This is a genomic window from Aeromonas sp. FDAARGOS 1417, from assembly GCF_019046985.1.
In the GTDB taxonomy this organism is placed as follows: domain Bacteria; phylum Pseudomonadota; class Gammaproteobacteria; order Enterobacterales; family Aeromonadaceae; genus Aeromonas; species Aeromonas veronii.
The window spans coordinates 3,017,501-3,073,956 of sequence record NZ_CP077221.1; the positions used below are offsets into that span (position 1 = coordinate 3,017,501).

The 56,456-nt window shown below is 58.5% G+C and carries 57 protein-coding genes (2 of these 57 running past the window's edge); 19 read left to right on the forward strand and 38 right to left on the reverse strand.

Features of this window, described 5'->3' with window-relative positions:
• The 6 genes in view from I6L47_RS13840 to I6L47_RS13865 are tightly spaced (at most 2 nt apart) and all read right to left on the reverse strand, a layout consistent with a single transcriptional unit that may run on beyond the window.
• Positions 1-758 carry the 5' portion of a hypothetical protein gene (locus I6L47_RS13840; RefSeq protein ID WP_216947636.1) on the reverse strand. 421 nt of this gene lie to the left of the window's left edge, so the window shows 758 of its 1,179 coding nt (coding positions 1-758); the start codon lies at positions 756-758; its stop codon lies beyond the left edge, outside the window.
• 2 nt (positions 759-760) lie between these two features.
• Positions 761-1,423, reverse strand: a complete 663-nt coding sequence (locus I6L47_RS13845; RefSeq protein WP_216947637.1) for an energy transducer TonB — start codon at positions 1,421-1,423, stop codon at positions 761-763.
• A complete protein-coding gene (locus I6L47_RS13850; RefSeq protein WP_005339369.1) occupies positions 1,420-1,821 on the reverse strand; it encodes a biopolymer transporter ExbD in 402 nt (133 codons plus the stop codon). Before I6L47_RS13850 ends, I6L47_RS13845 begins: the two co-directional genes overlap by 4 nt.
• Entirely contained in the window at positions 1,818-2,348 is a 531-nt protein-coding gene (locus I6L47_RS13855; protein WP_216947638.1) for a MotA/TolQ/ExbB proton channel family protein, read from the reverse strand. Before I6L47_RS13855 ends, I6L47_RS13850 begins: the two co-directional genes overlap by 4 nt.
• A complete protein-coding gene (locus I6L47_RS13860) occupies positions 2,345-3,649 on the reverse strand; it encodes a MotA/TolQ/ExbB proton channel family protein (RefSeq protein WP_201954590.1) in 1,305 nt (434 codons plus the stop codon). Before I6L47_RS13860 ends, I6L47_RS13855 begins: the two co-directional genes overlap by 4 nt.
• Complete coding sequence (locus I6L47_RS13865; protein WP_162515220.1) at positions 3,646-4,407, reverse strand: DUF3450 domain-containing protein; 762 nt, start codon at positions 4,405-4,407, stop codon at positions 3,646-3,648. Before I6L47_RS13865 ends, I6L47_RS13860 begins: the two co-directional genes overlap by 4 nt.
• A gap of 210 nt (positions 4,408-4,617) precedes the next feature.
• Here I6L47_RS13865 and I6L47_RS13870 point away from each other — a divergent pair, with 210 nt between their 5' ends.
• A complete protein-coding gene (locus I6L47_RS13870; RefSeq protein ID WP_005357256.1) occupies positions 4,618-5,394 on the forward strand; it encodes a LuxR family transcriptional regulator in 777 nt (258 codons plus the stop codon).
• Between the two features lie 59 nt (positions 5,395-5,453).
• On the opposite strand, the gene glmS is transcribed toward I6L47_RS13870, so the two are convergent.
• Complete coding sequence (gene glmS, locus I6L47_RS13875) at positions 5,454-7,286, reverse strand: glutamine--fructose-6-phosphate transaminase (isomerizing) (RefSeq protein WP_005355853.1); 1,833 nt, start codon at positions 7,284-7,286, stop codon at positions 5,454-5,456.
• 56 nt (positions 7,287-7,342) lie between these two features.
• Positions 7,343-8,116: a DeoR/GlpR family DNA-binding transcription regulator gene (locus I6L47_RS13880; RefSeq protein ID WP_216947639.1), complete on the reverse strand. Its 774-nt coding sequence runs from the start codon at positions 8,114-8,116 to the stop codon at positions 7,343-7,345.
• Between the two features lie 122 nt (positions 8,117-8,238).
• Here I6L47_RS13880 and blrA point away from each other — a divergent pair, with 122 nt between their 5' ends.
• The 5 genes from blrA to creD all read left to right on the forward strand — a co-directional run bounded on the left by blrA (position 8,239) and on the right by creD (position 13,237).
• Positions 8,239-8,913 (forward strand): beta-lactam response regulator transcription factor BlrA, encoded by a 675-nt coding sequence (gene blrA / locus I6L47_RS13885; RefSeq protein WP_013724228.1) that lies wholly within the window; start codon positions 8,239-8,241, stop codon positions 8,911-8,913.
• Positions 8,910-10,331: a beta-lactam sensor histidine kinase BlrB gene (gene blrB / locus I6L47_RS13890; protein ID WP_216947640.1), complete on the forward strand. Its 1,422-nt coding sequence runs from the start codon at positions 8,910-8,912 to the stop codon at positions 10,329-10,331. The genes blrA and blrB overlap by 4 nt, the downstream gene beginning before the upstream one ends.
• Positions 10,332-10,412: 81 nt before the next feature.
• Entirely contained in the window at positions 10,413-11,207 is a 795-nt protein-coding gene (gene blaOXA / locus I6L47_RS13895; protein WP_127008009.1) for an OXA-12 family class D beta-lactamase, read from the forward strand.
• 83 nt (positions 11,208-11,290) lie between these two features.
• The gene (locus tag I6L47_RS13900) at positions 11,291-11,770 is read left to right on the forward strand and encodes a DUF1566 domain-containing protein (RefSeq protein WP_216947641.1); all 480 of its coding nucleotides are present in this window, start codon (positions 11,291-11,293) and stop codon (positions 11,768-11,770) included.
• Between the two features lie 117 nt (positions 11,771-11,887).
• Positions 11,888-13,237: a cell envelope integrity protein CreD gene (creD, locus tag I6L47_RS13905; protein WP_254204744.1), complete on the forward strand. Its 1,350-nt coding sequence runs from the start codon at positions 11,888-11,890 to the stop codon at positions 13,235-13,237.
• A gap of 53 nt (positions 13,238-13,290) precedes the next feature.
• Here creD and glmU read toward each other — a convergent pair whose 3' ends face one another.
• The 15 genes from glmU to mioC all read right to left on the reverse strand — a co-directional run bounded on the left by glmU (position 13,291) and on the right by mioC (position 27,064).
• Positions 13,291-14,652, reverse strand: a complete 1,362-nt coding sequence (glmU, locus tag I6L47_RS13910) for a bifunctional UDP-N-acetylglucosamine diphosphorylase/glucosamine-1-phosphate N-acetyltransferase GlmU (RefSeq protein ID WP_216947643.1) — start codon at positions 14,650-14,652, stop codon at positions 13,291-13,293.
• A 93-nt stretch (positions 14,653-14,745) separates the two neighbouring features.
• A complete protein-coding gene (locus I6L47_RS13915) occupies positions 14,746-15,174 on the reverse strand; it encodes a F0F1 ATP synthase subunit epsilon (protein WP_005339345.1) in 429 nt (142 codons plus the stop codon).
• A gap of 18 nt (positions 15,175-15,192) precedes the next feature.
• Positions 15,193-16,581 (reverse strand): F0F1 ATP synthase subunit beta, encoded by a 1,389-nt coding sequence (atpD, locus tag I6L47_RS13920; RefSeq protein WP_005339344.1) that lies wholly within the window; start codon positions 16,579-16,581, stop codon positions 15,193-15,195.
• A gap of 33 nt (positions 16,582-16,614) precedes the next feature.
• Entirely contained in the window at positions 16,615-17,481 is an 867-nt protein-coding gene (gene atpG, locus I6L47_RS13925) for a F0F1 ATP synthase subunit gamma (RefSeq protein WP_005339343.1), read from the reverse strand.
• A 43-nt stretch (positions 17,482-17,524) separates the two neighbouring features.
• Complete coding sequence (atpA, locus tag I6L47_RS13930; RefSeq protein WP_005339342.1) at positions 17,525-19,066, reverse strand: F0F1 ATP synthase subunit alpha; 1,542 nt, start codon at positions 19,064-19,066, stop codon at positions 17,525-17,527.
• A 15-nt stretch (positions 19,067-19,081) separates the two neighbouring features.
• Entirely contained in the window at positions 19,082-19,615 is a 534-nt protein-coding gene (gene atpH, locus I6L47_RS13935; protein ID WP_005339341.1) for a F0F1 ATP synthase subunit delta, read from the reverse strand.
• Positions 19,616-19,628: 13 nt separating this feature from the next.
• Positions 19,629-20,099, reverse strand: coding sequence for a F0F1 ATP synthase subunit B (gene atpF, locus I6L47_RS13940; RefSeq protein ID WP_005339336.1), 471 nt, complete (start codon positions 20,097-20,099; stop codon positions 19,629-19,631).
• Positions 20,100-20,153: 54 nt separating this feature from the next.
• Positions 20,154-20,396 (reverse strand): F0F1 ATP synthase subunit C, encoded by a 243-nt coding sequence (gene atpE / locus I6L47_RS13945; protein ID WP_005307205.1) that lies wholly within the window; start codon positions 20,394-20,396, stop codon positions 20,154-20,156.
• Positions 20,397-20,454: 58 nt separating this feature from the next.
• Positions 20,455-21,237, reverse strand: a complete 783-nt coding sequence (gene atpB / locus I6L47_RS13950; RefSeq protein ID WP_005339335.1) for a F0F1 ATP synthase subunit A — start codon at positions 21,235-21,237, stop codon at positions 20,455-20,457.
• Positions 21,238-21,245: 8 nt separating this feature from the next.
• Entirely contained in the window at positions 21,246-21,656 is a 411-nt protein-coding gene (locus I6L47_RS13955; protein WP_019445506.1) for an ATP synthase subunit I, read from the reverse strand.
• A gap of 190 nt (positions 21,657-21,846) precedes the next feature.
• The gene (locus I6L47_RS13960; protein WP_005342343.1) at positions 21,847-22,755 is read right to left on the reverse strand and encodes a ParB/RepB/Spo0J family partition protein; all 909 of its coding nucleotides are present in this window, start codon (positions 22,753-22,755) and stop codon (positions 21,847-21,849) included.
• Entirely contained in the window at positions 22,752-23,555 is an 804-nt protein-coding gene (locus tag I6L47_RS13965) for a ParA family protein (protein ID WP_005357226.1), read from the reverse strand. The genes I6L47_RS13960 and I6L47_RS13965 overlap by 4 nt, the downstream gene beginning before the upstream one ends.
• 26 nt (positions 23,556-23,581) lie before the next feature.
• Positions 23,582-24,208, reverse strand: a complete 627-nt coding sequence (gene rsmG, locus I6L47_RS13970; protein WP_005339331.1) for a 16S rRNA (guanine(527)-N(7))-methyltransferase RsmG — start codon at positions 24,206-24,208, stop codon at positions 23,582-23,584.
• Between the two features lie 8 nt (positions 24,209-24,216).
• A complete protein-coding gene (gene mnmG, locus I6L47_RS13975) occupies positions 24,217-26,106 on the reverse strand; it encodes a tRNA uridine-5-carboxymethylaminomethyl(34) synthesis enzyme MnmG (protein ID WP_005357220.1) in 1,890 nt (629 codons plus the stop codon).
• A gap of 508 nt (positions 26,107-26,614) precedes the next feature.
• On the reverse strand, positions 26,615-27,064 hold the full coding sequence (gene mioC / locus I6L47_RS13980) for an FMN-binding protein MioC (protein WP_216947644.1): 450 nt from the start codon (positions 27,062-27,064) through the stop codon (positions 26,615-26,617).
• Positions 27,065-27,460: 396 nt separating this feature from the next.
• On the opposite strand from mioC, the gene I6L47_RS13985 reads away from it, so the two are divergent.
• The 5 genes from I6L47_RS13985 to fhuB all read left to right on the forward strand — a co-directional run bounded on the left by I6L47_RS13985 (position 27,461) and on the right by fhuB (position 34,992).
• On the forward strand, positions 27,461-29,557 hold the full coding sequence (locus I6L47_RS13985; RefSeq protein ID WP_216947645.1) for a TonB-dependent siderophore receptor: 2,097 nt from the start codon (positions 27,461-27,463) through the stop codon (positions 29,555-29,557).
• Positions 29,558-29,636: 79 nt separating this feature from the next.
• Positions 29,637-31,283 carry a multidrug ABC transporter permease/ATP-binding protein gene (locus I6L47_RS13990; protein WP_088868086.1) on the forward strand — a complete coding sequence of 549 codons (1,647 nt, stop codon included), beginning with the start codon at positions 29,637-29,639 and terminating at the stop codon, positions 31,281-31,283.
• A gap of 46 nt (positions 31,284-31,329) precedes the next feature.
• A complete protein-coding gene (locus I6L47_RS13995) occupies positions 31,330-32,094 on the forward strand; it encodes an ATP-binding cassette domain-containing protein (RefSeq protein ID WP_216947646.1) in 765 nt (254 codons plus the stop codon).
• A 34-nt stretch (positions 32,095-32,128) separates the two neighbouring features.
• A complete protein-coding gene (locus I6L47_RS14000) occupies positions 32,129-33,013 on the forward strand; it encodes an ABC transporter substrate-binding protein (protein ID WP_216949361.1) in 885 nt (294 codons plus the stop codon).
• Positions 33,010-34,992, forward strand: a complete 1,983-nt coding sequence (gene fhuB / locus I6L47_RS14005) for a Fe(3+)-hydroxamate ABC transporter permease FhuB (protein WP_216947647.1) — start codon at positions 33,010-33,012, stop codon at positions 34,990-34,992. Before I6L47_RS14000 ends, fhuB begins: the two co-directional genes overlap by 4 nt.
• Positions 34,993-35,063: 71 nt before the next feature.
• On the opposite strand, the gene mnmE is transcribed toward fhuB, so the two are convergent.
• From mnmE to I6L47_RS14045, 8 genes are all read right to left on the reverse strand, one after another.
• A complete protein-coding gene (gene mnmE, locus I6L47_RS14010; protein ID WP_019445516.1) occupies positions 35,064-36,425 on the reverse strand; it encodes a tRNA uridine-5-carboxymethylaminomethyl(34) synthesis GTPase MnmE in 1,362 nt (453 codons plus the stop codon).
• Between the two features lie 99 nt (positions 36,426-36,524).
• Positions 36,525-38,171, reverse strand: coding sequence for a membrane protein insertase YidC (gene yidC / locus I6L47_RS14015; RefSeq protein WP_005355794.1), 1,647 nt, complete (start codon positions 38,169-38,171; stop codon positions 36,525-36,527).
• Positions 38,172-38,176: 5 nt separating this feature from the next.
• The gene (gene yidD, locus I6L47_RS14020; protein WP_010672280.1) at positions 38,177-38,425 is read right to left on the reverse strand and encodes a membrane protein insertion efficiency factor YidD; all 249 of its coding nucleotides are present in this window, start codon (positions 38,423-38,425) and stop codon (positions 38,177-38,179) included.
• Positions 38,392-38,751, reverse strand: coding sequence for a ribonuclease P protein component (gene rnpA, locus I6L47_RS14025; protein WP_005339313.1), 360 nt, complete (start codon positions 38,749-38,751; stop codon positions 38,392-38,394). Before rnpA ends, yidD begins: the two co-directional genes overlap by 34 nt.
• Positions 38,751-38,885, reverse strand: coding sequence for a 50S ribosomal protein L34 (gene rpmH / locus I6L47_RS14030; protein WP_005307156.1), 135 nt, complete (start codon positions 38,883-38,885; stop codon positions 38,751-38,753). Before rpmH ends, rnpA begins: the two co-directional genes overlap by 1 nt.
• Positions 38,886-39,155: 270 nt before the next feature.
• Complete coding sequence (locus I6L47_RS14035; protein WP_216947648.1) at positions 39,156-39,890, reverse strand: amino acid ABC transporter ATP-binding protein; 735 nt, start codon at positions 39,888-39,890, stop codon at positions 39,156-39,158.
• A 12-nt stretch (positions 39,891-39,902) separates the two neighbouring features.
• On the reverse strand, positions 39,903-40,571 hold the full coding sequence (locus I6L47_RS14040; protein WP_019445518.1) for an amino acid ABC transporter permease: 669 nt from the start codon (positions 40,569-40,571) through the stop codon (positions 39,903-39,905).
• Complete coding sequence (locus I6L47_RS14045) at positions 40,572-41,330, reverse strand: amino acid ABC transporter substrate-binding protein (RefSeq protein WP_005339308.1); 759 nt, start codon at positions 41,328-41,330, stop codon at positions 40,572-40,574. It lies immediately after the preceding gene.
• 311 nt (positions 41,331-41,641) lie between these two features.
• Between I6L47_RS14045 and dnaA the strand changes: the two genes are divergently transcribed.
• The 4 genes from dnaA (at position 41,642) to gyrB (ending at position 47,713) form a co-directional block, all read left to right on the forward strand.
• The gene (gene dnaA, locus I6L47_RS14050; protein ID WP_005339307.1) at positions 41,642-43,012 is read left to right on the forward strand and encodes a chromosomal replication initiator protein DnaA; all 1,371 of its coding nucleotides are present in this window, start codon (positions 41,642-41,644) and stop codon (positions 43,010-43,012) included.
• 83 nt (positions 43,013-43,095) lie between these two features.
• Positions 43,096-44,199, forward strand: coding sequence for a DNA polymerase III subunit beta (gene dnaN, locus I6L47_RS14055; protein WP_005339306.1), 1,104 nt, complete (start codon positions 43,096-43,098; stop codon positions 44,197-44,199).
• A 2-nt stretch (positions 44,200-44,201) separates the two neighbouring features.
• Positions 44,202-45,305: a DNA replication/repair protein RecF gene (recF, locus tag I6L47_RS14060; protein WP_216947649.1), complete on the forward strand. Its 1,104-nt coding sequence runs from the start codon at positions 44,202-44,204 to the stop codon at positions 45,303-45,305.
• Positions 45,302-47,713, forward strand: a complete 2,412-nt coding sequence (gene gyrB / locus I6L47_RS14065) for a DNA topoisomerase (ATP-hydrolyzing) subunit B (protein ID WP_005357188.1) — start codon at positions 45,302-45,304, stop codon at positions 47,711-47,713. Before recF ends, gyrB begins: the two co-directional genes overlap by 4 nt.
• Before the next feature lie 68 nt (positions 47,714-47,781).
• Here the strand turns inward: gyrB and I6L47_RS14070 are convergent, their stop codons facing one another.
• The 5 genes from I6L47_RS14070 to I6L47_RS14090 all read right to left on the reverse strand — a co-directional run bounded on the left by I6L47_RS14070 (position 47,782) and on the right by I6L47_RS14090 (position 52,205).
• Positions 47,782-48,546 carry a GNAT family N-acetyltransferase gene (locus tag I6L47_RS14070; RefSeq protein ID WP_216947650.1) on the reverse strand — a complete coding sequence of 255 codons (765 nt, stop codon included), beginning with the start codon at positions 48,544-48,546 and terminating at the stop codon, positions 47,782-47,784.
• 204 nt (positions 48,547-48,750) lie between these two features.
• Complete coding sequence (locus tag I6L47_RS14075) at positions 48,751-49,524, reverse strand: alpha/beta fold hydrolase (protein ID WP_254204746.1); 774 nt, start codon at positions 49,522-49,524, stop codon at positions 48,751-48,753.
• Positions 49,525-49,613: 89 nt separating this feature from the next.
• Positions 49,614-50,318 carry a YafY family protein gene (locus I6L47_RS14080; RefSeq protein ID WP_216947651.1) on the reverse strand — a complete coding sequence of 235 codons (705 nt, stop codon included), beginning with the start codon at positions 50,316-50,318 and terminating at the stop codon, positions 49,614-49,616.
• A gap of 65 nt (positions 50,319-50,383) precedes the next feature.
• Positions 50,384-51,343 (reverse strand): helix-turn-helix domain-containing protein, encoded by a 960-nt coding sequence (locus I6L47_RS14085; protein ID WP_216947652.1) that lies wholly within the window; start codon positions 51,341-51,343, stop codon positions 50,384-50,386.
• 91 nt (positions 51,344-51,434) lie between these two features.
• Positions 51,435-52,205, reverse strand: a complete 771-nt coding sequence (locus I6L47_RS14090) for an MBL fold metallo-hydrolase (RefSeq protein WP_216947653.1) — start codon at positions 52,203-52,205, stop codon at positions 51,435-51,437.
• Positions 52,206-52,485: 280 nt separating this feature from the next.
• On the opposite strand from I6L47_RS14090, the gene I6L47_RS14095 reads away from it, so the two are divergent.
• Positions 52,486-52,899, forward strand: a complete 414-nt coding sequence (locus I6L47_RS14095) for an Hsp20 family protein (protein ID WP_005339298.1) — start codon at positions 52,486-52,488, stop codon at positions 52,897-52,899.
• Positions 52,900-52,991: 92 nt separating this feature from the next.
• Positions 52,992-53,432 (forward strand): Hsp20 family protein, encoded by a 441-nt coding sequence (locus I6L47_RS14100; protein ID WP_216947654.1) that lies wholly within the window; start codon positions 52,992-52,994, stop codon positions 53,430-53,432.
• Between the two features lie 72 nt (positions 53,433-53,504).
• Here I6L47_RS14100 and I6L47_RS14105 read toward each other — a convergent pair whose 3' ends face one another.
• Positions 53,505-54,755 carry a valine--pyruvate transaminase gene (locus tag I6L47_RS14105; RefSeq protein WP_216947655.1) on the reverse strand — a complete coding sequence of 417 codons (1,251 nt, stop codon included), beginning with the start codon at positions 54,753-54,755 and terminating at the stop codon, positions 53,505-53,507.
• A 293-nt stretch (positions 54,756-55,048) separates the two neighbouring features.
• Here I6L47_RS14105 and I6L47_RS14110 point away from each other — a divergent pair, with 293 nt between their 5' ends.
• Entirely contained in the window at positions 55,049-55,282 is a 234-nt protein-coding gene (locus tag I6L47_RS14110) for a hypothetical protein (RefSeq protein ID WP_005342304.1), read from the forward strand.
• Here the strand turns inward: I6L47_RS14110 and I6L47_RS14115 are convergent.
• Positions 55,212-56,036: a helix-turn-helix domain-containing protein gene (locus tag I6L47_RS14115; protein WP_216947656.1), complete on the reverse strand. Its 825-nt coding sequence runs from the start codon at positions 56,034-56,036 to the stop codon at positions 55,212-55,214. The genes I6L47_RS14110 and I6L47_RS14115 overlap by 71 nt on opposite strands.
• Positions 56,037-56,128: 92 nt before the next feature.
• Between I6L47_RS14115 and I6L47_RS14120 the strand changes: the two genes are divergently transcribed.
• Positions 56,129-56,456 carry the 5' portion of a multidrug effflux MFS transporter gene (locus I6L47_RS14120; protein WP_216947657.1) on the forward strand. The gene runs 800 nt beyond the window's last position, so 328 of the gene's 1,128 nt are visible here — the first part of the coding sequence; the start codon lies at positions 56,129-56,131; the stop codon falls past the right edge of the window.

Here is a 56,456-nt window from a genome sequence, read left to right on the forward strand (position 1 = left end):
GCCCCACGATAAGGCAGCCCTTGCCAGGCATAGAGACGGATCAGCTGATTGCGGGCTGACGCATCATCCATCAGTTTTCTGTCGATAGCTGTTTGCAACAGAGCCAACGCCTGATCGCCACGTTTGGCGGAGAGGTTGAGCGATACCGCCTGCTGCCACCATTTGCTCTCTTTGGGTTCGTGGCTGATCAACTCGGCCGCCTGATCGGCAGCCACGCCATAACGTTGCTGAGCGGTGAGGGCGGAGAGACGAATAATAGCGGCCTGCTTCTGCCAACCCTTCTTCAACAACTGTTCGCTCTGGCTGGCGGCGTCACCGTACTGCTTGTTGTGGTAATAGAGGCCGGCCAGACGCAGGCGTAGTGCATCGTCTTGCTTGAGTGCCAGAGCCGCCTTGTAGCTGGCGATGGCACCAGACCAGTTGGATTGCTGGGCCTGAATATCGCCGCGCAGTCGCAGCAGCTGGAGCTGTTGTTGCTCGGGCCACTCTTTATAGGCAAGGGCCTGTTCGACATAACGGCTCGCCTGGGCGGTCTGTTGCAGATTGGCCGCCAGCGAGGCTTGCAACTGCGCCTGCCAGGCACGCTCGGCATCGCTATTTGGCTTGAGGCCGGATGCCTTGCTCTGGGCTTGTTGCCACTGACCGGACTGATAGAGCTTCATCACGGGTTCAAGCTGACGGGAGAAGTGAGGGCTGACCTCCATCGCCAGACAGGCTTGGCCGACCAGGGCAAGCAGACAGATCCAGATCCGCAACATAGTTATGACTCCAGTTTGAATTTGAGCGTGATGACTTGCACCAGCTTGTCGGTGGCGCCCGGTCTCGGCTGATAGCGCCACTTGTTGATCGCCTGAATGGCCGCCCGCTCGAAGTGACGCTTGGGCTTGGCCTCGACCACTTCCACATCCTGCACGCCACCTTCAGCATTCACGCTAAAGCGCAGGGTGACGAATCCTTCGATCCCTGACTGCTGGGCACGATAGGGGTAGACCGGCTCGATCCGTTGCAGCGGCATCAGCATGTCACCGGCACCGATACCCGCTCCCTGCTGCTGGCCGTGGTAGTTGCCACTCAATACCGGTGCGGTACTGGTCGCCACTCCAGGGGCATAGACCTGCACCGCGCTGAGGCTGGAAACCAGATCCAGACTCGGCTCAACGGCCGCCAAAGGGGCCGCGGCAGGCATCGGCAGCGGTGTCGAGGCCAATGCCGCGGGAGGCTCTGGCAGAGGCTCGGGTTCCTGCGGTACCGGACGCTCGCGTACCTGCACCTCGGTCACCTCGTTCTGCATATTGATGACGATGGGCTTCTGTTCGCTCGCCACCTTCTCGCCCCGGGGCGGTTCAACCAGCGTGGCCATGAACAGCAGGATGCCCAGACTGAGGGCGATCCCCAGCCCCAGGCTCATCAGCTTGTATTTCATTTCGGCGCCACCGCCACGGCGATATTGGCGATACCCGCCGCCTTGGCCTCATCCATCACCCGCACCACCTTGCCGTGGGGCACCCGCTCGTCGGCCTGGATCACCAGACTGGCATCGGGTTGCTCCGCCAGCAGACGGGCAATGGTGGCCTGCACCCGCTCCACATCGATCTGCTTGCGGTCGAGGAAGATCTGACCCTGAGCCCCGATCGCCAGCATGATGCTGGAGGATTTCTGCGCCTTGGCCTGACTGGCCTGGGGCCTGTGCACCTCGAGCCCGGCTTCGCGCACGAAGGAGGTGGTGACAATAAAGAAGATCAGCATGATGAACACGATATCCAGCATGGGAGTCATGTCGATCTGCACTTCGTCACGCTGGCGTTTGGATTGCCGTCTCATTGCATTACCTTCTCTTCTCGCAGGCCGTCCCGGGTCTTGGCCAGCGCACGCTTGGCCTGACTCTCGAGCCGACTGAGTAACAACACACCGGATAGCGCGACCACCATGCCTGCCATGGTGGGGATGGTGGCGCGGGAGATCCCGCCCGCCATGCTCTCCGGGTTAAAGCGGTTGGCCGCAGCCAACGCATCGAATACGCCGATCATGCCGGTCACAGTGCCCAGCAACCCCAGCATGGGGCAAAGCACCACCAGGGTGCGGATGAAGATCAGATGACGGTTGAGCTCAAGCTCGGCCTCGGCCAGCCAGCGGCTGCGGATTGCCCGGGCGTGCCAGCTGTGGCGCTCGCTGCGGGCCTGCCAGCGGCCGAGCAGCTGTTGCTGCAAGGGGCCAAAACCCAGATTGAGGTAGAGCAGCCGCTCGATCATCAAAATCCACATCAGCACCAGCAGGGCCAGAATGACCCAGAGCACCGGGCCGCCACGGCCCATGAAGCTCTGCAGCTGTTGCCAGATGTCGAGCATCATGCTGCTCGCTCCATCCCGCCGTTATTGCTCTCGGCGCGCTCGGCCAGAATGCCGGCTACCTGCTGCTCCAGTACATTGGAAAGCTCGGTGAAGCGCGATTGCAGCAGGCTGTGAGCCAGGATCAGCGGAATGGCCGCCACCAGACCCTGTACCGTGGTGACCAGTGCCATGGAGATGCCGCCCGCCATGATCTTGGGATCGCCGGTACCAAACTGGGTGATGGCCTGGAAGGTACCGATCATCCCGGTCACGGTACCGAGCAGGCCCAACATGGGGGCGATGGCCGCGATTACCTTGACCATGCCGATGCCGCGCTCCATGCGAGGGGTCTCCTGCAGGATCGCCTCATCAAGACGAAGCTCGAGGGTCTCCATGCTCAGCTCGGGGTGTTTGTCTGCCACCGTCAGCACCCGGCCGAGGGCGTTGTCGGCGTGATACTCGCCGCTCTTGAGCTGGCGGCGCACCCGACCCAGTTCGCGGGAGAGGCTCCACAGCCGTACCGCTGCGATACCCAAACCGATGGCGGCCAACAGCACGATAATGGCGCCGACCTGACCACCTTGTTGTACCTGCTGCCAGAAGGTGGGCGCCTGTGCCAGCATCGCCAGCAGAGTGCCATGCGAAGGATCCAGCGGCAGCGCTTCCCCTTCCTGACCCTGATAAGCCGCAACGGCAGAGAGCACGCTACCGGGCAGACCCAGTACCGGGCTCAAGCCTTCGGCGGTCGGTTGCAGGAAGCCTTCGCTCCCCAGCAGGGCAAAACTGCCAACCCGGGTCAGCGACTGCTCGCTGGCAGCCCCCTGGGCATCGAGCACCTTGCCGTTGAACTGAGCAATCCGGCCAGATTCGCGGATCTCCTGCAGCAGCGTGGCGGGTAGCAGGGCGAGGGCGGCGCGATCCGGCACCTGTTTATCCTGTGCCATGGCTTTCAGCGGGGCGAGACGTTCCGGGAACTGGCCCTCGACGGCGGATTCGCTCAGCAGCTTGACCGCATCGCTGGCGCCCTGACGGGTGACCGCGAAGATCTCGTTCATGTCGCCGGAGGCTTGCTCCCACTGGGCGTTAAGCTCGACCAGCTGCTTCTCGTTGCTGGCGAACTTGCCGGCCAGCTCCTTGCTCAAGCGCTGGGCCTCGGCCAGTCTGGCGCGGGCAGTGCCGAGCTCCTTGGCAACGGTCGCCAGATCTTGCTGAGCCTGCTGTTCACGAGCCTGTTCCTGCTGCTGCCACTCATCGGCGACAGCGGCGTTGGTACCGCAGGAGAGGGCAATAAGGAGGGGGAACCACTTCATGGTGACTCTCATGATTGGGCCTCCTGACTACGGCTGACAGAGAGGGGGACATTGAGCAACTGGGGAACTTTCTTGTCGGCGGCCACATCCATCGCCTCGGCGATAGGGGAGAGCCACTGGCTATCGAGGGCTTGCCACTGCTTAGCCTCGGCAGACCAGCGCCATGCCTGACTGCGATCGGCCGTCATTGCCAGCAGGGAGAGCCGGCCCAGCGCCAGCACATCGACCCGACGCGGAGCACCATCCAGCTCCAGCTCGGCGGAATAGCTGTCCATCCGGCTGCCGTACTCGGCTTCAATCTGATAGGCCTGCAGCAGCTGACGGAATTTCTCCGCCTCGCTAACGTCTGCGCGAGCCAGGGTCGCTTTCAACTGTTCAACCCGCGCCAAACGATCTTCCTTGCGCAGCGGGATGTCGTTTTGCACCAGCTGTTCCAGATCTGCCTGCATCTGCAACATCAGCGGGATCAAGCCCTGACGGGTCTCTTGCACCGCTTCCAGCTGCTGGCTCAATTTACCCAGCTCATTTTGCTGATCGGCCACCAGAGATTGCATGTAGCGGTTGTAGGCTTCGAGGTCGCGCAGTTGCAGCTGGGCATTTTGCAGCTCCAGTCGTGCGGCAACGGCGGCATCGGCGGCTTTTTCCACCCGCTGCTGGGAGGCTTTCCCGGCAGCTATGCTGTTCTTGAGGGCGGGAGCAACCAGCTCATCCCCGATGGCAGCAAAGTGGACTGACAGTGGCAGCAGGGCCACACCCCATAATTTGTTCATTGAAATACATCTTACTAATGATAACTATTATCATTATCTCAAATGCAGGGCGGACTGGCAACGAGAGGATTTTCTTGGCCTTTATGCACAAAAACAGGATAATTTTTAAGCACGCACGGAATAAGTGGCGCCAATAGCCACCGCACAAATATAAATAACGATAAAAAATCTTTTCGATCAGTGTGATAGAGATCGAAAAAGGAGAAAGTAATGCTCAACGATGCGATCTGGGAACATATCGACAAGTTCACCAAGGCAACAAAAACCAGTGATATCCAGCAACTGCTGGAGCGCTTCAGTCATCAAATGGGCTTTGATTACTTTCGGCTGCTGATTATTTTCCCCATCAGCATGCAAAAATCCCACGTGGCACTGTTCAACAACTGTCCGACCACCTGGTTTGACGCCTACAGCGAAAACCAGTATCTGACCCAGGATCCGGTGGTCTATCTGGGGCTGAAACAGACCCAGCCGATCTTCTGGAACAAGCTCGACTGCGATTCGCCCTGGCTACCCAGCGCCAGCCGCGACGTGATGAACCTTGCGGCTGATTTCGGGGTACGCAATGGCGTCTCCTTTCCGCTGCACACCCCGCAGGGCGAGCACGGCATCCTCTCTTTCATCACCAAGGAGAAATCCAACTCCGACCTGATGTTTGAAAATGTCCCGCTGCTGTCGTTCTGCGCCAGCTACATCTTCAACTCCGCACTGCAACTGATCAAAAGCAGACCGGATATGATGAAATACCTGACCGAACTGTCGGATCGGGAGAAGGAGTGCCTGTTCTGGGCCAGCGAGGGCAAGACCTCCTGGGAGATCGCCACCATCCTCGGCATCAGTGAGCGGACGGTCAACTTTCACCTGACCCAGGTGACCAACAAGACCGACTCGAAGAACCGCAGTCAGGCCATCGCCAAAGGGATCACCAGCGGCATCATTGTGCCTTCCCTCGATGAGGTCACCATCACCAACCTGCGGCTGTCGTAACCCCTCAGCCAAAACAAAAAGAGCCGCGATTGCGGCTCTTTTTCATTTGAGAGAGTGACTTACTCGACGGTCACCGATTTTGCCAGGTTGCGCGGCTGGTCGACGTCGGTGCCCTTGATCAGGGCAACGTGGTAGGAGAGCAGTTGCAGCGGCACGGTATAGACGATAGGGGCGATCACCTCTTCCACATGGTTGAGGTTCATGACCCGCATGGTCTCGTCGCTCTTGAAGCCGGTATCGGCATCGGCGAACACGTAGAGGATACCGCCACGGGCACGCACCTCTTCCACGTTGGACTTGAGCTTCTCCAGCAGATCGTTGTTCGGTGCCACCACAATGATGGGCATCTCGGCATCGATCAGCGCCAGCGGGCCATGCTTCAGTTCACCAGCGGCATAGGCTTCGGCATGGATGTAGGAGATCTCTTTGAGCTTGAGCGCCCCTTCCATGGCGATGGGGTACTGGCTGCCACGGCCGAGGAACAGGCTATGCTGCTTGTCGGCAAACTCTTCGGCCAGGGTTTCGATATCCTTGGCCAGCGCCAGACTCTCTTTAATACGCAGCGGCAGGGCTTGCAGCGCCTTGACCAGTTCAGCCTCGGCGGCGGCGCTCAGGTGGCCACGACAGTGACCGACCGAGGCCACCAGCATCAACAGGCCAGCCAGCTGGGTGGTGAACGCCTTGGTGGAGGCTACGCCGATCTCGGCACCGGCACGGGTCATAAAGGCCAGATCCGATTCACGCACCAGCGAGGAGCCAGGCACGTTGCAGATAGCCAGCGAGCTCATGTAGCCGGATTCCTTGGCCAGACGCAGCGCCGCCAGGGTATCGGCGGTCTCGCCACTCTGGGAGAGTGTCACCAGCAGGCTGTTGGGGCGCACTACCGATTTGCGATAGCGGAACTCGGAGGCGATCTCTACATCGCAGGAGACGCCAGCGATCTCTTCGAACCAGTAGCGAGCCACCATGCCGGAGTGATAGGAGGTGCCGCAGGCAACGATCTGCACGTGCTCGACCTTGTCAAAGATGGCGCGCGCGCCGTTGCCGAACGATTCGACCACCACGTGATCGCTGCCCAGACGCCCTTCCAGGGTGTTGGTGATCGCTTTGGGTTGCTCGTGGATCTCTTTGAGCATGTAGTGACGGTATTCACCCTTGTCACCGGCATCGTGGGAGAGCTCGGACTCCTGCTCTTCACGCACCACGGCGTTGCCGTTGGTATCGAAGATGTGCACGTCACGGCGGGTCACTTCGGCCACATCACCCTCTTCCAGGAAGATGAAACGACGGGTCACCGGCAGCAACGCCATCTGGTCGGAGGCGATAAAATTCTCGCCGATACCGCGGCCGATCACCAGCGGTGAACCGGAGCGGGCCACCACCACGCGGCTGTCGTCGCGGCTGTCCATCACCACGGTACCGTAGGCACCGCGCAGCTGCTTCACCGCAGTCTGCATGGCGGCCAGCAGGCTGCCGGCGCTCTTCAGCTCATGATGGACCAGATGGGCAATCACCTCGGTATCAGTGTCGGAGCTGAACACATAACCCAGCGCCTTCAACTCTTCCCGCAGCTCTTCGTGGTTCTCGATGATGCCGTTGTGCACCACCACGATATGCTCGGAGACATGGGGGTGGGCGTTGCGCTCGGAGGGCTCGCCGTGAGTGGCCCAGCGGGTATGGGCGATGCCGGTACCGCCGTGAACGGACTGCTCGTCGAGCGCCTTGGCCAGCTCGGCCACCTTGCCCAGCCGGCGAACCCGCTGCAACGGCTGGTTGGCGCTGAACACGGCCACACCGGCTGAGTCATAACCGCGGTACTCCAGACGGCGCAGGCCCTCTACCAGAATTTCAGCCACATCACGTTGGGCAACAGCCCCGACGATGCCACACATACACTTCTCCTTGAGATGCAAATCGTAAAGTCAGTTGGATGGTTCAGAGCTCGATGTCAGCAAGTGACCGGGGCGCAGATAAGCGTCACCCCCTGGGCTTGAATCTGTTCTCTGGCCTCTCTGGCCAGCCCCTCGTCGGTCACCAGGGTATGGATGCTCGACCAGGGAAGTTCGAGATTGGGGATCTTGCGGCCGATCTTTTCCGATTCGACCATAACAATGACCTCCCGCGATACCTCGGCCATGACCCGCGACAGGCCCACCAGCTCGTTGAAGGTGGTGGTGCCACGCTCCGGGTCGATACCGTCGGCACCGATAAAGAGCTGGTCGAAGTCGTAGGAGCGCAGCACCTGTTCCGCCACCTGCCCCTGGAAGGATTCGGAGTGAGGGTCCCAAGTGCCACCGGTCATTAACAGGGTAGGCTCATTTTCCAGCTCGCGCAGGGCTCCGGCCACATTGAGGGAGTTGGTCATCACGATGAGGCCGCGCTTGTTGCCCAGCATGGGGATCATGGCGCTGGTGGTGCTGCCGCTGTCGATGATGACGCGGTTGTGATCACGCAGCCGCTCGGCCGCCGCACGGGCAATGGCTAACTTTCGGTTCGAAACTTGTTCAGGGTTGACCTCGACCACCATCTCGCTCGGCAAAGGGACGGCGCCACCGTAACGACGCAGCAGCAGACCGCCGGTCTCCAGTACAGCCAGATCTTTACGGATGGTCACTTCGGAGGTAGAAAAGTGTTTGGCGAGGGCGTCGACACTCACTTCACCCTGCTCTTGTACCAGGGTCACTATGGTGTGGCGGCGTTGTTGAGTATTACGTTTAGTCATTTTTAAGTTTCGATTCGAAAGAACATCGAAATATTAGCCCCTTTTTCGGAAAAATAAAACAGCAAATAGGATCCGATTTGGTTCGATGCCAGAATGGGGTGCCAATTTGCGACGAGGATGCCATGCAAAAGAGAGTCATCTGGCTGGTGGAGGATGAGGCCAGCATCGCCGACACCCTGATTTATGCCCTGCAGACCGACGGGTTCGAGGTGGAGTGGTTCATGCTGGGCCAGCAGTTGCTGACACGACTGGAACAGACGCGACCCGACTTCCTGATCCTCGATGTGGGGCTGCCCGACATCAGCGGCTTCGAACTCTGCAAGCAGGTGAGGGCGCTGACCGATATCCCCCTGATGTTCCTCACCGCCCGCAGCGAGGAGATAGACCGGCTGATCGGGCTGGAGATCGGTGCCGACGACTATGTGGCCAAACCCTTCTCGCCACGGGAAGTGTGTGCCCGGGTGCGGGTCATCCTGCGCCGCAGCCAGCCCGTCGCCCCCCAGCCCAGCGCCCTGCTGGTACTGGATGAGGAGCGGGCCCGCATTCACTTTCGCGGTCAGCCGCTGGCCCTCACCCGCTACGAATATCTGCTGCTCAAGACCCTGATGCTTGCGCCGGGCCGGGTCTACTCCCGCCAACAGCTGATGGATCTGGTGTGGCAGGATGCGGAGGAGAGTCTGGATCGCACCGTCGATACCCACATCAAGACCATCCGCGCCAAGCTGCGCGAACATGATCCAGAAGCCAACCTGATCCTCACCCACCGCGGGCTGGGCTACAGCCTGGAGCTGGCATGAGACTCGGGTTGCAACTGCTGTGCGGCCTGCTGCTGATCTTCGCGCTGGCCGCCTGGTTCGTGCTGGAAATCTTCGTCGAGGAGATAAAACCGGGAGTGCGCAGCGCCACCGAGGATACTCTGGTAGACATGACCCAGCTGCTGGCGCCGCTCGCCCTCGATGATCTGCAAGAGGGGAATATGATGAACGGGCGGTTGGCCAGCGCCTTCGCCCGCCTCAACCAGAATCCCATCAATGCAATGATCGATGGCCACCTCAAGCAGCAGGCGGAGTACCGCATCTATGTCACTGACCGGCAAGGTGTGGTGATTTACGACTCCGACGGCACGGATCTGGGCAAGGACTATTCCCGCTGGAACGATGTCTACCGCACCCTGCGCGGCCAGTATGGCGCCCGCAGCACCCGCACCGATCCCGATGATGCTGCCAGCTCGACCATGTATGTGGCGGCGCCGCTGCGGGAAGGGGTCGAGATCATCGGCTCCCTCACCGTCGCCAAACCCAATCGCACCCTGATGCCTGCCATCGAGCGGGGGGAACAGGAGCTGCTGCGGGCCGGCGGCCAGATGCTGCTCATCTCGCTGCTGATCGGCAGCCTGCTGGTGTGGTGGCTCAACCGCGCCATCGGCAAGCTGGTGCACTACGCCGACTCGGTCAGCAAGGGGGAGGCGGCACCGCTGCCGCAGTTGCACACCGTCGAGCTGGATCGGCTCGGCCGCTCACTGGAGACCATGCGCCACCAGCTCGATGGCAAAAGCTACATCGAAGCCTATGTGCACAGCCTGACCCACGAGCTGAAGAGCCCGCTGGCCGCTATTCGCGGGGCAGGGGAGATTTTGGCCGAAACGCCGCCCCCCGAAGTTGCCAAACGCTTTATCGGCAACATCAATCAGGAGAGTGCCCGCATGCAGCAGCTGATCGAGCGAATGCTGCAACTCGCACGGCTGGAGTCGGGGCAGGGGCTGGATCGCCAGTCGGTGGAACCGGCAAAACTGGGCAAGCGCACCCTCGACGCCCGCCAGATTATCGCCCAGCGCCGTCAGGTCGAGTTGGTGGCCGAGCTGGCCAGCGCGCCGAAACAGAAGTGGGATCCGCTGTTAGTGGAGCAGGCCATCGGCAACCTGCTGGATAACGCTATCGACTTCTCTCCCGCCTACGGGCTGGTCACCCTGAGCGGCAGCCAGCAGCAGGAGGGCTACTGTTTTCGGGTCACCGACAGCGGCCCCGGCATTCCCGACTACGCATTGCCACGCATCTTCGAGCGCTTCTACTCCCTGCCGCGCCCGGACAAGGGCAAGAGCAGCGGTCTGGGGCTCAGCTTCGCCCATGAGGTGGCCCACCAGCATGGCGGCCGTCTGACCCTGAGCAACCGGCCGGAAGGAGGCGCGCTGGCGGAACTCTGGCTGCCGTTCGCCTAGTCACCCCCGCAACTTCACATTCCCCACACAAAGCGGCATTAGACTGCCGCTTTCTCTCATCCATTTGCTCAAGGAAATGCTATGTCCCGCCTGCTTCTCTCCAGCCTGCTGGCTGCCGGTCTGCTCGCAGCCCTGCCTGCCTCCGCCGCCAGCGGCTGCTTTCTCTATGCTGACGGCAACGGCCAGACCCTCTCCAGTGAAGGGGACTGCTCCAGCCAGCTGCCGCCCGCGTCCACCTTCAAGATCCCGCTGGCGCTGATGGGTTACGACAGTGGCTATCTGGTTGATGAAGAGCATCCGGCACTGCCTTACAAACCGAGCTATGACGGCTGGCTGCCCGCTTGGCGCGAAACTACGACCCCGCGCCGCTGGGAAACCTACTCGGTCGTCTGGTTCTCCCAGCAGATCACCGAATGGTTGGGGATGGAGCGCTTCCAGCAATATGTCGACCGCTTCGACTACGGCAACCGGGATCTCTCCGGCAATCCGGGCAAACATGACGGCCTGACCCAGGCCTGGCTCAGCACCAGCCTCGCCATCAGCCCGGAGGAGCAGGCCCGCTTCCTCGGCAAGATGCTGAGCGGCAAGCTGCCGGTTTCGGCGCAGACCCTGCAGTACACCGCCAATATCCTCAAGGTGAGCGAGATCGACGGCTGGCAGATCCACGGCAAAACCGGCATGGGCTACCCGAAGAAGCTGGATGGCAGCCTCAACCGCGATCAGCAGATCGGCTGGTTCGTCGGCTGGGCCAGCAAACCGGGCAAACAGCTGATCTTCGTCCATACCGTGGTGCAAAAGCCCGGCAAGCAGTTCGCCTCTCTCAAGGCTAAAGAAGAGGTGCTGGCCGCCCTGCCTGCACAACTTAAAAAGCAGTGATCTCGCTTCCCGCCAGATAAACCCCGATAACCACGGTCAGCCCACCAGCGACGGGCTGACCGCCATTCGTAAACGAGACAAACATGAAATTATTTCTATTGCTGCTCTGGCTTCCGGCCAGCATGGTGCTTGCTGCCTGTGATCTCTCCGACCGCCTGACGCGGCAGGGAGAAGTCATCCATGATCGGCTCAACCACCTCGAATGGCAGGTGTGCAGCCTCGGCAGCCAGTGGCTGGAGGGGAAAGGGTGCGTGGGCACACCGGCCCTGCTGACACTGCTTGAAGCCAAAGATGAAGCTGCCCGCCTTGGCGAGGGGTGGCGACTCCCCACCATCGAGGAGCTCTTCACCCTGCTCGACGAAAATTGCCGGGCGCCGATGACAGACCCGCGCTTCTTCTCCGATATCCATGACAACGGGGAAAATTCAGCCCCCTACTGGACCTCCAGCTCCATTGAGGAGATGCCGGAACTGGTCTATTACATCGACTTTATGCACGGACTCATCGACGGCCACACCGATCGTTTCGCACAAGCCGCCCGGTTGGTGCGCTCCCGCCCCTGAACAATCCCGCGGCGCCTGATGGCGCCGTTTTTCAACAGTTCACCGCCACTTCACACAAGCCCATCACCACTTCACGCCGGACTGACAGACTCACGCCATCCAACAAGGAGACGTGTCATGGTCAAACAGATATTCACCCACAAGATATTTCTGCTGCTGTTGCTCAGCCTGCTGTTGATGGTGCCGGTGCAATCCATCATGGAGCTCAACCGGGAGCGTCAGGCTTACCGCGCACAAGCCATCAAACAGATAATGGCCAGCACGAGTGGACCGCAGCGCCTAATAGGCCCCGTAATTGTCCTCCCGTATACAAGAGAGCTGATTCTGACCAATGGTAAGGAAACTCGGAGAGAGGTAGAGACACGCTACCGCTACCTGTTGCCAGAACAGTTAACGGCCACAGCGAATATGGAGGTAACACCACGCAAACTGGGGATCTACCAAGCCCAGCTGTATCAGGCTAACGTCACTCTAACCGGCCAATTACCAGCGGTCCCTGATTGGCAGCCACCACGTGACAGCATACCCGGCCAACCCTATCTCAGCCTCATCGTCTCCGACGCTCGAGGCATCATTCAGATACCAACCATCACCTTCGCCAACGAGCTACTGACTGTCACCCCCGGTGCACGGCTTGGCAACCGATCCGGCGTGCATGTCCCGCTAACCACCAAACAACAGCAAGGAGGGTGGTTCGATATAAAGATTTCCCTACAGGGTATGGAAAAATTCACCCTGATTCCGGTCGGTCGTGACAGCAAACTAACCTTGTCCGGTAACTGGCCCCACCCCAACTTCCTGGGCGATTTCCTGCCCACCACCCGTACAGTAAAAGATCAAGGTTTCAATGCTGACTGGCAGACAAGTTGGTTTGCCACAGATATGGAGAATCAGTTCCCTGACATGATCCAAAGCGCCTCCAAACATCTGCCCAGCTTCAGCGTCAGTCTGGTGCAGCCGGTGGATCACTATCAACTCAATGAGAGGGCGGCCAAATATGCCCTGCTGTTTATCGGCCTCACCTTTATCAGCTTCTTTATGTTCGAGCTGCACAAGGGGCTGCGGGTTCACCCGATCCAGTACGCGCTGGTAGGCATGGGGCTGGCTATCTTCTATCTGGTGCTGCTGGCCCTGACCGAGCACCTCGGCTTTGGCTGGGCCTATCTGGTGGCCGCGCTGGCCAGCGTGCTGCTCAACGGCTTCTATCTGAGCCATGTGCTGGGCGGCCCGAAGCAGGGGATCGGCTTCGCGGCGCTACTAGGGCTGGTCTATGCCATCCTCTACAGCCTGCTGCAGGCCGAAGAGATCGCCCTGCTGCTCGGTGCCGTGCTGTTGTTCGCCACTCTGGCACTGATCATGATGCTGACCCGCAAGCTCGACTGGTATCAAGTGATGGACTACAGCGCACCCGCGACCACATGGGCGGCCCCCCAGTCATCGACCAGTGACACCAACCATCAGTCATAAGCCAAAAAAAAACCGGCGCCATCAGGCGCCGGTTCTATTTTATTGATCGGGCATCACTTCTTCTTGACCGGGCGAGCCCAGTTTTTGATGTGACGCTGGGGCACCCGGGTGATCACCAACTCGTTCTCGGCCACATCCTTGGTGATGGTAGAACCCGCCCCCAGAGTCGCCCCCTTGCCGATGCGCACTGGCGCCACCAGCTGGGTATCGGAACCGACAAACACATCATCCTCGATGATGGTCTGGAATTTGTTCACCCCGTCGTAGTTGCAGGTGATGGTACCGGCACCAATATTCACCTTTGCGCCCACCTCGGCATCCCCCAGATAGGTCAGATGACCACACTTGGAGCCAACCCCCAGACGGGCCTTCTTCATCTCGACGAAGTTGCCAACGTGCGCATCCTGCTCGAGCACAGCCCCCGGGCGTAGACGGGCAAACGGGCCGACCGAACACTGATCTGCCACCTGAGCCCCTTCAACGATGGAGTAGGGCTTCACTTCGGTGTGATCGCCAATGACGCAATCCTTCAGCACGGCACCGGCACCGATACGCACATGATTGCCCAAGACGACCTTGCCTTCGATGATGACGTTGACGTCGATCACCACCTCTTCACCGATCTCGAGAGTACCGCGCAGATCGAAGCGAGCCGGATCGATCAGGGTGACACCGGCGATCATCAGCTTCTCGGCCTGCATCTGCTGATAGCTGCGCTCAAGTTGGGCCAATTGCACCCGATTGTTGGCCCCTTCAACTTCAGCGGCACGCTCTGGATGTACGGCGGCAATCGGACAATTATCGCCGTGAGCCATGGCGATCACATCCGTCAGATAGAACTCCCCCTGGGCATTCTTGTTGTCGAGACGAGACAACCATTGACGCAACTGGCCCCCATTGGCCACCAGCACGCCGGTATTCACCTCACGGATCGCCAGCTGTTCGGCATTGGCATCCTTCTGCTCGACGATACCGACCACCTGACCATTTTCACGGACGATGCGGCCATAGCCGGTGGGGTTGTCCAGCACCACGGTCAGCAGTGCCATCCCGTTTTCAGCCTTGGCAGCCAGCAGTCGCTGCAGGGTCTCTGGCTGGATCAGCGGGGTATCGCCGTAGAGCACCAGCACGTCGTCTTCATCCTTCCAGAATGGGATGGCTTGGGCGACGGCGTGACCGGTCCCCAGCTGCTGCGCCTGCAGCACCCAGTTCACGTCGGCCGCCACAATCCGCTCTTTCAGCAGTTCGGCACCGTGGCCATAAACCAGATGCAGCTGCTCGGCACCGACCTGACGGGCAGTATCGATCACATGGGAAACCATGGGTTTGTTGGCTACCGGGTGCAGTACCTTGGGCAGGGAAGAGCGCATGCGGGTACCTTTACCCGCAGCCAGGATCACGACGTTGAGGGACATAAATTGACCTTTGGAACATGAGAAATACTCGGCGGAGTCTATCCAACGGGTAAAAAAAAAGCGACCCGAAGGTCGCTTTTTACATCACCGTTATTAGCGGTAATTCTTTTTGACGATATCGATGACTCGCAGTTGAGCCATCGCCTTGGCCAGCTCGGTGGCGGCCTGGGCGTAGTCGATATCACCATGGGAGCTGTGGATCCGCTCTTCGGCTGCGCGCTTGGCTTCCTGGGCTTTCGCCTCATCCAAATCGTCAGCACGAATCGCAGTGTCCGCCAGCACGGTCACGGATTCAGGTTGTACTTCCAGCATACCGCCGGAGATGTACAGCACCTCTTCAGTTCCGTTCTGCTTCACCAAGCGGACCAGGCCCGGCTTGATGGCAGTCAGCAACGGAGCATGACCGTGGCGGAGACCCAACTCACCTTCGGAGCCTGATACCTGAGCGGATTGCACGCGACCGGAAAACAGTTTTCCTTCGGCGCTCACCACATCCAGGTGAAAGGAGATCATCTCTGCCATGGGCCCTCCTGTCGAGGCTTACAGTTTCTTGGATTTCTCGACGACTTCGTCGATACCGCCAACCATGTAGAACGCCTGCTCGGGCAGATCGTCATACTCGCCTTTCAGGATGCCCTGGAAACCACGGATGGTCTCTTTCAGCGGCACGTATTTACCCGGAGAACCGGTAAACACTTCTGCTACGAAGAACGGCTGGGACAGGAAACGCTCGATCTTACGGGCACGGGCTACGGTCAGTTTGTCTTCTTCTGACAGTTCATCCATACCCAGGATGGCGATGATGTCCTTCAGCTCTTTGTAGCGCTGCAGTACGGTCTGAACGCCACGAGCGGTCTCGTAGTGCTCTTTGCCAACCACCAGCGGATCCAGCTGACGAGAGGTAGAGTCCAGCGGGTCAACGGCCGGGTAGATACCCAGTGCCGCGATTTGACGGGACAGTACGACGGTCGCATCTAGGTGGGCGAAGGTGGTCGCCGGAGACGGGTCAGTCAAGTCATCCGCAGGCACGTAAACGGCCTGTACGGAGGTGATGGAACCAGTCTTGGTGGAGGTGATACGCTCTTGCAGAACACCCATCTCCTCGGCCAGGGTCGGCTGGTAACCTACTGCAGAAGGCATACGGCCCAGCAGTGCGGATACTTCAGTACCGGCCAGGGTGTAACGGTAGATGTTGTCCACGAAGAACAGCACGTCACGACCTTCGTCACGGAACTTCTCGGCCATGGTCAGGCCGGTCAGCGCAACGCGCAGACGGTTTCCGGGCGGCTCGTTCATCTGACCGTAAACCAGAGATACTTTGTCCAGTACGTTGGACTCCATCATCTCGTGGTAGAAGTCGTTACCCTCACGGGTACGCTCACCAACACCGGCGAACACAGAGTAACCACTGTGCTCGATCGCGATGTTACGGATCAGCTCCATCATGTTTACGGTTTTGCCTACACCGGCACCACCGAACAGACCAACCTTACCACCCTTGGCGAACGGGCATACCAGGTCGATAACCTTGATGCCGGTCTCCAGCAGATCGTTGCTGTTGGACTGATCTTCGTAGCTGGGGGCAGCGCGGTGGATAGACCAGCACTCTTCTTCACCGATCGGACCTTTTTCGTCGATTGGCTCGCCCAGTACGTTCATGATCCGACCCAGAGTCGCAGTACCGACCGGAACCTGGATGGATTTACCGCTATTCACTACTTCCAACCCACGACGCAGACCGTCGGAGGAACCCATGGTGATGCAACGAACGACGCCGCCACCGATCTGTTGCTGAACTTCCAGCACCAGACCCTGGCCTTGACCTTCGCTAACGACCTTCAGTGCATCGTACACCTGGGGCACGGCATTCTGCGGGAACTCGATGTCCACCACAGCGCCGATGATTTGGACGATGAAACCGTTACTCATGTCAAATCCTCTAAACCTTTGATAACCCTTGCCTTACACCGCAGCAGCACCGGATACGATCTCTGTCAGCTCCTGGGTAATACTGGCCTGACGGGCCTTGTTGTATACCAGTTGCAGATCGTTAATCAGGTTACCGGCGTTGTCAGTCGCGGCTTGCATGGCAACCATTCTGGCTGCCTGTTCACTTGCCAAGTTTTCCACTACACCCTGGTAAACCTGAGATTCGACGTAGCGAACCAGCAGGGTATCCAGCAGCTTCTTGGGATCCGGCTCATAGAGGTAATCCCAGTGGTGTTTCTTGGCGAGCTTGCTGTCTTCAGTTACGGGCAAAGGCAGCAGTTGATCGACCCGTGGTTGCTGCACCATGGTGTTGACGAACTTGTTGTACACCAGATACAGCTTGTCAATCTCACCGTTGTCGTAAGCCTTCAGCATGACCTTGACTGAACCAATCAGGTCATTGACGCTCGGACTATCGCCCAGTCCTGCGACATGAGCTTTAACCTTGGCGCCGTGCCGTTCAAAGAAGTTGGAGGCCTTGTTACCGATCAGTGCCAGGTCAACCTTGGCACCTTTCGCGCTCCATTGCTTCATATCATTGAGGGCAGCCTTGAACAGGTTGATGTTCAGACCACCACACAGGCCACGGTCGGTGGAGACGACGATGTAACCCACTCGCTTGACCTCACGTTCGATGAGGTAGGGGTGCTTGTATTCCAAGTTCCCCTGAGCGATATGGCCGATCACCTTGCGCATGGTTTCAGCGTACGGACGGCTGGCAGACATGCGTTCCTGCGCACGGCGCATTTTGCTTGCTGCCACCATTTCCATAGCGCCGGTGATCTTCTGAGTGTTTTTCACACTCCCGATCTTGTTACGTATCTCTTTTGCGCCGGCCATCTCTTACTCTCCATCAAGTGGCAGCTCACGCTGCCACACACGCTTACCAGGTCTGGGTTGCTTTGAAGCTATCCAGCAACGCAGTCAGCTTGCCAACGATCGCGTCGTTGTAGTCGGCTTTGGCATTGATTTCAGCCATCAGCTCGGCATGCTGGGTATTGGCGTAAGAGAGCAGAGCGGCTTCGAAGTCGACGATTTTGTTCAGCTCGACATCGGAGAGATAGCCTTTCTCGGCGGCGAACAGCACCAGAGACTGGTGAGCCACGCTCAGCGGAGAGTACTGCTTCTGCTTCATCAGCTCGGTCACTTTCACACCGTGATCCAGCTGCTTGCGAGTCGCCTCGTCCAGATCGGAAGAGAACTGGGCGAATGCCGCCAGTTCGCGATACTGGGCCAGCGCGGTACGGATACCACCGGACAGCTTCTTGACGATCTTGGTCTGAGCAGCGCCACCTACACGGGATACAGAGATACCCGGGTCAACCGCCGGACGAATACCGGAGTTGAACAGCTGTGAAGTCAGGAAGATCTGACCATCGGTGATGGAGATCACGTTGGTCGGAACGAACGCAGATACGTCACCCGCCTGGGTTTCGATGATTGGCAGCGCAGTCAAAGAACCGGTTTTGCCTTTCACTTCACCCTTGGTGAACTTCTCTACGTACTCGGCGTTAACGCGAGCAGCACGCTCCAGCAGGCGGGAGTGCAGATAGAAAACGTCACCCGGGTAAGCTTCACGTCCTGGCGGACGGCGCAGCAGCAGGGAGATCTGGCGATAAGCTACGGCCTGCTTGGACAGGTCATCATAGATGATCAGCGCGTCTTCACCGCGGTCACGGAAGTACTCACCCATGGAGCAACCGGCATACGGAGCCAGGTACTGCAGAGCGGCCGCTTCGGAGGCAGAGGCAACAACCACGATGGTGTTGGCCAGGGCGCCGTGCTCTTCCAGCTTGCGCACCACGTTGGCGATGGTGGAGGCCTTCTGGCCAATTGCAACGTAGACACACTTAATGCCGGAATCTTTCTGGTTGATGATGGTGTCGATCGCGATGGCGGTCTTACCAACCTGACGGTCACCGATGATCAGCTCACGCTGGCCACGACCGATTGGGATCATGGCATCGATGGCTTTCAGACCGGTCTGGACCGGCTGGTCAACAGACTTACGCTCGATAACGCCCGGTGCGATCACTTCGATCGGCGAGAAGCCGTCGTTGTCGATCGGACCTTTACCGTCGATCGGCTGACCCAGGGTGTTCAACACCCGGCCCAACAGACCACGACCTACCGGCACTTCCAGAATACGGCCAGTACCTTTTACTTTCATTCCTTCTGACAGACCGTCATAGGAACCCATAATCACCGCACCGACGGAGTCACGCTCCAGGTTCAATGCCAGAGCGTAGCGGTTGCCCGGCAGCTCGATCATCTCACCCTGCATGGCATCAGCCAGGCCGTGAATACGAATGATACCGTCGCTCACAGAGACGATAGTACCTTCGTTACGCGCTTCGCTCTTTACATCAAACTGCGCAATGCGCTGCTTGATCAGCTCGGCGATTTCAGTGGAATTCAGTTGCATGCTCTAATACCCCAATCAAGATTGCAGCGCGTCAGCCATGCGATCCAGCTTACCGCGGACTGTGCCGTCGATTACCAGATCACCGGCCTTGATGAGCACCCCGGCCATCAAGGACGCATCGATGCTGCAATTCAGCTTCACTTTGCGCGCGAGACGTTGTTCCAGAGAAGCCTGAATATTGGCTTTCTGCTGGTCGGTCAGTTCGATCGCCGAAATCACGTCAGCCTGAACCTCTTTATCCAGTTCAGCTTTGAACGCTACAAATTCAGCAACGACCGCCGGCAGCACACCCAAGCGACCATTCTCGGCCATCACCCGGATCAGGTTCTGGCCATGCACGTCGAGTTGCTCACCGCAGACACCGACAAACAGCGTTGCCAGCTCTTCGGCGGCCACAGAGCCGTTTACCAGGTTGTGCATGGTCTCGTTTTCCACTACTTGCGCAGCGAAACCGAGCATACCCAGCCACTGGTCAACCGCCTTGTGCTCAACGGCAAACTCGAAAGCAGCCTTGGCGTAGGGGCGAGCGATTGTAGTCAGTTCAGACATAGCCCCGTTCCCGTTACAGTTCTGCTACCAGTTTGTCGACGATGTCGCTGTTGGCAGCCTGGTCGATTTGACGCGCCAGGATCTTCTCTGCACCAGCAATGGCAAGAGCAGCAACCTGCTTACGCAGTTCTTCTTTGGCACGATGACGTTCAGCTTCGATCTCGGCACGGCCCTGAGCCAGGATTTTTTCCCGCTCAGACTGGGCACCAGCGGCAGCTTCATCAATGATCTGGGCTTTACGTTTGTTAGCCTGCTCAATGATTTCAGCAGCCTGCAGCTTGGCTTCTTTCAGCTGATCGGTGGCGTTGGCCTTGGCCAAATCCAGATCTTTCTTGGCACGCTCAGCAGAAGAGAGACCGTCAGCAATAGCTTTCTGACGGGCTTCGATGGCAGCAATCAGCGGCGGCCATACGTACTTCATGCAAAACACTACGAAGAAGAAAAAAGCAATTGCTTGGCCGAGGAGGGTGGCATTGATATTCACAGCCGATGTCCTCTTAAGTTAGTTAATGGGTTATGCCTGGAGAGTCGTAACGACTTAGCCAGCAACCGCAAACATCACGTACAGACCCAGACCAACGGCGATCATCGGGATCGCATCCACCAGACCCATTACGATGAAGAACTGGGTACGCAGAACAGGGATCAGATCCGGTTGACGAGCAGCACCTTCCAGGAACTTGCCACCCAGGATACCGATACCGATGGAAGCGCCGATAGCAGCCAGACCCATCATCATTGCAGCAGCGATGTACAGCAGGTCCATGTTCAAGTTTTCCATGAGGATCTCCAGTTATTTAGATGTAATTGATTGTATAAAAAGGATTATTTGAGTTGCATCAACCATGGTCTTCCTGCGCCATCGACAGATATACGATGGTCAGAACCATGAAAATGAATGCCTGCAAAGTGATGATCAGGATGTGGAAAATTGCCCAAGGCACGGACAGGATCCACTGTGACCACCAGGGTAACAAACCAGCAATCAGGATAAAGATCAGTTCGCCAGCATACATGTTGCCGAACAGTCGAAGACCCAGAGAAACAGGTTTGGAAATCAGCGTAACAGTTTCCAGGATGAGGTTAACCGGGATGGCCGCCGGGTGATTGAAAGGCTGAAGCGTCAGCTCCTTCACAAACCCGCCGATACCCTTGACCTTGATGCTGTAATACAGGATCAAGAAGAACACGCCCAAAGCCATGGACATGGTGATGTTAACGTCAGCAGAGGGAACCACACGCAGATAGGGAATACCCATCAATTGTGCAGCGTGAGGGATAAAGTCAACGGGGATCAGATCCATGAAGTTCATCAGGAAGATCCACACAAACACCGTCAGCCCCAAAGGTGCGATGACCTTGTTGCGACCGTGAAAGATGTCTTTGACGTTACCATTCACAAACTCGACCAGCATCTCCACAAAGCACTGCAGCTTACCCGGCACCCCGCTGGTAGCGTTAACGGCTACTTTGCGGAACAGCAGGATAAACAGGGCGCCTAGCACGACGGAAAATACCATTGAGTCGATATTGACCGTCCAGAACCCGGACCCGACTTGAAGGTGGGTCAGGTGGTGGGAGATATATCCCTGAGGAGTCAGGACTTCTCCGGTTGCAGACATGAGTTTTCCTAATAGTGGTTGTTAAGCGTGAATGAAACCATCCACTGTACAACGAGGGCGAGGATATAAGTGGCGAAAAACGAGACGGTAACGACCTCGACTCCCGCACCAAACATCAGGGCGAATAGACCTGTTGTAGAAATGAGCTTAATCCCTGCCCCACCATAAAAGTCCCGCAAAACCAGGCCCACACTCTCGGTTGTCACCTTGCGGCGCAGCACCCAGACAGTAAACAAGGCTTGAGGAACCCAGTACATCCCCCCTCCGTAGAGGGCGGAATAACCGGCGCTGGCACCAGTCAGGTAAAACCAGACGGCACTCATCGCCAGGATCAGGATGAGCTGACAAACGAGCATAACCAAGGCCAGTGTCAAACCTTCCAAGGCTATTTTCTGCTTCACCAACCTACCCCTGAACATTACAGAACTGTAAAAAATCGGGATCCGAAGACCCCATGTTAACAGCTCTTAAAGCCGGTCAAATTATACCCTTGAGGGCAGCTATTGCAATATGACAAAAATCCTTAATTTTTGCGGCTTTCCGCGGCAAATCAGGGTTATGGTCATATCAAAAGGAATGGATGTTTTATTACTACAAAAAGCGTAAAAATCACGATTCCGACACGCCAAAATAGCCCAATATACGGTCCAAATCGGACAAATTCTCGTAACTTATTACTAACTTCCCGCTATCCCGCTTGCCTGGCTGAAGTTGCACCTGATTGCCAATTTTTTCTGCCAGTTGGCGCTCCAGGTAGCCGATCTGCGGATCACGGGCCGGTTCGACCCTGGCTTTTGCCGGTTCGAGCGCTTTTTGCACCAGCTTCTCGGTATCGCGTACAGTCAGCCCTTTCTGGGCAACCAGCTTGGCCAGTTCGGACTGGGCTTGGCCGCTCAGAGCCAGCAGGGCACGGGCATGGCCCATGTCGAGGTCGCCATGCTCGACGAAACGCTTCACGTCGTCGTTGAGCTGGTTGAGACGCAACAGGTTGGTCACCGTGGTGCGGGACTTGCCCACCGCCTCGGCCACCTGCTGGTGGGTGAGTTCAAATTCGGTCAGCAGTCTTTGTAGAGCGACCGCCTCTTCGATGGCATTGAGGTCTTCCCGCTGAATATTCTCAATCAGCGCGATGGCGACGGCAGCCTCGTCGGGTACATCCTTGACGATGCAGGGCACCACCTCGAGCCGCGCCAGCTGGGACGCGCGCCAGCGCCGCTCACCGGCAATGATTTCGAAGGATTGTTCGCCGAGAGGGCGTACCACGATGGGCTGGATCACCCCCTGAGCGCGGATGGAGTTGGCAAGCTCTTCCAGTGCATCCTGGGACATGTCCTTGCGGGGCTGGTACTTGCCGGACTGCAACCACTCCACCGGCAGCTTGCGCAGCTCGCCCTGATTGGTGGGGGCCATGGCCTCTTCAGTACGTTGATCGCTCATCACCTGTTTCTGGCGGGCAGCCGTGCTGGTACTGAGCAGGGCATCCAGCCCCTTGCCCAGTCCACGTTTTTTCGGAGTCATATGCTCTCTCGGTCTGCGATGGTCGCCTGACGTTCCTGCTCCTGGCGGCGCAGGATCTCGCCAGCCAGAGCCAGGTAGGCCTTGGCGCCCACCGATGATTTGTCATAGTGCATGGCCGGGGCACCGAAACTCGGGGCTTCAGCCAGTCTAACGTTGCGGGGAATGATGGTGCGGTAGACTTTGTCACCAAAGTGCTGTTTTAGCTGATCGGACACATCATTGGCCAGCCGGTTGCGGTGATCGAACATGGTGCGCAGCACCCCTTCGATCTTGAGCTCCGGATTGACCACGGCGGCCAGCTTGCTGATGGTGTCGACCAGGGCGGTGAGCCCCTCCAGCGCGTAATATTCGCACTGCATGGGCACCAACACGGAGTCGGCGGCGGCCATGGCGTTCACGGTCAGCATGTTGAGAGAGGGCGGGCAGTCGATGAAGACGTAGTCGTATTTGTCCCGCACCGAAGCCAGCGCATTGCGCAGGCGGATTTCGCGGGCGAAAAATTCCATCAGACGGATTTCGGCCGCGGTCACGTCGGCGTTGGCGGCAATCAGGTGATAGCCCCCGGTGGTTTCGGGGATGATCACTTCGCTGATGGGGGCATCCTCGATCAGCAGCTCATAGGCGGTGCGCTCGACGTCATACTTGTCGACACCGCTGCCCATGGTGGCATTGCCCTGCGGATCCAGATCAATCACCAGCACCTTGCGCCGGGTGGCTGCCATGGAGGCGGCCAGATTCACACAGGTGGTGGTTTTACCCACTCCACCCTTCTGGTTGGCTATGGCGATGACTTTTCCCACACGATCCCCTAAATGAAACTGCGACCCTATTCGGGCTGGATATGTTTGAATTCCAGCAGATGACGTTCGCCTTCCAGCTCCGGCACCCGCAACTCATGACAGGCTACCAGACGGATATTGGCAGGCAACTGGGCCAGCTCCTGCTCGGGATATTGTCCCTTGAGTGCCAGGAAGCAGCCCTGTTCTGACGGCAGGTGGTGACACCAGCTCAGCATGTCCTCCAGCGAGGCAAATGCCCGACTCAGTACACCATCAAATCCCACCTCGGGTTGATACTCTTCAACCCGGGATTTGACCGGCGTCACATTGGTCAGACCCAGCTCCTGGATCACCTGACGGATGAAGTTGATCCGCTTGCCCAGACTGTCGAGCAGGACGAACTGCTTGTCCGGATTGATGATCGCCAGCGGCAATCCTGGCAGGCCGGGACCTGTCCCCACGTCGATGAAGCGCTCACCGTGCAAGTGGGGGCTTACCACCAGGCTATCGAGGATATGCTTGACCAGCATGGCGTCCGGATCTCGCACCGAGGTGAGATTGTAAGCCTTGTTCCACTTGTGCAGCAACTCGACCAACTGCACCAGTTGGCTCTTTTGGGTATCGGTGATAACAATTTCGGCCTGCTTGAGCAGGCCGTTCAATCTTTCCAACATGGGATTCCTCAGGCGGTTTTACGCAGCAGGCCGTGTTTTTTCAGGTGAACCAGCAGGATGGAGATGGCCGCCGGGGTGATGCCGGAGATGCGGGAAGCCTGACCAATGGTCTGCGGTTTGGCATCGTTCAGCTTGGCTTTCACCTCGTTGGAGAGGCCGTTCACCTCGCGATAGTCCAGATCCAGCGGCAACAGGGTGTTCTCGTTGCGCAGCTGCTTTTCCACTTCATCGTGCTGACGCTCGATGTAACCGGCGTACTTGATCTGGATCTCAACCTGTTCGGCCGCGGCAGGATCAGTCACGGAAGGGCCGACCCCTTCGATGGCCATCAGCGCATCATAGGTCACCTCGGGGCGACGCAGCAGTTCTTCCAGACTCTGTTCGCGGGTCAGCGGGGTGTTGACCAGGGCGTTGACCGCTTCCAGTGACGGGTGTTGCGGGTGGATCCAGGTTGAACGCATGCGCTGACGCTCCAGCTCGACCTGTTCCATCTTGGCGTTGAATTTGCTCCAGCGCTCGTCATCCACCAGACCCAGCTCGCGACCGATGGCAGTCAGGCGGATATCGGCGTTGTCTTCCCGCAGCAGCAGGCGGTATTCGGCGCGGCTGGTGAACATGCGGTAAGGCTCGCGTGTCCCCAGGGTGGAGAGATCGTCCATCATCACGCCCATGTAGGCCTGATCCCGACGAGGGTTCCAGGGATCCTTGTCCTGGGCACGCAGGGCCGCGTTCAGACCGGCCATCAGGCCTTGTGCCGCCGCCTCTTCGTAACCGGTCGTGCCGTTGATCTGGCCGGCGAAGAACAGGTTTGGAATGCACTTGCTCTCCATGTTGGCCTTGAGATCCCGCGGATCGAAGAAATCATATTCGATGGCATAGCCGGGGCGGGTGATGTGGGCGTTCTCGAAGCCACGCACGGAACGGACGATCTGCACCTGCACGTCAAACGGCAGGCTGGTGGAGATCCCGTTCGGATAGAGTTCGTGGGTGGTCAGGCCTTCCGGCTCGACGAAGATCTGGTGTGCAGTCTTGTCGGCGAAACGGGTGATCTTGTCTTCGATCGACGGGCAGTAGCGCGGACCTATCCCCTCGATCACCCCGGCGTACATGGGGCTGCGATCCAGGTTATTGCGGATCACCTCGTGGGTACGCTCGTTGGTGTGGGTGACGTAGCAGGGCACCTGACGGGGATGCTGGCTGGCATTGCCGATAAACGAGAAGACCGGACGCGGATCGTCGCCGTGCTGTTCCTGCATGACGGAGAAATCGACGCTGCGGGCATCGATGCGCGGCGGGGTGCCCGTCTTGAGACGATCGATGCGCAGCGGCAGTTCACGCAGGCGCTGGGCCAGGGCGATCGAGGGAGGATCCCCGGCACGGCCGCCCTTGTAGTTTTCCATCCCGATGTGGATCAAACCATTCAGGAAGGTACCGACCGTCAGCACCACAGTCTTGCCACTGATGCGGATCCCGCTTTGGGTGACCACACCGGCAACACGATCCCCGTCCATGATCAGATCGTCACAAGCCTGCTGGAAGATCTTCAGGTTCGGGTAGTTCTCCAGCATCTGGCGAACGACAGCCTTGTAGAGCAGGCGATCCGCCTGGGCACGAGTGGCTCGCACTGCCGGGCCCTTGGAGGAGTTGAGGGTGCGGAACTGGATCCCGCCAAGATCAATGGCACGCGCCATGATCCCGCCGAGTGCGTCAACTTCCCTGACCAGGTGTCCCTTGCCGATCCCGCCGATCGCCGGATTACAGGACATGTGTCCCAGCGTATCGATATTGTGGGTCAGCAACAGGGTGTTCATGCCCATGCGGGCTGCCGCTGTTGCTGCTTCGGTTCCGGCATGACCGCCACCGACGACGATCACATCAAATTGTTCATGGTATTGCATTGGGATCACCTTGATCTGCACGCCTGAAGATCTTTATTTGCCTGGGCTAAAGGGCGGAACATTCTATCTGTTTCGCGTCCTGAGGGGAACGTCTACTTAACGTTCAGTATGAAGGGAGGATCCACTAATTAGATCTTAAGGATCTTTAGATCGATCTTTTACTGGATCTCTTATTAGGATCCGCCCTTTCTGTTGATAAGCACTTTTTGATCATAAAGATCATTAATTTAAGGACGATCCTAGCTTGTGGAAAAGCTTGGATCCTGGCCCGGTGAACGAGGGGATAACCAGGACTTTTATACACAGAGGTCTGTCGGTCTGGATCTAATACATGGATAACTATAGGTTTTGCAGAGCTTTACACCATAGTTATGCACATTACCCCTGGGCGTTGTGGGTAACCTTGTAGAACAACTCCCCCGGATCAATCTGTTAATAACATGGTGGATAGTCGATCTGGGGATAAGTGGGGAGATCAAGCTTTTTTTCAGGATCTCCCGCACTCTGATCAGGCGATCATCGTCATCCAGTCGCGGATCCACACTTCTGCGGCATCTTCGGGGATCTCGTGTTGGGTCACATCAATGTCGAGCCGCTCGCCGATCCGGCTGGCTCCGCACTCGGCCAGCAGCCGATCCAGCGTCTTGCCACCCTGGCAAAAGGTGTCATAACTGCTGTCACCAAGGGCGATCACGCCATATTTCAATGAATTAAGATCCGGATGCAGCTCGGCAAGATCCTTGGCGAAGGGTTGCAGGTTGTCGGGCACATCCCCGGCACCATGGGTGGAAGTGACCACCAGCAGGATGGATCCCGCATCATCCAGTACCTCTGCCAGCTTGGCCGGGTTGTGGATCCGGGTCTGGTGGCCAGCCTGTTCCAGCAGGTTGGCGACGTGGTCTGCGACATATTCGGCGGCGCCCAGCATGGAGCCGACGACGAGATTGAGTTTGGCCATGGAATGGATCCTGATTTCAGACAAAGAAACGGAAAGCCGGATTCTACCGCCAAAGGGTGTGGATAAATATGGATAAAGCTTGGGGATAATGGATCCAGTCAGATAATGTCACCGGATCCATCCTGCCGATCTTTTTTCTGCTTCTTTATATTCCTCTCCATTTTCTTCTCCGCTCATAGCTCTCCTGATGGCTCCCATCTCCCGCGAAATCCTGCCAACGATGCAGCTAGATAACAATGTAGATGCAAATGATTAGCAATTATTGAATCGATTCGATCACGGCTCCTGTAGTAGGATTGCGCTGCTTTATTCGCCCATGGAACAGGGTGATGTCGTGACAAACGACCACAAATAACAATTAAAACAACATAACTCATTGATAAACGAGACTTTAATATGATTGCGCAAAAATACACTACAGGACCCGGCAAGAAGGGCGCCTTCGGCGTCCTTTCGCTCTCCGGTTTGCTCGTCTCCCTGCCGCTGATGGCCGAACAAACCACCGCTGAGCTGCCCAAAGCCAGTGAAACCATGGTGGTGACAGGTACGGCCATGAAGGTGGAAGTGCCGATGGCCGAGACCCCTCGCGCCGTCTCTGTGGTTAATCGCGAGGAACTGGATCAGCACGCCGTGTTGCAGCTGGATGAAGCGATTCGCTACCGTTCCGGCGTATTGACCGGCCTCTATGGCTCAGACAACAACACCGACTGGTTCAAGGTACGTGGCTTCGATGCCGCCTCTTATCTGGATGGCAACCGGTTGTTTGGCACCGGCTACTACGTCTGGACGCCGGAACCGTTTGGTCTGGAGAGTGTGGAAGTGCTGAAGGGGCCAGCCTCGATCCTTTACGGTGAGGCGCCTCCGGGCGGGGTGATCAATGCCATCAGCAAGCGACCGACCGCCACGCCGCAAGGGCTGGTGGATCTGCAGCTTGGCAGCCGGGATCATCGTCAGGTCGGGGTGGACGTCTCTGACGCGCTCTCCGACAACAGCCGTTACCGCATGGTTGCTCTTTATAAAGAGCGTGATGGTGTGCTTACCGGTACTTACAACGATCGGGTTTATCTGGCGCCGAGCGTCACCTTCGATCTTTCGGATCGTACCAGCCTGACCCTGCTGGCCAGTTTCCTGCACGACGAAGGGGTCCCGACCAACGGCTTCTTCCCGGTCTATGGCACCCTGAATACGTCAGGTGGCCAGATTGATCCCTCCACCAACCTGAGTCAGCCGGATTACGATCGCAACCGCAATACCCAGATCTCCACCGGTTACGAGCTGGCCCACCAGCTCAACCAGACCTGGGAGTTCAAGCAGAACGTCCGCTTCAACTATAACGATCTGCTGCTGCGCCAGACCTATATCTTCCCGACCTATGAAGGCACAACCGCCAGTCGTGGCCTGGTTTACCGCGATGGCAATACCAAGAGTGCCACCATGGACAACCAGATGGTGGGCTACTGGAACACCGACAGCACCGAGCAGACCTTGTTGCTGGGGGTTGATCTGCAGCGTCATGTCAATGAAGGGGTCGAGGCCGACAACTACGGTATGGGCTCCATCAATACCATGAACCCGGATTACAGCGGCTTCCCCGGTTTTGACGAATCGACCGCTACTCACCAGAAGAGCAGCAAGGGCCAGAGCGGCCTCTATGCCCAGCACCAGATCCGCTGGGACGATCGCTGGTTGCTGACTGCCGGTGGCCGTTTTGACTATGTGGAGACCCACAACACCAATACCAGCAAAGACGAGCGCCAGTACGATCACGAGCTATCCCTCTCGGGCAGCCTGATGTATCTGGCTGACAACGGCCTCTCTCCCTACTTTGCCTATGCCGAGTCGTTCGAGGTGCTGCCGGGGATCGATCCTAACACCCGAAACTCCTACAAGCCGCTCAAGGGCAAGCTCTACGAGACCGGCATGAAGTATGCGCCTGCCTTCCTCGACGGTTACATCAATCTGGCGCTGTTCGATTTGGCCCAGACCAACTCGCTGGTCTCTACCGGTTCCGGCCAGCAGACCCAGGCGGGTGAAGTGACCTCTCAGGGGGTTGAGCTGGAAGGGAGCGTGCAGGTGACCGATGCACTGCGTCTGACCGCTGCTTATACCTACACCGATGCCAAAACTAACGACACCGGCAGTGGCGATCGCCGTGCCAGCCTGATCCCGCGCCACCAGGCCTCCTTCTGGGGTAACTACAAGGTGCTGCAAGGGGTGGCTTCGGGTCTGGAGCTGGGGACCGGTGTGCGTTATATCGGTTCCAGCGTGGGTATTGGCGCCGTGAATGCGGACTACACCCCCATCTACGGCTCTGCCGAGGTGCCGGCCCATACCGTCTGGGATGCGATGATCGGGTATGACTTTGCCAAGAACTGGCGTGCCCAGCTCAACGTCAACAACCTGCTGGGTGAAACCTACGTGGCCAGTTGTGACTATTACTGCTACTACGGCGAGCCGCGCAGCGTAGTGGGCAGCATCAACTACCGCTGGTAATCGAAGTCGGGCGGGAACCGGATTCCCGCCCTTCTTTTCACCCGCAGTTGTTCTGATCTCTCTGGAATACCGGTCCGTTATGGAACTCTTGTCTCTGGTTTATCGTCAATATCGTTGGCCCTTTATCGCCATTACCCTGCTCAGTCTGCTCAGTGCAGTCAGCGGGATTGGCGTCATTGCTTTTATCAATCAGTCTCTTATCGAATCTATAGGTGATCCGCTGCCGATCCTCGGTCAGCTGGTCGGCCTGATTGTGCTGCTGCTGGTGATCACACTCGGATCTCAGCTGGCCCTGACCACTCTCGGTCACCATTTTGTCTACCGGTTGCGTGGCCGTCTGCTCAAGCAACTGTTGGATACCGATGTCGCCCGCATCCGCCAGATTGGTCAGGGGCCACTGCTGGCCTCCCTCTCCAGCGATATCGGCCAGATCACCATCGCCTTCGTGCGCCTGCCTGAGCTGGTGCAGGGGCTGGTGCTCACGCTGGGCTCTGCCCTCTATCTTGGCTGGCTCTCTCCTGCATTACTCGGGGTGACCGCGCTCTGGGTCACCGTCACCATGGTGGTGGGCTGGTTGCTGGTGAACCGTGTTTATCGCCATCTCTCCCACATGCGTCAGGCCGAAGATCGGCTCTATCAGAACTATCAGGCCATCATCGCCGGCAGCAAGGAGCTGGCGCTCAACCGCGAGCGGGCTCATTTCGTTTACCACCAGCTCTATGAGCAGAATGCCCGTGACTACCGCCAGCAGATCATCCGTGCCGACACCTATCACCTGAGCGCGGTGAACTGGTCGAATATCATGATGCTGGGGGCCATCGGTCTGGTCTTCTTTCTGGCCAACGGCCTTGGCTGGGCCAACACCAATGTGGCCGCCACCTTCGCCCTGACCCTGTTGTTCCTGCGCACCCCGCTGTTGCAGGGGATTGGCGCCCTGCCGACCCTGCTTGCCGCTCAGGTGGCGTTCGACAAGATCGCCGCCCTCAATCTGGCCGAGCCGGATGCGGACTTCCCGCTGCCGCCCGCCATCCGCCCCTGGCAGCGTATCGAGCTGGAGCAGGTGAGCTTTCACTATCAGGGGGAGGGCGGTTTTGCCGTTGGCCCCATTGATCTGGTCATCGAAAAGGGGGAGCAGATCTTCATCATTGGTGGCAATGGATCCGGCAAGTCGACCCTGGCCATGCTGTTGACCGGCCTTTACCAGCCAGTATCGGGCCGGATCCTGCTGGATGGTGAGCCGATCACCGATCGCAACGGCTATCTGGCGCTCTTCTCCGCCATCTTCACCGACTATCACCTGTTCCAGCACCTGCTGGGACCGGAACCCAAGGATGAGCTGGTGGCCGAGTGGCTGGAGCGGTTGCAGATGGGCAGCAAGCTCACCATCGAGGATGGTTTTATCGCCGATATCGATCTCTCCCAAGGGCAGCGCAAGCGGGTCGCCCTGCTGCTGGCGCTGGCCGAGCAGCGCGAGGTGATGCTGTTTGACGAGTGGGCCGCGGATCAGGATCCCCAGTTCCGCCGCATCTTCTATCAGGTGCTGTTGCCGCGTCTCAAGGAGATGGGCAAGACGGTGATTGCCATCAGTCACGACGATCACTACTTCCCGCTGGCCGATCGCCTGCTGGAGATGCGGCAGGGAAAACTCACCGAACTGACCGGCGCGCGCCGTGCCGCAGTGAGCCGCGATGCTATCGCCCACCTGGATTGCGAGGTGCCGGCTTGATACCGGCACCGATGAGACTGGCGGCAAGCCAGCACAGGAATTGCTTATGTTCGAGATGAAATCAGCCAGCTTCACGGTCAATGACCGCACGCTGCTGCACCCCACCGACCTGCGTTTCGAGCAGGGACAGGTCTATGGCCTCATCGGCCACAATGGTTCGGGTAAATCGACCCTGCTCAAGCTGCTGGCTCGCCAGCAACCCCTCAGCGACGGCGAGATCCTGTTCGATGGCAAGCCGCTGCCCGACTGGGGCAACCGGGAGTTTGCCCGTCAGGTGGCCTATCTGCCCCAGCATCTGCCGAGCGCCGAGAATCTGCTCGGGCGGGAGCTGGTGGAGATGGGCCGCTACCCCTGGCGCGGCCTGCTGGGCCGGATGGGGGCGGAGGATCACCGTCAGGTCGAGCGGGCCATCGCCCTTACCCATACCGAACGCTTTGCCGATCGGCTGGTGGATACCCTCTCCGGCGGCGAGCGGGGGCGGGTCTGGCTGGCGATGCTGCTGGCCCAGGAGAGTCGCTTCATCTTGCTGGACGAGCCGCTGGCCGCGCTGGATGTGGCCCATCAGGTGGAGGTGCTGACGCTGGTCAAGCAGTTGAGCTGTCAGCTAAACCTCGGGGTCATCATCGTCATTCATGACATCAATATGGCCTCCCGCTTCTGCGATCGGCTGGTGGCGCTCCACTCCGGCCGCCTGCTTACCCACGGCGAATCGGAGGGGATCATGACCAGCGAGACCCTGCACGCCATCTATGGTGTTCCGATGGAGGTCATTCGCCACCCGGCTCATGCTCATCCCATCGCCATCGTCTGACCGGGGGGCTCTCTTGAACCGTTTATTGAAGAAGATGGCACCCTGCCTTATTAGCCTGCTGCTGCCACTTGCGGCGCAGGCCGAAACATCCCCGATCGCCTCTGCACCGCTACCCCGTATCGCCACCGTCGACTGGACCATTGCCGAAACCCTGCTGGCGCTCGGGGTGACGCCGCTGGCGGTGGGGGATGCTGGCCCCTATCAGGCATGGGTCGGCGAGCCACGGCTACCCGCCGGGGTGGTGGATATCGGCCTGCGCACCCAGCCCAACCGCGAGCTGCTGGCGGAGCTCAAACCCGATCGCATCCTCATCTCGCCGCTGGCGGCCCCGCTGGCGCCAACTCTTTCCCGCATTGCACCGGTGAGCACCATTGCCCTTTATGATGGGCAAACCGATCTGTGGCAGCGGTTGCATGAGGTGACCCTGACCCTCGCCCGCATGGTGGGCAAAACCGCCGAGGGTGAACGGCTGCTGGCCGGGCTGGATCGGGATCTCGCCAGTATGCAGGCCGGATTGCCTGCGGATCTGCCGTCCCTTCTGGTGGTGCAGTTTATCGATGAGCGCCATGTGCGGGTGTTTGGTCGCCACAGCCTGTTCGATGCGGTGATGACGCGGCTCGGGCTGCGTAATGGTTGGCAGGAGCAGACCAATGACTGGGGTTTCTCGGTGGTCAGCATCGAGCAGTTTATGACCTTGCCAACCGCGCGGCTGGTGGTGGTCGATCCCATCCCGGTAGGGGTGAGCGAACGGCTGCAGGAGCCTGGGCTGTGGCAGCATCTGCCGTTGGTTCGGCAGGCGCCTGTGCTGCATCTGCCTGCGGTCTGGAGTTTTGGCGGCGTACTTGCCGCCCGCCGTTTTGCCGGTCTGCTCAGCGATGCATTGCTGCAAGATGCCGAGCGTATGGAGGCTAGCCGATGAAGCGACTGCTCACATCGCCGCTGCTGCGGCCGGTCTCGATCCTGCTGGGGTTGACCCTCTTGCTCGCGTATTGGGAGCTGGCTCGCCAGCTGCCCGGTGCGCTCTGGTGGCAGAGCCTCTTCACCCCCAATCTGGATGACGTCAGCCAAGCAGTGGTGCATTTCAGCTGGCTGCCCCGCTTGGCGGTCACCCTGCTGGCCGGGGCGGCGCTCGGGCTGGCGGGCACCCTGATGCAGCAGGTGCTGCGCAACCCGCTCGCGTCACCAACCACCTTGGGGGTGGCCTCCGGTGCCCAACTGGCGTTGATGATGGTGACCCTGTTTGCCCCCTCCTGGTTGCTGTTGGGGCGGGAGTGGATCGCCATGGCCGGTGGCTGCCTCGCGATGGCACTGGTGTTTGCCCTGGCCTGGCGTCGCCAGCTCAATCCGGTGGTCATCGTCTTTGCCGGGCTGGTGATCAACCTCTATCTGGCGGCCATCAGCATGGGGCTCTTGCTGTTCTTTCAGGAGGAGCTGAAAGGTTTGTTGGTGTGGGGCAGTGGCTCGCTAGTGCAGAACAGCTGGAGCGGGGTGAGTTATCTGTTGCCCCGCCTGCTGGCAGCCGCTTTGCTGGCCGCAGTACTGGTGCGCCCGCTGGCGGTGCTGGAGCTGGATGATGCCAGCGCCCGCAGTCTGGGGGTCTCCCTGCAGCATCTGCGTTTTGCCGGACTGGGGCTGGCGGTGTTTGTCACCGCTTGCGTGGTGAGCGTGGTGGGGCTGATCGGCTTTATCGGGCTGGCAGCGCCTGCCATGGTGCGGCTGCTCGGGATCCGCCAGCTCGGCCAGCGGCTGCTGTGGGCACCGATCCTCGGCGCCCTGCTGCTGGCAGCGACCGATCTGTTGCTGCAGAGCCTGAGCCGCTTCTGGCCAGTCTTGATCCCCACCGGCGCCATGACCGCCCTGCTGGGGGCGCCGCTGCTGCTCTGGCTGATCCCGCGCCTGGGTATCAAGTCGGGTACGCCTAAGGCAAACGCCGGCCTGCTGGTGGCTCGCCATCCGGCTCCGGCTCGCCTTATCGGCCTGTTGCTGGTCGGGCTGCTGCTGGCCGTGGTCGCCACCCTGCTGTTGGGGCAGGGAATGACGGGCTGGAGCTGGCCAAGCTGGCTCCGCTGGCAGGCCCAGCTGGAGTGGCGGTTGCCGCGCACTCTGGCGGCGGGGGCGGCTGGCGTGCTGCTGGCGATGGCGGGCACCCTGTTGCAGCGGGTCAGCAACAACCCGATGGCGAGCCCAGAGCTGCTGGGGGTGAGCGGTGGCACTTTTATGGGGGTGATAGCGACGGCCTTACTGCTGCCTGCTTTGCCGTTGCCCATAATGCTGCTGGGCGGCCTGATCGGGGCCTTCGCTTGTCTCTTGCTGCTGGTGGTGGTCAATCGCAAGCACGGCTTCCAGCCGGAGCGGATCCTGCTCTCCGGTATCGCCATCACGGCGTTGTTTGAGCCGCTGCAGGCTATCGCGCTGGCCAACGGCGACATGCGGGTGCAGCAACTGCTCTCCTGGATGTCTGGTTCCACCTACTACGTCACCCTGCCGGTGGCCTATGGGTTGGTGGGGCTGGCGCTGTTGATGCTGGCCGCCTGCCTGCTTGTCAGCCGCTGGCTCGATCTGCTGCCGATGGGGAGTGCTGTAGCGACTGCGCTTGGTATTCGCCTCAACCGTGCCCAGCTCGCCATCCTGCTGCTGGTGGCCGTACTCACTGCCAGCGCCACCCTGGTGGTCGGGCCGCTCTCATTCGTCGGTCTTCTGGCGCCACATATAGCCAAACTGATGGGGTTGGTGCGGGCACGCTGGCACCTGCTTGGGGCCGCCGCTTCCGGCGCCTTGTTGATGGTATCGGCTGACTGGGTCGGTCAGCAGATCCTCTTCCCGCAGGAGGTGCCGGTCGGGCTGGTCTCCACCTTGTTAGGGGGCGCTTACTTCATGTGGTGCCTACGTCGCCTCTAGGTTTGCGGACAAAAAATGCACAACAAAAAGCCCGGGATGAACCCGGGCTTTTTGTTGTCTGCCAGACCGGCTTACTTGCCGATGCAGAAGCTGGAGAAGATGCGGCCCAGCAGATCGTCGGAGCTGAATTCACCGGTGATCTCGGAGAGGGACTCCTGCGCCAGGCGCAACTCTTCGGCCACCAGCTCACCGGCCACGAACACTTCCAGCTGCTCCTTGGCCACCAGCAGGCGCTCGGCGGCACGCTCCAGCGCATCCAGATGGCGGCGGCGGGCCATAAAGCCCCCTTCGGTATTGCCCTGGAAGCCCATGCAGGCTTTCAGGTGCTCGCGCAGGGCGGGCAGCCCCAGCTCGGTTTTGGCGGAGATGCGGTAGACGGCGTGGCCCTGCTCCTGGCTCGGTGCCAGATCCTCGCCTGTCAGATCGGCCTTGTTGCGAATGACGGTGAGGCCGATGTTTTTTGGCAACCGATCAACAAATTCCGGCCAAATTTCCCGCGGGTCGACCGCGTCCGTGGTGGTGCCATCCACCATAAACAGCACCCGATCGGCCTGCTCGATCTCGGCCCAGGCGCGCTCGATACCGATCTGCTCCACCTTGTCCTGGGTGTCGCGCAGGCCGGCGGTGTCGATGATGTGCAGCGGCATGCCATCGAGATGGATGTGCTCGCGCAACACGTCGCGGGTGGTACCGGCAATCTCGGTGACGATGGCTGACTCACGGCCTGCCAGAGCGTTGAGCAGGCTCGATTTGCCGGCGTTGGGACGACCGGCGATCACCACCTTCATCCCTTCCCGCAGCAGGGCGCCCTGCTTGGCTTCCCCGCGCACGTCGTCCAGCTCGGACATGATGGCGTAGAGGTCGCCCGCCACCTTGCCGTCGGAGAGGAAGTCGATCTCCTCGTCCGGGAAGTCGATGGCCGCTTCCACATAGATGCGCAGCCGGATCAGGCTCTCCACCAGTTGCTGGATTTTGCTGGAGAACTGCCCCTGCAGGGAGTGCATGGCGCTGCGGGCGGCCTGTTCGCTGGAGGCTTCAATAAGGTCAGCGATAGCTTCGGCCTGGGCCAGATCCAGCTTGTCGTTGATGAAGGCGCGCTCGCTGAACTCGCCGGGGCGGGCAGGGCGGATGCCATCGATTTTCAGAATGCGGCGGATCAGCATGTCCATGATGACGGGACCGCCGTGGCCCTGCAGCTCCAGCACATCCTCGCCGGTGAAGCTGTTGGGGGCTTTGAACAGCAGGGCGATGCCCTGATCCAGTACCTGGCCTTGCTCATCCTTGAACGGCAGATATTCGGCGTAGCGCACCCGCGGGAGCTTGCCGAGCACTATCCCGGCGACCTGTTCGGCGGCGGGGCCGGAGACCCGGACTATGCCGACGCCACCACGGCCTGGCGCGGTGGCCTGGGCCACGATCGTATCTGTTGTCATCTTGCTTGGCTCGTTTGTTCGCTGATAGGAAAACGTAGTGGGAGACATTGTAATAAAAAAGGCGGCCCGAAGGCCGCCTCTTTTGTCATCACGGGAAGATTAGCTGCGTGAATGCAGTCCTTTCTTCTCCAGCTGACGATAGATGATGGTCTGCTGGATGATGGAGATGACGTTGCTCACCAGCCAGTAGAGAGTCAGGCCAGCCGGGAACCAGAGGAACATGAAAGTGAAGATGATCGGCATGAACTGCATCACTTTCTGCTGCATCGGGTCGGTTACGGTGGTCGGGCTCATCTTCTGCAGATACCACATGGAGGCACCCATGAGGATTGGCAGCACGAAGAAGGGGTCCTTCACTGACAGGTCAGTGATCCACAAGGCAAACGGCGCGTGACGCAGCTCAACGGACTCCATCAGTGCCCAGTAAAGGGCGATGAAGATCGGCATCTGAACCAGGATCGGCAGGCAGCCACCCAGCGGGTTGACCTTCTCCTTCTTGTACAGCTCCATCATGCCCTGAGACATCTTCTGGCGGTCATCGCCGAAGCGCTCGCGCAGGGCCGCAATCTTGGGTTGCAGCATGCGCATCTTGGCCATGGAGGTGTACTGGGCCTTGGTCAGCGGGAACATGATGCCGCGCACCAGCAGGGTCAGCATGATGATGGCCAGACCCCAGTTCTGGACGAAACCGTGGAACACTGTCAGCAGCCAGTGCAGCGGTTGGGCGATGAACCACAGCCAGCCGTAGTCGACGGTCAGGTCGAGGTGGTTAGCCACCTTGGCCATCTGGTCTTGCAGCTTGGGACCAACCCACAGCTTGCTGGTCACTTCAGCCTGTTGGCCGGCAGCCACGTCAACCAGCGGCGCCTTGTAACCGATGATGGCCTGGCCTTTACCAGGGATCACGCGGCTGTAGAAGCTGTTGGTATCGTCGGCATTCGGTGCCCAGGCAGAGACGAAGTAGTGTTGCAGCATGGCGACCCAACCACCCTTGGTGGTCTTGTTCAGGTCGGCATCCTTCATCTCGTCGAAGGTGTACTTCTTGTAGCGGGTATCTTCAGTGGAGAAGGCACCACCACGGTAAGCGCTGGCTACCATGGCATGACCTTCCTGATCCTTCGGCGTTGCTACGGTCTGTTTCAGCTGACCATAGAACTGCACCTGAACCGGCTCGGCAGATTTGTTGTCGATCTTGTAATCAACGCCAACGGCATAGTCGCCACGCTTGAGGATGAACTCCTTGGTGAAGACTACGCCCTTGCTGTCGGTCCAGGTCATCGGAACGACGACTTGATCCTGACCATCGGCCAGCTGATAGCTGGTCTGGGCGGCTTCATAGGTAGGACGACCTTCGGCCTGACTGTCCGGACCGTTGCGACCCACCAGACCGCTCTGGGCGATATAGAGGTGCTCAGGCTTGCTGGTCAGCAGCACGAACGGTTGGTCCTTGCCCTCTTCCAGTTTGTGAGACAGCAGTTCGGCAGACACGACGTCACCACCCTGGGTATCCAGGGTCAGCTTGAGCACGTCAGAGGAGACGGTGATCAGCTTGCGTGCGGCAGTCGCGTTGGCTTGCTCGGAAACCTGAGGAATATCACCGGTCTGACCGGCTTCAGGTACGAAATGTTCGGTTTGGGCCACGGTAGTCGGGGCCGGCTTCGGAGCCTTGTCGGACTCCCACTGTTGCCAGAGCAGAAAGCTCACGAACAGCAAACCGATCAGGAGTAGATTGCGTTGTGATTCCATAGTCTTCAGTTTCTTCGCTTTGGTTGCGGAACCGGGTCATAACCACCCTCGGATAAGGGATGGCATTTTAATAGACGTTTGCTAGCTAACCAAACGCCTTTTATGAAACCGTGAAGTCGGATGGCTTCTATCGCAAATTGGGAACAAGTTGGAGTAAAACGGCAGCGCGGCCCGAGCAGAGGGCTAATGATTAGCTGATACAGGCGTATCAGTTTGATAGCTACCCATTGCAACGGCGTGACAGAGTGCGCCATAGCTTTTCCAGTAACTTGAACAGTTCCTCGTTATCCATCTCTTTCACACCGGCCTTGGCGATCACCACGATGTCGATAGCGGGCAGCTGATGTTGTTTGAGGCGGAAACTTTCCCGGACCACCCGTTTGACACGGTTACGCCAGACGGCACGCTTGAGTGCTTTTTTGGGCACAGCGAGACCAAGACGAGAGTGTTCGAGTGAATTGGGGCAGGCGAGAAGCGTAATTTGCGGGGAAGCAGCCCGGACAGGCTCGGCGAAAACGCGTTTGAAGTGTTCGGGAGTTAACAGACGTAACTCCCGAGAGAAGGTGTGCTGGGTAGGCATTAAACTACCAGACGGGCACGACCCTTGGCACGACGAGCGGCCAGAACTTTACGACCGTTGGCAGTTGCCATGCGGGCGCGGAAACCGTGAGAGCGCTTGCGCTTCAGGTTGGACGGTTGAAAAGTACGTTTCATGATTCGATTCCGTATTTCTGTACAGTTTTGATTGTCACACTTAGCCGACGCGCCAGCTATAGCGTGTGACGACTAGCAAAAGAGGCCGAATTCTAAACAGAGTTCGGCTTTTAGTCAATCCGCCGTTCCCTCTCATCCTGCCGTGGTCTTGAAAAGGCCGCTGCCGAGCGTGAGGATCCAGAGGATCAAGGGCTCCGGATTATACTGGCAACCCGGGGTTAAACAAGGGATCCCTCAATAAAAAAGGCGGCTAGGCCGCCAAAGAGAGAGCTATTTAAGGACTTTCCGCAAGAACTCCCGGGTACGGGGATCCTTGGGATCGACCAATATCTGATCCGGCGGGCCCTGCTCGACGATCCGCCCTCCTTCCATGAAGATCACCCGATCGGCAACATCACGAGCAAATTCAATCTCATGGGTCACTACCACCATGGTCTGGTGCTGGCGGGCCAACTCTTTCATCAGTCCCAAAACCTCGTCGACCCACTCGGGATCGAGGGCCGAGGTGGGCTCGTCAAACAGGATCACCTTGGAGTGGGCCGCCATGGCGCGGCCAATGCCGACCCGTTGTTGCTGGCCGCCGGAGAGGGAGGCCGGATAGGCATCCTGCTTGTCGACAAGACCAATGTCCTTGAGGATGCCGAGCGCTGTGGCGCGGGCCTCCGCTTTTGGCTGCTTCCAGACGGTGATCAGCCCTTCGGCGATGTTGTCGAGTGCTGTTTTGTTGGCAAACAGGGCGTAGTTCTGGAACACGAAGGAGGCCCGCTTGCGCAGCTCGATCGCCTGCTGTTCACTGGCCTTGGCCAGATTGAGCTCGAGATCGTCGATGGCCAGGGTGCCCGCATCCGGGGTCTCCAGCAGGTTCAGGCAGCGCAACAGAGTCGACTTGCCGGTGCCGGAGGGGCCGATGATGACGACAATTTCCCCCTTTTTGACCTCCAGATCGATGCCGTTGAGCACCTGATTGCCGTGATATGCCTTGGAGAGGCCGGTTAGCTTGATCATGAGAGCCCTCCTTTAATAGGCACGGTTAAGACGGACTTCCAGCAGATGCTGCAAGCGGGTAAAGAAGATCACCACCACCCAGTAGATCAGCGCCACCGCCATAAAGCTCTCGAAGAACTTGAAGGAGGAGGAGGCTTCCATCTGTGCCTTGCCCATGATCTCGGCCACTCCCAGCGTGAAGGCCAGCGAGGTGCTCTTGATCATGTCGATGAAGTAGTTCATCAGCGACGGGGTGGCGATGCGTGCCGCCTGCGGCAGGATGATCCGCTGCATCGCCTGATAACGGCTCATGCCGATACTGAGCGCCGCTTCCATCTGGCTTTTGTGAATGCCGAGGATGGCTGCGCGGATCGACTCGGCCATGTAGGCGGCGAAGTGCAGGGTCAGACCGACGATGGCGGCGGTAAAGGCATCCATCCCCACGAAGATCGGGAATAGTTGCGGCAGTCCGTAGTAGAGCAGGAACAGCTGAACGAGAAGCGGTGTACCCCGAAAGAACGAGATATAGAGCATCGCCAGCCAGTGAATCGCGGGGACGCGAAACACCCGTACTATCGCCAGGGCCAGCGAGAGTACGAGTGCCAGCACGAATCCCCACAGGGCCATTTCCATCGTGGTGCCCAGGTATTTGAGCAGGATGGGAAACAGCCCCAGCGTGTATTCGAGGTCAAATTCCATCATTTATTTGTCGGTGATGTCGGAAGCGAACCATTTCTCGGAGATCTGACGCAGGGAGCCATCCTTGCGCATGGCGGTCAGGGCCTCGTCGACCTTCTTCAGCAGCGCCTGTTTCTCCGGGGTCTTCAGGAAGGGCAGGGCGTTCTCGATTGTCTCGAACGGTGCGCCAGCCTGTTGCAGCGGCAGCTTGGACTCTTTGATCAGCTGGGCGGTGGAGACGCGGTCCATCACGAAGGCATCGATGCGACCCAGGGCGACATCCTGCTCGAAGGCGGAGTCATAGGTGCGGATGTCGATCTTCTTGTTCGGGTCGTTCTTGCGCAGCAGCTCTTCGAAGTTGGAACCCAGGTTCACGGCCACCTTCTTGCCTTCCAGATCCTTGATACCGTGGATGGTGCTGTTGCCCTTGCGTACTACGATCTGGGCGCCGTCATAGACGTAAGGCTGGGAGAAGTCGTACTTCGCCTTGCGCTCGTCGGTGATGGTGATCTGGTTGGAGATGGTGTCGATGCGGCCGGTTTCCAGCATGCCGAACAGGCCGGAGAAGCTGGCGGTCACGAATTCGACCTTGTAGCCGGTGCGCTCGCCGATCTGGTTCCACATATCCACTTCAAAGCCCTGCAGCTTGTCCTGCTTGACGAAGGTGAACGGGAAATATTTGCCAGACATGCCGACCTTGATGGTCTCCTGGGCGATGGCCTGACCGGACAGGGTGGCGAGCAGGATGGCTGCGCCGGAAATCAGTTTGATGGATGTTTTCATGGTGTTTCTCTCTCTCAATGTCTTGTATTTGTAGTTGTAATAACTGGTTTGGCCCTGATGTTATTGGAATAAAATTTAAAAAATAAATGACATTTGGTTATATGAAATAACAGGAGAGAAGCACGGGATCGACCAATCCGGACGGTGGATCAAGCTGTGGGTAACTTTGGGGATGAAATCCGATCCAAAGGCGCTGGATCCTTGAAAGTCAAGGATCTTATTTGCTGGATCCACCGGGCGATGGCTGGAGATCCGGCGGCTAAAAACGTAGAATAGCCGGTCTTTAGTTAATCAATCGACAGGAGTTTAGAGTGACTGCTTCGCTATGGCAGCAGTGCCTTAACCGGCTGCAAGATGAGTTGCCCTCGGCAGAATTCAGCATGTGGATCCGGCCGCTTCAAGCGGAGTTGAGTGACAATACTCTGACCCTGTATGCACCGAATCGCTTTGTTCTGGACTGGGTACGAGACAAGTATCTCATCCGGGTTAACGGCATCATCAACGAACTCTGCGGGGTCGACGGCCCCGCCCTGCGTTTTGATATAGGCAATCGTCCCCATCCTGTTGCTGTCGCCAGAGCGCCGGTACAGGGTGCCGCGCCTGTGAATAACTTGCAGAAGAGCTGGGAAAGCAAGGCTGAAGCCAAGCCCGAGCCGAACCACAAGAGCAACACCAACGTGAACTATACCTTCGAGAATTTCGTCGAGGGTAAGTCCAACCAGTTGGCGCGTGCGGCTGCCCGTCAGGTAGCGGACAATCCGGGTGGTGCTTACAACCCGTTGTTCCTCTATGGCGGCACCGGCCTGGGTAAAACCCACCTGCTGCACGCCGTTGGCAATGCCATCAAGGAGAGTAAAAAAGATGCCAAAGTCATCTATATGCACTCCGAGCGGTTTGTTCAGGACATGGTGAAAGCGCTGCAAAACAACGCCATTGAAGAGTTCAAGCGTTACTACCGCAGCGTCGATGCCCTACTCATCGATGACATCCAGTTCTTCGCCAACAAGGAGCGCTCCCAGGAGGAGTTCTTCCATACCTTCAATGCCTTGCTGGAAGGTAACCAGCAGATCATCCTGACCTCGGATCGCTATCCGAAGGAGATCAACGGTGTCGAGGATCGCCTCAAGTCCCGCTTCGGCTGGGGCCTGACCGTGGCGATCGAGCCGCCGGAGCTGGAGACCCGCGTCGCGATCCTGATGCGCAAGGCAGACGAGAACCAGATCCATCTGCCGGACGAAGTGGCCTTCTTCATTGCCAAACGTCTGCGATCCAACGTCCGTGAATTGGAAGGTGCCCTCAACCGGGTGATCGCCAACGCCAACTTCACCGGCCGTGCCATCAACATCGATTTCGTGCGCGAAGCGCTGCGCGACCTGTTGGCACTGCAGGAGAAGCTGGTCACCATCGACAATATCCAGAAGACGGTGGCGGAGTACTACAAGATCAAGCTGGCGGATCTGCTCTCCAAGCGTCGTTCCCGCTCCGTTGCCCGTCCGCGCCAGCTGGCGATGGCACTGGCCAAGGAGCTGACCAACCACAGTTTGCCGGAGATAGGTGATGCCTTTGGTGGCCGTGACCACACTACCGTTCTTCATGCCTGCCGCAAGATCGAGCAGCTGAAGGAGGAGAGTCACGACATCAAGGAGGACTATTCCAACCTGATCCGTACCCTTTCTTCCTGATAACGGAATCGAGTGGACAGATGCAGCGCGAATATTCCAACCTGATCCGAATCTTTTCCTCCTAATCACAACGGAGAGCACAGATGCAGCTCGAAATTAGCCGTGAGGCCCTGTTACGTCCTCTGCAACTGGTGTCCGGCGCCCTCGGCGGCCGACCGACCCTGCCGATCCTCGGCAACGTGCTGCTTGATGTCAGCAATGGTCTGCTGTCACTGACCGGTACCGATCTCGAAGTAGAGATGATCGGTCAGGTCTATCTGAATGGGGCCAGCGAAGATGGCCGCACCACAGTACCGGCGCGCAAGCTGCTGGATATCTGCCGTGGTCTGCCGGAAGGCGCCGAGATCCGTCTCAATACCGAAGGCGAGCGCCTGATCATCCGGTCCGGTCGCTCCCGCTTCAACCTCTCGACCCTGCCGGCGACCGAGTATCCGAACATCGAGGATTGGGAATCCGTGCTCGAGTTCGATATCAGCCAGCTGGAGCTGAAGAAGCTGATCGATGCGACCCAGTTCTCCATGGCCAGTCAGGACGTGCGTTACTACCTGAACGGCATGCTGTTCGAGAGCGAAGGTCACGGTCTGCGCACCGTGGCGACCGACGGTCACCGTCTGGCCACCTGCCGCCGCGAGGTAGTAGGGGAATCGCTGCCCGATCATCAGGTTATCCTGCCGCGCAAAGGGGTACTGGAGCTGGTGCGTCTGCTGGAAGCAGAAGACAAGCCGGTACGTCTGCAGATCGGCCGCAGCAACCTGCGTGCTGCGCTGGACGGCTTCATCTTCACCTCCAAGCTGGTGGATGGCCGCTTCCCGGACTGGCGCCGCGTCATTCCGCGCAACAGCGACAAGGCGCTCATCGCCGGCCGTGAGGATCTGCGTCAGGCGTTTGCCCGTGCCGCCATCCTCTCCAACGAGAAATTCCGTGGGGTGCGTCTCAATCTGCAGGAAAACCTGCTGCGCATCACCGCCAACAACCCGGAACAGGAAGAAGCCGAAGAGCTGCTTGACGTACAATATGCCGCTGGCGAGATGGAGATCGGCTTTAACGTCTCTTATGTGCTGGACGTGCTGAATACGTTAAAATGTGACCAAATTCGGATTAGCCTGAGCGATTCCATCAGCAGTGCCATTATTGAGGATTTTGAACATCAGGATGCTCAGTATGTGGTGATGCCGATGCGGATCTAGTCGTGTCCCTGGTCAAACTCCAGCTCAGCGACTTTCGCAATATCCAGCAAGCCAGTCTCAAGCTGTCGCCCGGCCTCAACATTCTGGTCGGGTGCAATGGCAGCGGCAAGACCAGCGTGCTGGAAGCCATTCACTACCTTGGTCTGGGGCGCTCCTTTCGCACTCATTTGACCGGGCGGGTTATCCGCCAGGGGGAGAGGGCATTTACCCTGTTTGCCCAGTGCGAGCTGGAGGGGCGTCAGGTACCGATCGGTCTTGCCAAAGACAAGAGTGGCGAGACCCAGCTCAAGATTGCCGGGGCACAGGCCCAGCGGCTGGCCGATTTGGCGGAGCTGTTGCCGGTGCAGTTGATCCATCCCGATGGCTTCAACCTGCTGACGGGCGGGCCTCAGGCTCGCCGCGCCTGGCTCGATTGGGGTGTTTTCCATCAGGAGCCGACCTTCTTTGCCCTCTGGGGACGAGTGCGGCGGCTGCTGAAACAGCGCAATGCGCTACTGCGCCAGAGCACCCAATATCGCCAGCTGGCGTTCTGGGATCAGGAGTTGGTGCGGCTGGGGGGTGAGCTGGCCGAGTTTCGCGCCAGTTATTGTCAGGCCATTACGCCCCTGATCAAGGAGATGACGGCGGATTTTCTGCCGGAATTCGATATCAGTCTCGGCTTTTACCGGGGCTGGGAGAAAGATACTCCCCTAGGCGATCTGCTGGAGGCGGGGTTTGAGCGGGATCGGGCGCTGGGCTATACCGGTGTCGGTCCACAGAAAGCCGATGTGCGCCTCAAGGCGAACGGGGTACCCGCTCAGGATATTTTGTCCCGGGGTCAGCTGAAGTTGCTGGTCTGCGCCATGCGACTGGCCCAAGGGCTCTATTTGAATCAACATAGCAGCCGTGGCTGTATTTTTTTAATTGACGATTTTGCCTCTGAACTGGATGTCGACAAGCGCCGCTTGCTGGCCACAAGGCTAAAGCAGTGTGCGTCCCAGGTGTTTATCACCGCCATCGACACCGGTCAGCTCGCAGACATGATGGATGCGAATGACTGCAAGTTGTTCCACGTGGAACAGGGTAAAATCTCCGAAACGTTAGAGAAGGCAGAGAGTAAGCTATGAGTGAAAATACTTACGACTCCTCGAATATCAAGGTGCTGAAGGGCCTGGATGCGGTCCGCAAGCGCCCGGGGATGTATATCGGCGATACGGATGATGGCTCGGGTCTGCACCACATGGTGTTCGAGGTCGTCGATAACTCCATTGACGAGGCGCTCGCTGGCTACTGCTCCGATATTCTGGTCAAGATCCATTCCGACGGTTCTGTCTCTGTGCGTGACAATGGCCGGGGTATCCCGGTAGACATGCACGAGGAGGAGGGCCGCTCCGCCGCAGAGGTCATCATGACCGTGCTGCACGCTGGCGGTAAGTTTGATGACAACTCCTACAAGGTATCCGGCGGCCTGCATGGCGTGGGTGTCTCGGTAGTTAACGCCCTCTCTGACAAGCTGTTGCTGACCATTCGTCGTAACGGTCACGTCTACGAGCAGACCTATCATCTGGGTGAGCCGCAAGCGCCGCTCAAGCAGATTGGCGACAGCACCGGCACCGGTACCGAAGTGCGCTTCTGGCCGAGCCCGGCCATTTTCAGCGATACTCTGTTCCACTACGAGATCCTGGCCAAGCGCCTGCGCGAGCTCTCCTTCCTCAACTCCGGTGTCTCCATCCGTCTGCAAGACGAGCGTGATGGCCGCGAGGCGCATTTCTGCTACGAGGGTGGCATCAAGGCATTCGTTGAATACCTGAACCAGAACAAGACCCCGATCCACCCGAAGGTGTTCCATTTCACCACCGAGCAGGATGGTATCGGCGTTGAAGTGGCGATGCAGTGGAACGACGCCTATCAGGAAGGGGTCTACTGCTTCACCAACAACATCCCGCAGCGGGATGGTGGTACTCACCTCGTTGGCTTCCGTACCGCGCTGACCCGTACTCTGAACTCCTATATGGACAAAGAGGACTACAGCAAGAAGGCCAAGTCTGCCGCCAGTGGCGACGACGTGCGTGAAGGTCTGATTGCCGTTATCTCCGTCAAGGTGCCGGATCCCAAGTTTTCCTCCCAGACCAAGGACAAGCTGGTCTCTTCCGAAGTGAAGACCGCCGTTGAACAGGCGATGGGTGAGAAGCTGGCTGACTTCCTGCTGGAAAACCCGGGCGATGCCAAGATCGTGGTCAACAAGATCATCGATGCGGCCCGTGCCCGCGAAGCGGCCCGCAAGGCTCGCGAACTGACCCGCCGCAAAGGCGCGCTGGATATCGCCGGTCTGCCCGGCAAGCTGGCTGACTGTCAGGAAAAAGACCCGGCTCTCTCCGAACTCTACATAGTGGAAGGGGACTCTGCTGGCGGTTCTGCCAAGCAGGGCCGCAACCGGAAGAACCAGGCCATCCTGCCGCTCAAGGGTAAAATCCTGAACGTGGAGAAGGCCCGTTTCGACAAGATGATCTCCTCGCAAGAGGTGGGCACCCTGATCACCGCACTGGGTTGCGGTATCGGTCGCGACGAGTACAACCCGGACAAGCTGCGCTATCACAACATCATCATCATGACCGATGCGGACGTCGATGGTGCGCACATCCGAACCCTGCTGCTGACCTTCTTCTATCGTCAGATGCCGGAAATCATCGAACGTGGCTACGTCTACATCGCCCAGCCGCCGCTCTACAAAGTGAAAAAGGGCAAGCAGGAGCAGTACCTGAAAGACGAAGACGCGCTGCTGCAGTACCAGACCGCCATGGCGCTGGATGGTGCCACTCTGCACGTCAACGAGTCTGCCCCGGCTATCGGTGGCGAGGCACTGGAGCGCCTGGTCAACCAGCACCGCTCGGTGACTCACCTGATCACCCGCATGTCTCGTCGTGCGCCGGAAGCCGTGCTGACCCAGCTGATCTATCAGCCGGAGTTGAACGAAGCGCTGCTGAACAGCGAGAGCGATCTGCTGGCCTGGTGTCAGGGGATGGAAGCCGTGCTCAACGAGAGCAACCACGGTATCCAGTACCAGATCCAGGTTCGTCGTGACGAAGAGCGCAGCCTGTACGTGCCGCACGCCGTGGTACGTCAGCACGGGGTCGATCGCGAATACCCGCTCAGCTACGACTTCCTGCAATCCGGTGAGTACCGTCAACTGGTCTCGCTGGGCAAGGAGATCGCCAACCTGATTGAGGAAGGTGGTTTCATCAAGCGTGGCGAGAAGGTGAAGCCGGTTGCCAACTTCGTGGAAGCCGTCGAGTGGCTGATGGGCGAAGGCAAACGCGGCATCTATATCCAGCGCTATAAAGGGCTGGGTGAGATGAACCCGGACCAGCTGTGGGAAACCACCATGGATCCGGAAGCCCGCCGCATGCTGCGCGTCACCATCGACGACGCCGTAGGCGCTGACCAGCTCTTCTCCACCCTGATGGGTGATGCCGTTGAGCCCCGTCGTGACTTTATCGAGACCAACGCCCTGCGCGTAGCCAACCTCGACGTCTAATCAGACTCGCTGATTGCAATAAAAAGCCGCTCACAAGAGCGGCTTTTTTACATCTGTAGTCTGCTTTATCAGAGCATTTTGCTCATGATGACCAGGTTGTGGGGTAGCACAGCGCCATCGCTAGCTGTGCGGTGACGCAACGCTGGCACTATGTGGTGAATGGTCTGGAAGCCCAGTTTGGCATAGAAGGGCTCGGCGGTCTGGGTACCGAGATTGACCTCGTAAACCCCTTGCTGCGTCAGGTACTCCAGCACGGTATTGGCGAGCAGGGTGCCGGTTCCTGCGGGTTGCCCAGGTTGCACCACCACAGTGCCAATATAGGCGTAACGCCGCTTATCCTGAGTCCAGATTGATCCGGACATGCCGCCCTGCAGCTCACCATGCTCATCGCGCAACATCAACACAAAGGTCGGCCAGATCTTGGGGTCCTGCTCATTGACGGCCTCGATATAGAGGGTTTTGCCTGCCGGATTAGCACCATAATCCAATCTGAAGATTGCCGTGTGATCCGGACCTGCGGGCATATGAACCGCTTCATGCAGATAGTCACGCTCGACCAGTGGGATGTGCACCTGAGGGTAAGTGGTGAGTATCACCACCTCATTGATGAGGTGACCCTGTTGCTGCTGTTCCAGGATCAGCAGATCCAGATAATCGAGCGGAGCGGTGAGAAAGCTCGCTTCCGGGTAGTGGACGATTACGTTCTGGTTGAAGCCAAACTCCTGCTCACGCTGTTGTAGTAGGGCAAATAGCATCAGCTGTCGTTCGCTCAGTTTATCGGGGGAGCTGTTGTCCGGCTGGTACAGTTCGAGCGGATTATGTCGAGTGGTCATTGTTTCTCCAGAGAGTAAGGAGCGGGGATGATAGCACAGACGGCCCAGCCGGATGCCGCCCGACGTTCCACGTGAAACACTGGCAGTTGAAAGGATGGGCGATCGGGCTGAGATAAAGAAAATGCCGAATTTGATGTTCGGCATTTTGATGATGAGTTCACTTGCACAGAGCTGATTCTTTATATTCAGTGTGCTATGGAAGAGTTAATAGTTTTTATGCTGTGACATGAACTGTTGAAGCATTTTACCTACCAGTTCAGGCGATTCTTGATGAGCTGAGTGAGCCGCGAGTGGAATATTGGCAAAACTGGAATCTGCGATTTTTGCTTTTAAAGCGACAGACTCCTCAAGCGAAAATATGACATCGTTATCACCCCTCATGATTAATGTCGGACAACGAATTTTTTCAACTAGGTTACTCGGGTAGCCAGATGGTGTTGTATCAAGCCAAACAGCCTTTACAGCATCGACCAGTTTTGGGAAATCAGGCTCGGGATTTGACACCTTATATAGCGCGACATCATCGGCAAACTTTGAAATCCAAAAGTCTGCTGTTAGGCCGCTTAGCAACCCGAGTGATGGATCATCAGGCTCTAATCGCCACGTTGCACCAAGTGTAACCAAACAAGAAACGCTATCGGGTTCTTGTACGGCTAGTCGATAACCTACGATACCACCATCACTAAAGCCAAATATTGAATATTTATCAACGCCCAGATAGTCGAGGAGTGTTTGGATATCTTGCTGATACTGCAAGTAACTCAGTGGCTTACTACCTAGAGGGGATTTTCCATGGCCACGGAAATCTACACTGATCAACTGATAATCCATGGCAACATATCTTTGAATGGGTATTAGTTCATTAAGGGAACCAAGGCCACCATGAAGCATCAATAAAGGCTCACCATCAGGATTACCCGAATGTTCGTAATACAACTCACCACCGTTGACGCCGATATAACCACTTTTATTGTTCATGTTTTTGAGCAACCTCGTTTCGATGTATATGACCTAACAGATGAAATAGCACATCTGCGCCGACCCCCTCAGCATGGCGCTACCTGCTGTCAGTTTCTGTCAGCAATGAATTTCGGCTGCGGGATTTGCTGGGTGGCGCGCCACTCCTTCAGCAGGCTCTCTCTGCTTTTTGGATAGCGGCAATCTTGCGGCTGCATCTGGGTAATGCGATCGACCCGAAAGTGGCGAAAACCCTGACGCAGTTCGCACCAGGCCACCAGTACCCGCACCTGTTCGAAGTAGCCGAGGGCAAAGGGCCAGACGGTGCGCTCAGAGGCCTCATCCTTGAGATCCCGATAGATCAGGGTCACCTTGCGTTGCTGGCGGATGGCACTGCGCAGCGGGGCTTCATCGGTGAGGCTGTCGCTGCGGGAGGTGCCGATCAGCAGGGCATTGCTCTGGAGCTGCTGGCGATAGTCGGCTGGCAGCACGGCTTCTATCTTGGCCAGCGCACTGCTGGCCGATGCACTCAAGGATCCGTCACCGTGGGCGACGACCCAACGTGACCCCAGCACCAGCGCATCCAGCTCCTCTTCACTGAACATCAATGGCGGCAGCATGAAGCCGGGACGCAGCACATAGCCGATCCCGGGTTCACCCTCGATATGGGCACCTTGCGCCTGCAGGGTGGCGATATCCCGATAGAGGGTGCGCAGGCTGATGCCAAGCTGGTTGGCCAGCTCCGCGCCAGTTATGGCGTAACGGTGGCCGCGCAGCAGCTGGAGCAGGGCCAGCAGGCGTTCGGAACGGGACATGGGATGACTCCTCGGGATTTCTGGTTAGCCTGCCATAGCGGAGTGAGCGGGTATAGAGGATGTCATCAGACATTGTTTCCGCGAAAAGATCGTCGCCACTCGCTGGGGGAGATGGCAAAGCGGGCTCGAAAGTGATTGCGCAGGGAGGTGGCACTCTTGAAGCCAACCAGCTCGGCGATGCGGTCGATGGAATGGCCGCTTACTTCCAGCAGCTCCTGACTGCGCCTGAGCCGCTCCGCCAGCAGCCATTCACCCACCGAGAGGCCGGTTGCCTGATGAAAACGGCGGGTAAAGGTGCGTCGACTCATCAGGGTGAGATCTGCCAGAGAGTCCAGGGTGTGAGGGTCGGCCAGATGGGCACGCAGGTGGTCGAGCAACTGGTTCATCCGGACATCGCGGGTGGAGGCGGGCACCGGCTGCTCGATAAACTGGGCCTGCCCCCCTTCCCGGTGAGGCGGGATAACCAGCCGCCGCGCCACCTTGTTGGCGATGGCCGAGCCGTGGTACTGGCGCACCAGATAGAGGCAGCAGTCCAGCCCGGCGGCAGTACCTGCCGAGGTGACCAGCCCCTCGTCATCCACATAGAGGGCGTTGGTATCGAGCTGCACGCAGGGAAAGCGGTGGCAGAAATCCTGTTCGTACTCCCAGTGGGTCGATGCCTTGCGACCATTGAGCAGCCCGGCATAGGCGAGCACATAGGTGCCGAGACAGAGCCCGACCAGTCGGGCACCTCTGGCTCTGGCGGCAATCAGGGCATCGAGCAGCGCTGCGGGTGGCCGTGCTGCCGGGTCGTGCCAGAAGGGGATGACGATGCTCTCCGCCTCGGCCAGCACCTCCAGCCCATGAGGAGCCTGAATGGTGAAGCCTTGCGCCGAGTGTGAATGAGGGTTGCCATCACCGCAGCAGATCTTGAGCTCGAACAGCGGCTGGCCCGGCAGGATATCGCCGAAGATGAGGCAGGGGACGGCGCAGTGAAAAGGGCTGAAGTGATCGAAGGTCACCACGGCAACGATCGGGGTGGGCATTATGTTGACTCCTCTCTGCGCGCAGACCTATCATCATAAGCGTTCGGCAGTGAAAGCCGAAGGGCCATGTCTGGCATGACCCTCCTGCGGATCACTGCGATATCGCCTCGCCATCTTCCGGCACACGTACCCGATCCATCATGCCCCGGTCCACCAGATAGTCGCGCAGCTCCTGGCGTGACAGCACGGCGTGGTTGACCGCCTCCATATGGCTGGCGATCAGCGTGGCTTGCGGTGCGGCCTGATATACGGCGGCGACATCCTCCTTGCCCATGATGATGGAACCGAGTCCGGGCACCTGTGCATCACCGCAGTTGAGGATGATGACCTCGGGTTGATGCTGTTGCAGGGCTTGCTCGACCGTGGGATGCCAGATGGTATCACCAGCCAGATAGAGGCACTGCTCATCGGGGTGGGAGAAGACCACGCCGCATACCTCTCCCATGCGCTCGCCCAGTACCGCCATCAACTGGTCGCTGCCGTGTTGGCCACCGGTCTGCTGCAGGCGAATGCCGGCAAACTCGGGCTGGTCGCTCAGCAGGCGCACATCCTCAAAGCCACTGGCACGAATGGCATCGGCATCCTTCTGATGTTGCACCAAGAGCGGCAGATGCTTGGGGAGCAGGGCTCTGGCTGCGTCATCCCAGTGGTCGGGATGGTCGTGAGTGACGATAACGGCGTCCACATCGACCAGCTCATCGATCGGTAGCGGCAGCTCGACCAGCGGATTGCGCAGATGGCTGTTGGCGGTGCCCTCAAAGCTGGGGAAGGCTCCCTTGGCCGAGAGCATGGGGTCGATCAGAAAGCGGGTGCCGGCATAGTCGAGCAGCAAGGTGGCGTTACGAACCTGGGTAATCTTCATGAGATGGCTCCATGTTGGCTGGTGGATATCCAACCAATTATGGAGTGCGGAGCGCATTGCCATCAGTGGCCCACGGGTCGATTATCATCACTATCGGGCCAAGAGGTTGATGTTCTACAGGTCGGTGCGGCCATTTAAAAAATTTGAAAAAATCCCCTTGAAAGGAAAAAGTGAGCCCCTATATAGGTAACAAGGCCGGAACGCTCGACAGAGGTTTCGACCAGGCGCCCGTCCATAAGGAGGGCAAACAATCCGTTATCGCTCATAAGAGGGTAATACTATGCGTTCTATCGACTTTTCTCCGCTCTATCGTTCTGCCATCGGTTTCGATCGTCTGGCCAATCTCATCGAATCTGCGGCCAGCAATGGCAATGCCGGTTATCCCCCCTACAACATCGAGCAGCTGGGTGACAACGACTACCGCATCAGCATGGCGGTGGCAGGCTTTACCCAGGAAGAGCTGGAGCTGAGCTTCCAGGAAAATCTGTTGACGGTGAAGGGCAACAAGCAGGCCGATACCGGGCGCAACTATCTCTATCAGGGGATCGCCGAACGTGGTTTCGAGCGCCGCTTCCAGCTGGCCGACTATGTGCGGGTGAAAGGGGCCGACCTGAAAAACGGCTTGCTGCACATCGAACTGGTGCGTGAAGTGCCCGAGGCTATGAAGCCGCGCAAGATCGAGATCAACGGCTGATAGCCTGAATTCACTGAAATTTTAAAATTTCCCGGGTGCCGATGACGGGCCTGTGGAGAGTTGAACCTGTTGCTTATTAGAAGGATAGGATTATGCGTAACCTCGATTTTTCTCATCTCTATTCCAACGCCGTCGGCTTCGAGCGGATGGCCCGCGAGCTGGAAGGTCTGTTCGAGCAGAAGACCGCCGCTTACCCCCCGTACAACATTGAAAAGTGCGATCAGGATGGCTATCGCATCACGGTCGCCGTGGCTGGCTTCGAGCGCGAAGAGCTGGAGCTGGAAACCGAAAACGGCACCCTCAAGGTGAAGGGGCGCAAAGGGGCTGCGGCCGGTGAGCGTCAGTTCCTCCATCAGGGGATTGCCGAGCGTGACTTCGAGCTCGCCTTCAAGCTGAGCCAGCACGTGGAAGTGCAGGGGGCCAAGCTGGAGCATGGTCTGCTGACCATCGATCTGGCGCGCGAGCTGCCGGAGGCGCTCAAGCCCAGAGCCATCCCCATCGGCCAACCCGAGCAGTTGGCGCTGCCCGGCTAAGCAAACCGGATCGCGATAAACGACAAAGGCCTGCATCTGCAGGCCTTTCTGTTTTTGGCTGGCCGGACTGACTTAGCCGGCGTAGAGGGCGTTGATCTCGTCGGCCAGAATGGCGATGCCGCGACGCACCAGCTCCTCGCTCTGGGAGTAGTTGAGGCGAATGCACTCCTGGCTGTGACGCCACTCGGGGTCATCGATGCCGGGGAAGAAGTAGTGACCCGGCACGATCAGCAGGTTTTTCGCCTTCAGTCGCTCGTACAGCTCCTGACAGTGGATCGGCAAGCCTTCAAACCAGAGCCAGAGGAAGAGGGCCCCTTCTGGTTTGTGAATGTGGAAGCGCGGGTCGGGGATCGCTTCGCGCAGCAGCTGCACCGCCAGCTCTGCCTTTTGCTGATAGAAGGGTTTCACCACCTGTTCGCTGAGGGCGATGATATCGCCGCTCTCGATCATCGGGATGGTGATGGCGGGCCCCAGACTGCCCGGCGCCAGATTGATGATGCCGCTCAGGTTGGTGATGGCCTGAATGATCTTCTCGTCGGCGATGACGATGCCGCAGCGGGTGCCCGGCAAGCCGAGCTTGGAGAGGCTCATGCAGAGGATGGTATTGGCGTTCCAGAACGGCTTTGCCTCACTGAAGATGATGCCCGGGAAGGGGACGCCGTAGGCGTTGTCGAGCAGCAGCGGGATTCCCTTGTCGCGGGCGATCTGATCGAGATGTTCGATCTCTTCGTCGGTCAGCACATTGCCGGTCGGGTTGGTCGGGCGGGAGACACAGATCACCCCGATATCGTCACCTACCTGCAGACTCTCGAAATCCACGTGGTATTTGAACTGGCCATCGGGCAGCTTCTCGATGGTGGGCTTGTAGGCCACGAAGTAGTCGTCGGCCAGCGCCGAGTCGGCATAGCCGATGTATTCGGGGGCGAGCGGGAACAGCACCTTCTTCTTGCGGCCATCGGCAAATTCACCGGCCAGCAGGTTGAACAGGTAGAAGAAGGCATTCTGACTGCCGTTGGTCAGGGCGATATTGCGGGCCGAGATGTCCCATCCCAGCTCCTTGCTGAGCAGGGCTGCCAGCGCTTTGGTGAACCTGTCTTTGCCCTGTGGGCCGTCGTAGTTGGCCATCGCTTTGACCAGCTCGCCGTTGTCGAGCAGGCTCTTGGCCTCGGCCTGAAAGCGTTCCAGCATGGCGGGGATGGGGGCTGGATTGCCGCCACCCAGCATGATGGCGTCCGGATTGGTCAGCCCCTGATTGAGGTCATCCATGAGTTGGGTAATGCCGGCGTGGCGAGTGAACTTCTCGCCGAACAAGGAAAATTCCATTCAGTGACAGATCCAGATTTGAGTTACGGGGATGTAGCACCATAGCTCAGTTTAAAAGCGGGTGTCGATCAAAAAGATGGGACGTTCCACGTGGAACATGGTGCAAAAATTAAGCGTGGTTAAAAGCACCAACTGTTGGTTTAAAAATGACCGTGCGGGATGCATTTTGCGACTCAATTTGGTATCGAGATATAGTTAATTTAAACAAAATCATAATGTTATAAATTGCGTGAGGATTGGCACAACTATTGGAATAGCTATCTGGTCATCTCAACCATACCGGAGCAAACCAGATGAAAAGCCTGATCGCTACCCTGATTGTGAGTGCCCTGAGCCTGAACGTGATGGCCAACGAAAACCCGCGGCCCGAGCTGGAGAGTGCCCAACTGGAGCAAGATGTGCAGAGCGAGTTGCAACAGGCATCTCATGCCGTGGTGCAGGATGCGTTGCACAATCTCAAGCCGCTGGCGCTGGATACCCTGGTGGTGGAGGCGAGTCAGGCTGTGGCGACTCACCCCGAGAGTTGAGGTAGCGCAGGGGGGTCTGTCCCGTATGTTGTTTGAAGAAGCTGATGAAGGCGCTGTCGCTGGAGAACTCCAGCGCAGCGGCAATCCGGATGATGGGTTCGCTTTCGGCCAGCAGCTCCATGGCGCGCAACAGCCGCCACTGCTGACGCCACGCCTGATAGCTCATGCCGGTCTCCCGCATGAAGATGCGGCCAATGGTCTTGTCACTGGCACCCACCCGTTCGGCCAGCCGGTTGAGCCGATCGGGCAGGGCATCTCCCCGTTTCAACTGCTGTAGCCAGTCACCCAGTCTGGGATCGGTCGGTAGCGGCAACTGCCACGACTCCCGTGGCGCCTGCCCCAACTCCTCCATAAACAGTGCCACCGTCCGTTGCTGCTGCTCTTGCGGTTTGTCCCACGGCCAGAGCGCCATCCGCTCGATCAGTTCGTGCAGCAGCGGATTGACCGCCAGCACCTCCACCGTGCCGGGCAACTCGGGGTGCGGCTGGAAGTAGAGTGAGCGGTAGGCCACCACACCACGCATCAATACCCGGTGGGCAGTGCCCGCAGGTAGCCAGGCGGCACGGGTGGGCGGCAGCAGGCAAACCCGACCTTCCAGCTCCATGGTCATGCAGCCGGATTGGGCGAACAGCAGCTGATGGCGTTGATGTTGATGCAGACCCGAGTCGTGCCAGCCGAGGGCGGAGGCGATGCCGATCACGCTGCCCGTCAGCTGGTCGGGGTCAAAAGGGTGATCGGGAAGAATAAAGGCCATATGTCCGATTTTTGATGTTTATAGTCCTGCTTATTGTAATCAGACAATCGGCATCTCTCTAGAATGGCGACCTCTTGTGAAGGAGGTTTGTCATGAACAACAAGTTGCCACCGCTCTGGCTGGTGGTGGGATTGATGATGTTTCCCCAAATTGTGGAAACCATCTACAGCCCGGCCCTGACCCACATCGCCAGCCAGTTTCGGGTGAGCGAAGGGCAGGCATCCCAGACCCTGTCGGTCTATTTTCTGGCGTTTGCGGTGGGCGTGGTCTGCTGGGGACGGCTCTGCGATCTGATCGGGCGGCGTCCCGCCATGCTGGCCGGTCTGATCACCTATGGTGTCGGCACCTTGCTGGCGCTGCTGGCCAATCAGTTTGAAACCCTGCTGCTGGCCCGGGTTATCTCGGCCTTTGGCGCCGCCG

Excerpts from the sequence above, each read along its gene's own strand:
- I6L47_RS13845 (WP_216947637.1), bottom strand. The coding sequence starts at position 1,423 with ATGAAATACAAGCTGATGAGCCTGGGGCTGGGGATCGCCCTCAGTCTG.
- I6L47_RS13850 (WP_005339369.1), bottom strand. The coding sequence starts at position 1,821 with ATGAGACGGCAATCCAAACGCCAGCGTGACGAAGTGCAGATCGACATG.
- I6L47_RS13855 (WP_216947638.1), bottom strand. The coding sequence starts at position 2,348 with ATGATGCTCGACATCTGGCAACAGCTGCAGAGCTTCATGGGCCGTGGC.
- I6L47_RS13860 (WP_201954590.1), bottom strand. The coding sequence starts at position 3,649 with ATGAGAGTCACCATGAAGTGGTTCCCCCTCCTTATTGCCCTCTCCTGC.
- I6L47_RS13865 (WP_162515220.1), bottom strand. The coding sequence starts at position 4,407 with ATGAACAAATTATGGGGTGTGGCCCTGCTGCCACTGTCAGTCCACTTT.
- I6L47_RS13870 (WP_005357256.1), top strand. The coding sequence starts at position 4,618 with ATGCTCAACGATGCGATCTGGGAACATATCGACAAGTTCACCAAGGCA.
- glmS (WP_005355853.1), bottom strand. The coding sequence starts at position 7,286 with ATGTGTGGCATCGTCGGGGCTGTTGCCCAACGTGATGTGGCTGAAATT.
- I6L47_RS13880 (WP_216947639.1), bottom strand. The coding sequence starts at position 8,116 with ATGACTAAACGTAATACTCAACAACGCCGCCACACCATAGTGACCCTG.
- blrA (WP_013724228.1), top strand. The coding sequence starts at position 8,239 with ATGCAAAAGAGAGTCATCTGGCTGGTGGAGGATGAGGCCAGCATCGCC.
- blrB (WP_216947640.1), top strand. The coding sequence starts at position 8,910 with ATGAGACTCGGGTTGCAACTGCTGTGCGGCCTGCTGCTGATCTTCGCG.
- blaOXA (WP_127008009.1), top strand. The coding sequence starts at position 10,413 with ATGTCCCGCCTGCTTCTCTCCAGCCTGCTGGCTGCCGGTCTGCTCGCA.
- I6L47_RS13900 (WP_216947641.1), top strand. The coding sequence starts at position 11,291 with ATGAAATTATTTCTATTGCTGCTCTGGCTTCCGGCCAGCATGGTGCTT.
- creD (WP_254204744.1), top strand. The coding sequence starts at position 11,888 with ATGGTCAAACAGATATTCACCCACAAGATATTTCTGCTGCTGTTGCTC.
- glmU (WP_216947643.1), bottom strand. The coding sequence starts at position 14,652 with ATGTCCCTCAACGTCGTGATCCTGGCTGCGGGTAAAGGTACCCGCATG.
- I6L47_RS13915 (WP_005339345.1), bottom strand. The coding sequence starts at position 15,174 with ATGGCAGAGATGATCTCCTTTCACCTGGATGTGGTGAGCGCCGAAGGA.
- atpD (WP_005339344.1), bottom strand. The coding sequence starts at position 16,581 with ATGAGTAACGGTTTCATCGTCCAAATCATCGGCGCTGTGGTGGACATC.
- atpG (WP_005339343.1), bottom strand. The coding sequence starts at position 17,481 with ATGGCCGGCGCAAAAGAGATACGTAACAAGATCGGGAGTGTGAAAAAC.
- atpA (WP_005339342.1), bottom strand. The coding sequence starts at position 19,066 with ATGCAACTGAATTCCACTGAAATCGCCGAGCTGATCAAGCAGCGCATT.
- atpH (WP_005339341.1), bottom strand. The coding sequence starts at position 19,615 with ATGTCTGAACTGACTACAATCGCTCGCCCCTACGCCAAGGCTGCTTTC.
- atpE (WP_005307205.1), bottom strand. The coding sequence starts at position 20,396 with ATGGAAAACTTGAACATGGACCTGCTGTACATCGCTGCTGCAATGATG.
- atpB (WP_005339335.1), bottom strand. The coding sequence starts at position 21,237 with ATGTCTGCAACCGGAGAAGTCCTGACTCCTCAGGGATATATCTCCCAC.
- I6L47_RS13955 (WP_019445506.1), bottom strand. The coding sequence starts at position 21,656 with ATGTTCAGGGGTAGGTTGGTGAAGCAGAAAATAGCCTTGGAAGGTTTG.
- I6L47_RS13960 (WP_005342343.1), bottom strand. The coding sequence starts at position 22,755 with ATGACTCCGAAAAAACGTGGACTGGGCAAGGGGCTGGATGCCCTGCTC.
- rsmG (WP_005339331.1), bottom strand. The coding sequence starts at position 24,208 with ATGTTGGAAAGATTGAACGGCCTGCTCAAGCAGGCCGAAATTGTTATC.
- mnmG (WP_005357220.1), bottom strand. The coding sequence starts at position 26,106 with ATGCAATACCATGAACAATTTGATGTGATCGTCGTCGGTGGCGGTCAT.
- mioC (WP_216947644.1), bottom strand. The coding sequence starts at position 27,064 with ATGGCCAAACTCAATCTCGTCGTCGGCTCCATGCTGGGCGCCGCCGAA.
- I6L47_RS13985 (WP_216947645.1), top strand. The coding sequence starts at position 27,461 with ATGATTGCGCAAAAATACACTACAGGACCCGGCAAGAAGGGCGCCTTC.
- I6L47_RS13990 (WP_088868086.1), top strand. The coding sequence starts at position 29,637 with ATGGAACTCTTGTCTCTGGTTTATCGTCAATATCGTTGGCCCTTTATC.
- I6L47_RS13995 (WP_216947646.1), top strand. The coding sequence starts at position 31,330 with ATGTTCGAGATGAAATCAGCCAGCTTCACGGTCAATGACCGCACGCTG.
- I6L47_RS14000 (WP_216949361.1), top strand. The coding sequence starts at position 32,129 with ATGGCACCCTGCCTTATTAGCCTGCTGCTGCCACTTGCGGCGCAGGCC.
- fhuB (WP_216947647.1), top strand. The coding sequence starts at position 33,010 with ATGAAGCGACTGCTCACATCGCCGCTGCTGCGGCCGGTCTCGATCCTG.
- mnmE (WP_019445516.1), bottom strand. The coding sequence starts at position 36,425 with ATGACAACAGATACGATCGTGGCCCAGGCCACCGCGCCAGGCCGTGGT.
- yidC (WP_005355794.1), bottom strand. The coding sequence starts at position 38,171 with ATGGAATCACAACGCAATCTACTCCTGATCGGTTTGCTGTTCGTGAGC.
- yidD (WP_010672280.1), bottom strand. The coding sequence starts at position 38,425 with ATGGCGCACTCTGTCACGCCGTTGCAATGGGTAGCTATCAAACTGATA.
- rnpA (WP_005339313.1), bottom strand. The coding sequence starts at position 38,751 with ATGCCTACCCAGCACACCTTCTCTCGGGAGTTACGTCTGTTAACTCCC.
- rpmH (WP_005307156.1), bottom strand. The coding sequence starts at position 38,885 with ATGAAACGTACTTTTCAACCGTCCAACCTGAAGCGCAAGCGCTCTCAC.
- I6L47_RS14035 (WP_216947648.1), bottom strand. The coding sequence starts at position 39,890 with ATGATCAAGCTAACCGGCCTCTCCAAGGCATATCACGGCAATCAGGTG.
- I6L47_RS14040 (WP_019445518.1), bottom strand. The coding sequence starts at position 40,571 with ATGATGGAATTTGACCTCGAATACACGCTGGGGCTGTTTCCCATCCTG.
- I6L47_RS14045 (WP_005339308.1), bottom strand. The coding sequence starts at position 41,330 with ATGAAAACATCCATCAAACTGATTTCCGGCGCAGCCATCCTGCTCGCC.
- dnaN (WP_005339306.1), top strand. The coding sequence starts at position 43,096 with ATGCAGCTCGAAATTAGCCGTGAGGCCCTGTTACGTCCTCTGCAACTG.
- gyrB (WP_005357188.1), top strand. The coding sequence starts at position 45,302 with ATGAGTGAAAATACTTACGACTCCTCGAATATCAAGGTGCTGAAGGGC.
- I6L47_RS14070 (WP_216947650.1), bottom strand. The coding sequence starts at position 48,546 with ATGACCACTCGACATAATCCGCTCGAACTGTACCAGCCGGACAACAGC.
- I6L47_RS14075 (WP_254204746.1), bottom strand. The coding sequence starts at position 49,524 with ATGAACAATAAAAGTGGTTATATCGGCGTCAACGGTGGTGAGTTGTAT.
- I6L47_RS14080 (WP_216947651.1), bottom strand. The coding sequence starts at position 50,318 with ATGTCCCGTTCCGAACGCCTGCTGGCCCTGCTCCAGCTGCTGCGCGGC.
- I6L47_RS14085 (WP_216947652.1), bottom strand. The coding sequence starts at position 51,343 with ATGCCCACCCCGATCGTTGCCGTGGTGACCTTCGATCACTTCAGCCCT.
- I6L47_RS14090 (WP_216947653.1), bottom strand. The coding sequence starts at position 52,205 with ATGAAGATTACCCAGGTTCGTAACGCCACCTTGCTGCTCGACTATGCC.
- I6L47_RS14095 (WP_005339298.1), top strand. The coding sequence starts at position 52,486 with ATGCGTTCTATCGACTTTTCTCCGCTCTATCGTTCTGCCATCGGTTTC.
- I6L47_RS14100 (WP_216947654.1), top strand. The coding sequence starts at position 52,992 with ATGCGTAACCTCGATTTTTCTCATCTCTATTCCAACGCCGTCGGCTTC.
- I6L47_RS14105 (WP_216947655.1), bottom strand. The coding sequence starts at position 54,755 with ATGGAATTTTCCTTGTTCGGCGAGAAGTTCACTCGCCACGCCGGCATT.
- I6L47_RS14110 (WP_005342304.1), top strand. The coding sequence starts at position 55,049 with ATGAAAAGCCTGATCGCTACCCTGATTGTGAGTGCCCTGAGCCTGAAC.
- I6L47_RS14115 (WP_216947656.1), bottom strand. The coding sequence starts at position 56,036 with ATGGCCTTTATTCTTCCCGATCACCCTTTTGACCCCGACCAGCTGACG.